Genomic DNA, 57,671 nt, shown 5'->3' with positions numbered 1-57,671 from the left:
TGTTGAGATGACCGTTTTCGGAAGGTTTCTCTGGATCACACATCTGCACCAATAGGAAAGAATAAAATCTTCCGAATCCTGCCAGGATTTCATCGCATGAATTATATCATTGTCGTCAAGTTGCGTAAATCTATAAATATCTTCATCGGTGGCCGAACTTTTGCCACGGTTCAGAAAGTACTTCAGGTTTTCTCCTGCAGGCAGATCCATCCCTTCTGAAATCAGATATTTTGCTCTTTCCAGGATTTTAACTAAAAGAAACTCTGCCAATGCTGAAGTTTTATGATAGTATACCTGCCAGTACATAAACATTCTGGCTGTCAGAAAGTTTTCAATAGAATATACTCCTTTGGCATCGATAACCAATTCGCCCTCGCTGCAGACATTCATCATGGAAATGATTCTTTGTGTATTGATGTTCCCTTCAGAAACGCCTGTGAAAAAGCTGTCCCTGTTCAGATAATCAAGCCTGTCCACATCAAGCTGGGAAGAAATAAGCTGATTAAAAAACTTTTTATGATATTTTCCCTGAAACATTTCGATAGCTACAGAAAGCTGCCCATTAAATTCCTCATTCAACTTATTCATTAACAGCAGCGAGAGTTTCTCGTGATGCCAGTCGTCCATGAGCATATTTTCCAATGCGTGAGAGAAAGGCCCATGCCCGATATCATGCATCAGGATGGCAAGCATGGCTCCTTTTTCTTCCTCTTCCGTGATTTTAACTCCTTTCTGGCGCAAGGTTTCCAATGCCGTAAACATCAGATGCATCGCTCCCAAAGCGTGATGGAATCTTGTATGGGTAGCTCCCGGAAAGATCAGGTTCAGAAGTCCTGTCTGCCCAATTCTGCGCAGTCTCTGGAAATAAGGATGTTCTATAACGTCAAATAAAATTTCGTGTGGGATTCTGATGAAACCATGAACGGGGTCGTTGATGATCTTTAACTTATTCTGCATTGAAACTTTGGTATTAGTAAACAAAGTTAGGGATTTTAAATTTTAAGCATGATTAAATTGCGATTAAGAAATCAAGCTACCAAAAACACACTTTCATAAATCTGACTGTGAAATAATAATTGTGGCATATGTACTATTCCGACCACAAATTCCATTAATTTGAACTGATGTTACATCCTATTCTTATTTTAAAAAATATATCTTTGGTAGTATAAATAATCTATGCTATTTTTTGCTTAAAACATCTTTCTGATCTCAGGAATTATCCTAAACAGACCATTTCCACTTAAACAGGAGATTCTTCCGGGAAATCTATTTATTGTCAGTTTAATTCCTTGGAACGAATTATTTTTAGTAAATTTTAAGCTAGAAAAGCGAAAGAAAAGACGAGGTTCTACAAGAGCTTTAGATTATAAAAGGCCATCCATTGAACAAATTGGATATCAGTGTCAATGAACTGAATTTTCATTTAACTAATATTTAACTTTTGTTGTCTCTAATTTGTGAGAATTTAAAAGGAATTGGTCAACATTTTGATACTATACCATGTAAAAAATAAATTATGTCGGAAAAGATATTATGGATAGATGATGAAATAGATTTACTCAAACCCCATATCGTATTTTTAGAAAAAAAAGGTTACCAGGTAACCCCCGTTAACAACGTAAATGAGGCTCTGGAGCTTATGGATTCGGAGAAGTTTGCTTTAACACTTATTGATGAAAATATGCCCGGTATTTCGGGACTGGAAGCCATTCCTATGATCAAAGAGAAGGATAATTCTTTAAAGATCGTGATGGTAACAAAAAGTGAGGAGGAACATATTATGGAAGAAGCTATCGGATCTCAGATTGCTGACTACATCCTAAAGCCCGTCAACCCTAACCAGATTTTATTATCGTTAAAAAAGAATCTTCAGGAGGACAATCTTGTAGAGCAGAAAACAATTCTTCAGTACCAGCAGGAATTCAGAAACCTGTCTATGGAGCTTTCTTATATCAGAACTTACCAGGAATGGGCAGAATATTATAAAAAAATCCTGAGCTGGGAGATTAAATTTGATAAGGTTGAGGATAATGAGTTTTCTGATCTTCTGCAATCACAGAAAGAAGAAGCGAATATCCAGTTTGCCAAATTCATTGAAAAAAATTACGAAAGCTGGCTTACAGATTCTGATAAACCTTTAATGAGTCATACTCTTTTCAAGGAAAAAATCAAGCCTGAGGTAGAAAAAGAAAAAGTTCTTCTCCTTATGGTGGATAACCTCCGCTTTGATCAATGGAGAGTTATTGAGCCGTTATTCACGAAATACTATAATAAAATATCGGAAGATTATTATTACAGTATTCTTCCTACAGCCACGCAGTATGCTAGAAACTCATTTTTTGCAGGACTGATGCCTTCCGAGATCGAAAAACGTTTTCCGGAGAAATGGTTCAATGATAATGAGGAAGGAAATAAAAATGAATTTGAACGTGATTTTCTGGAAGACCAGATGAAAAGAATCGGTTTAGGATCTAAATCTATGAAATACCTTAAAGTCCTGAACGCGGATTTTGAGCGTAAGATTTATGATGATTTCAACCAGCATAAAAGCAATGATCTTCTGGTTATTGTTTACAACTTTATTGATATTCTTTCTCATGCAAAAACAGATAATCATATTGTAGACCAGCTGATCCGTGATGATAAAACGTTCAGATCCCTTACTTTTAACTGGTTTGAAAATTCATCATTACTGAAAATTATTAAAGCAGCTGCAGAAAACGGTTATAAACTTGTGATCACTACAGACCATGGAACGGTATACGTTAAAAAGCCAAGCAAAGTAGTAGGTGACCGCGAAACGTCAACCAACATCCGTTATAAAACAGGAAAGAGCTTAACGTATGACGACAGCGATGTATGGGCTGTTACCAACCCGGAAAAGCTGTTTCTGCCAAAAGGAAATTTAAGTTCCAAATATATTTTTGCAAAGAACAATATTTTCCTGGCCTATCCAAAGAATTACAATCACTTTGTGAATTACTATAAAGAGACTTACCAACACGGAGGAATTTCACTGGAAGAATGTATTATTCCCATAAGCATTTTAGAACCCAAGTAGTTTTTTTCATAGTTTATTTAAAATTTTGGGTTTAGGGCGGCAAAAATCGAATGATTTTTGCCGCCTCTTTTTTGCAATGCTTTTAATAATCTCAAAGAGTTCATATCTTAGCAAAAAAACAATGTTTATTATCTCACTGACCTACAAAACTTCCCTGGAAAATGTGGAACGCTTCATTCATTAACACAATCATTTTCTTGAACAACATTACAGCTCCGGAAACTTCATTGCCTCCGGAAGGAAACAACCGAGAACGGGAGGAATTATTGTTGCCAATGCCCGTTCTAAACATGAAATTGGAGATCATTAAAGACGATCCTTTTTATATTCATCAGGTAGCAGATTACGATATCACAGAATTTATCCCATCAAAATATAACGAACATTTTAAATTTTTTATTAAAAACTCATGAGGTTAATCACATATAACGTTAACGGAATCAGGGCTGCCTTTACTAAGGATTTTTTGGGATGGCTGAAGACTGCTGATCCGGATATTGTCTGTATTCAGGAAAGTAAAGCAGGAAACGACCAGATAGATATTGAAAGCCTCGAAAAAATCGGTTATCACAGCTATTGGCACTCTGCCGTAAGAAAAGGCTACAGCGGCGTCGGAATTGCATCTAAAATCAAACCTGATCATATTGAATATGGATGTGGTATTGAAAGCTATGATAATGAAGGCAGAATCATCCGTGCAGATTTTGACGGATACTCTGTAATTTCGGTGTATGTTCCGTCTGCCAGTAATATTGAAAGGCTGGATTTCAAAATGCAGTTCTGCCATGACTTCCTGGCTTATATAAAGGAGTTAAGAAAAACGATCCCTAACCTCATTATTTCCGGTGATTTCAATATATGCCACCAGGCCATCGATATTCATGATCCGGTCCGTTTAAAGAATGTTTCCGGCTTCTTACCGATGGAAAGAGAATGGATGACCAGTTTTATTGAAGAATGTGAATTGATCGACAGTTTCCGATTCTTTAATAATGAACCGGACAATTATACATGGTGGAGCTACAGACAGAATTCCCGGGCTAAAAATAAAGGCTGGAGACTGGATTATAATTTTGCCACCTATACTTTGAAAGATAAGCTTTCACGAGCCGTCATATTAAAGGAAGCCGTACATTCTGATCACTGTCCAGCTTTATTGGAGTTTAATGTGTAAAAAGATCAAAAATAAAAAGCCAGCTGATTCAGCTGGCTTTTATAAATTTAAATCATAAATTTAGTCGACAATTTCATATTCAACCGGAATGGTACCACGATTGGTATCTCCGATCTCATCGAACGCAGCTTTAGAAATATCTAATGCTCTTGATGCATGGAAAGGGCCTCTATCATTGATCTTCACTATCACCTGTTTTCCATTGTTCAGATTGGTAACTCTAATATTAGTCCCAAACGGAAGCGTTCTGTTTGCAGCGGTGAACTTTGAATTACTAAAGATCTCTCCGCTTGCTGTTTTTCTACCATTAAACTTATCGTGGTAGTACGATGCATAACTTGTTTTCTTCGCATCTAAGGTATTACCTGTAAAAGAATAAACACCTAAGGTTGAAATCATCATTATGATTACGAGAATGAATCTTTTCATCATCTTGAATTTTATTGGTTTTGACGGAGCAAAAGTATAAGGAATGTTGTAAAGTCCCTACTCCATATGTTAAAAACCGTTAACGAAAACAAAATTATATGTTAACAAGGGCTGTAAGTACCTATTATTAGGGATTTTAAGTAGCACTGTTAAAAAACGTTAAAAAAAGCACTTAAAAGTTAACATAATTAACTTTTCCTCGAAAAAACTCAAAATGTAAATTAAATAATATATTGATAATCAGTAATTTAAATATTTACTAAAATAAATTAATATATCATCTCTAGTTGTTTAAAAAACAAAAATTTTATGACCTTAAATGAAAAGAACTGTTTAATAGAAGTCAATAAGGCCATACTTTATATCACTCTATAATTATTTTAACAATGTTTTTTTTAAAGCAGAATGAAATTCTCATCAAACTCTATTAATTAAAATAGCACTGATTAGTCTTCTCTTCTTTAAACACTCTTCTTATATAACAAATTAAGTACCAACTAAGTTTATACTAAAGATCTTATAATAAGTTCATTGTTATAAAACAAAAAACCAATGATTGCTCATTGGTTTGAATATATAATAAATAAGTATTAATCTTATTTTAAGTATTCTATCACATAGTCATATGTTCCAGCAGGATATACTACTGACATACTTGGAGAACCTGTAATTGCATTTCCAGCAGTAGTTGCAATGGTATAAGAGTATAAGCTTCTGTCATATACAGTGTTTGTACCTGCTTTATAAATAGTAATACCATATAAAGCAGTCATACCTGTTGGAGATGGGATATTTACAGCGGTTGAACTTCCTGTTGCGGCAAATGTTCCTTTGATAGCATAAACCTGCTTGCTTGCTACTAATGTATTGGTAGCTGTTTCAGCACTGGTTACATCAAATTTAGCATTACCTCCTCCTAGTGGTCTCCATACTCCTGCAGTTACATTACCATTTGATGCACCATTTGGATTATAGAAATAATAGTATCCAGGTGTCACGGGTGTTGCAGTTGAAGATCTGTTACCTGTTGTAAGAGTATTTCCTGTAGCATTGTTATATACAAGCATACCATCAAAATAAGTAGGAAATGTAAATCCATCAGCAAGGCTTAGATCAAATTGAAAGTTAACCAAGTCTACACTTGGAATTACAATACCTTTACCAACATTAGGTCCGGCACCGGCTTCAGAACTAAACGATGTACTACCGTCAATCATTACATTTGAGTTGTTAACAGCAGGGTTAGCGGGAAAGTTTGTAAGTATTTGGGCATTTAAGGAAATTCCAGCAGCACCACTTAGTATAATTAAATAAAGTATTTTTTTCATCTTGGATATTAATTAATATTATACAATAAAATTATTTTGTTAGAGCATACCATGCAGTACCAGACCAAACAATAGGGAAACCTCTAAACTGAGTCATGGTAACAACTCCAGCTACGTTAGTAATAGCATTACCAACTGCTGCAGTATTATTATTAAATACATAAACTACTCTACCAGCATCAGCAGCTGTTAAATTAGGAAAGTTAACTGCTGTACCTCCGGCAGAATTAGTAACAATAAAAAAGTCATTAGCTCCAACAGTGTAAGAAGCTGCAGTTGTAGTCACAGTTGTACCTCTAATTACTTCATACCTCTGCGTTGGGGCAGCAGCACCTCCTCCTACAGCAACCCAAACAGAGTTTGGAGCGTCATAGTAATAGAATCCTGTTGCGGTCACATTAATTGTTTTACCAGCTGCAGAGCCATCCAGAGTATCAACAAATGTAAGGGCGCCATTCTGAGCAGTCGTATATGCTGCATCTTTAGCAGCTAACTGAGTTCTTGACAAACGAGGGACTAGTAAGGCATCAGGTCTGGCATTGTCAGTAGTATTAGCTACTACATCTAATGTTGCGGCTGGTGTGGTTGTGTTAATACCTACACGCCCCGTTGTCTGAGCCTTGGAAATGGCCGAAAGGCCAACGAGCATCGTCGCTGTTAATAAAAATTTTTTCATAAGTTTTTAAAGATTTTAAATTACATTATTTTTCATCAATATGTCCAAATGGGAGTGCATCCCAACTTGTGCCAATCATTATAGTTATTATTTAACATTATTAGATAGATAACTTATTGAAGCAATTGATTTTAAAACATTGCTTATTGCGCAAATTTAAGACATAATTTTCAAATTTATTCATTTTATATAAAAAAAATAAAAGAGTTTTATTAAGCAAAAAATTAAACAACTGATAATCAGGATAATCAATAATTTAACAGCTTCTTTAACTATGTTAAATTTTATTAATATTTTCAATTATCTTCGAAAATCATACAATATTATCATTGCAACAGGAATAGATTATTTAAACCAATTCTCCATACAGGTCAAATTCTTCTGCGGAAGTAATTTTCACTTCAGCAAATTCTCCTATAGAAATATAGGTTTCATCAGCTGACACCAAAACTGTATTATCTACATCAGGTGAATCAAATTCTGTTCTTCCGATGAAATAATTACCTTCTTTTCTATCAAATATACATCTGAATGTTTTTCCAATTTTCTCCTGATTCTTCTCCCAAGAAATTTGCGATTGCAGCTCCATGATCTCTTCTACTCTTGCTTCTTTTACTTCCTGGGGAATATCATCCTCCAATACGTAAGCGCCTGTATTTTCTTCATGAGAATAGGTAAAGCACCCCAACCTGTCGAATTTCTGCTCCCTTACCCAGTCTTTAAGTTCCTGGAATCTTTCTTCAGTTTCTCCAGGATAACCTACAATCAAGGTAGTTCTAACAGCCATGTCCGGAACTTTTTCTCTAAACTTGGCTAACAATGCATTCGTTTTTTCGTGAGTTGTCCCACGTTTCATTGATTTCAACAGATCAGAATTGATATGCTGAAGAGGAATGTCGATATAATTGCAAACTTTAGGTTCTTCACGGATGATATCAAGAACATCTTCCGGGAAACCACTTGGAAAAGCATAATGAAGACGAATCCATTCTATACCTTCAACTTTTAAAAGTTCTTTTAAAAGTTCTCCAAGCGCACGTTTTTTATAAAGATCCAGACCATAGTAAGTAAGGTCCTGCGCAATAAGAATGATCTCTTTTGTTCCTTTTTTTGCCAGCTTTTGAGTTTCCAAAACCAGTTTTTCGATAGGGGTAGATATGTGTCCCCCTCTCATCAAAGGGATAGCACAGAAAGAACATGGACGGTCACAACCCTCTGAGATCTTCAGATAAGCATAATGTTTGGGAGTGGTTGTCAGCCTCTCTCCTACCAATTCATGTTTGTAATCTGCACCAAGGTGTTTTAGCAGAATAGGGAGATCTCTTGTTCCGAAATACTGATCTACATCCGGAATTTCTTTAATGAGATCCGGCTTGTATCTTTCGGACAGACAACCTGTAACAAAAACCTTTTCGACTTCACCTCTGTTTTTTGCGTCTACATAATCAAGAATTGTATTGATTGATTCTTCTTTAGCATTATCAATAAATCCGCATGTATTGATCACTACAATATCTCCGCGGCCTTCGTGAACCACTTCTTTTCCATTTGCTTTCAGCTGGCTCATTAATACTTCAGAATCATATACATTCTTGGAGCATCCAAGTGTAACCACATTGATTTTCTTCTTCCCTACAGATTTTGTGCGCATCGTTTTGATTTTGAGTGTGCAAAGATACAAAATAATAAAAGAGTAGATGTGAAAAATAATAACCACTTTAGGAAAGTGGTTATCAATATATTATTTAAAAATTTTTCTCGGAAAATTTAGGAAGTATCTTATCTTTTTCAGAAAGTATGATTACTTCGTTTGAAAGTTTCCAATCAATATTTAAATCCGGATCGTTCCAGATCACACTTCCTTCAGAGTCTTTATTATAAAAATTATCGCATTTATACGAAAAAACAGCTGTTTCACTTAAAACTGAAAAGCCATGTCCGAAACCACGAGGAACATAAAGCTGAAGCTTATTCTCTGGAGTCAATTCGATACCGAACCATTTTCCAAATGTTGGTGAAGCTTCTCTAAGATCAACCGCAATGTCCCACACTTTTCCTTCCAAACATGAAACTAGTTTTGCCTGAGCATGTTGTCCTTTCTGTAAGTGAAGCCCTCTGAGAACACCATATGAGGATTTTGATATGTTGTCCTGAACAAAATGCCCATTCATACCTGTTAGCTCTTCAAATTTTTTTTCATTATACTTTTCAAAGAAGTATCCTCTATCATCTTCAAAGATTGTAGGTTCTATAATATAACAGTCTTTTAAGGATGTTTCTTTAATTTTCATTTTTGTATTTTTATAAATTATGTTCTTTTTTGAGTTTCCATTTAAGTCCCAGATAGAGTCCTCCTAAGGGAATAAATATAATTAAAATTATCAACCAAATTGGAAATTGTGAATACATTAAAAAATTATTAATTAATAATTGAAAAGCAGCATACACAGAACTTATTACTAAGTGTGAAACTTTTTTTTCATTGGCAAAAAGCTGATATAGATGTCTTCTATGGGCTTCAAAAATATTCTCTTTCAACAATATTCTTTCTATAATTGTAAGGACTACTTCCATTCCATAAACTGAAAGTAACAGAATATATTTATACTCTCCGGTTCTCATGATCAGGAGAGTGATAAGCCCTATCACCCAAAAACCGATTCCCATGCTTCCGACATCACCTGCAAAACATTTGGCTTTTTTTCTAAAATTAAAAAATAAAAAAACCAAACATGCTAAAATTGGATATATTATGAAATTTTCATCCGTAAACTGTATAATATCTTTATTGATATATGCTAATGATCCTAGCGTTACAAGACTATAGATTCCTGTCATTCCGTTAATTCCATCCATGAAATTATAGGCATTCAAAGTTCCTATTATCATAACAAATAAAATGGGCAAGACCCAGAAAGGCATCAGACTAAAAGCTCCTGTAAAATATAAAAGCAGAATTACCGAAATTAAATGAACCGAAAGTCTGATCTTGTTTGACAGAGTTTTGACATCATCAATAAAACTTATAATGCAGATAGCCAAAAGCCCTAATCCAAAAGACCAATAATTCTGTATGACTTCATTAAGGTTAAATAGACAAAAGACAATAAATGCCATGGGAAAGATAATTCCTCCACCTCTTAATGTGATTTGTGTGTGAGCACTTCTATGGTTGGGTTTATCAATAATATTGTACTTATCAGCAATTTTGAAATATATCAAAATGGAAATAAATAATACGATGGTGACAAGAATATATTCCATTATTTTGATTGAAAGCTTTTTATTGTCTTTGTTAATCCTTTTTCCGCTGAAACTGGAAGTTTATTGATTCTTAAAGCCTTTTTTATTTTTTTATTAGAAACCGAATAACTTTCCGTTAGCTTTTTTAATCTTTCAGAGTTTAAAGGCAACCTTATTTGATCTCCTATCCTTGCAGCAAAAACAATAAGTTTTACAGGAAGATGCCACAATCTGCTTTTTTTCCCAGAAATACTACTTATAATCCGAATCAGCTGATTTGTGGAAATAGAATCATCATCTGCAAAATTATAAATTCCTGACTGAATATTTTTATCTTTAAGTATTTGCAATATCAGAAAATTGAGATTATCAATACTTAGAAAGGAGCGTTCGTTCTCAAATGCTGCCAGCGGCCACGGAATCCCTTTCTCCACTACTTTATATAAAAGATTTAGGTTTCCCTTATTTCCAGGACCGTGAATCATACATGGCCGAATAATAAACAGCCTTTTATCTTCAGGCAGGTCTTTAGACAATAGATACTGTTCTGCTAAAAGTTTCGATTTTCCGTAAGGGGTTTTAGGATCCGAAGCATGTTCTTCATCCAGAATACCAACGACAGTATCTGCTGAAGCTTTTACACTGCTGAAATATATAAAATCCCTGATATCCGATCGCAGAAATTCATCAAAAAGTTTCTTCGTTAGTTCTGTGTTTACCCCAAAATATTCTTCATCAGCAGATGTATTTGAAGTATCATGAGCTTTCCCTGCAAGATGGATTATGACATCAGAATTTGCAATCAACTTCCAATTATTTCTTAAAGACAATCCCGTAATATTACAGTTATTTTCTTCTAAATATTTGGATAAATTTTGGCCCACAAAGCCGGAAACTCCAGTAATAGTTACATTCATGTTAATAGCCTAAATTTGTATGAATATGATCCCAAATTTTTGTTTCTTCAAAATGTTGTCTCACAAAACTCCTTCCATTATTTCCATGCAATTGTTTCATTTCAGAATTTTTAATATAAAATTCTATTTTTTCTATAATATCGGAAGGCTTGTTTTCTATAAAAAGCCCGGTTTGACCTTCAATAATTGATTCTTCACATCCTGTTGCTTTAGTAATTAAGACGGGCAACTTCATTGAAGAAGCTTCTAAGGATACTGTAGGAAAGCCTTCACGGTAAGTTGGTAACACGAAAATATCCATTATATTAAAATATGGAGCAGCATTCAAAACAAATCCTGTATTTATGATATTGGGGTCATTTTTTATAACTTTTTTTGATTCTTCGCTTATTGCATCCCTTTCTTCAATAGGTCCTATTAAGAGCAGTTTTATGTGCTGATGTTTTTCTTTTAATACCTTCCAAGCCTCAATGAGTTCATTAATTCCTTTATCTTTAACCAATCTTCCCACATATCCTATCACAAAATCTTCTTCATTAATTTTAAGGTCCCTACGAATATCGGCGATTAAAGCAGCATTTTGTTTTTCAGGGTTAAATTTATTTTCAGTATCAATGCCATTGCAGGTACCGAGGCCTAATATAATATTTTTAGAAGGAGAATTTAAATGATCATCTTCACTGATTTTTTTTACAGAATGACTTACACAAACAACTTTAGTAGCTAATGTTCCCGAAAGCCTATCAATATTTTTAAGAAGTAATCTTTTAAGCCCTCTACTAGTTTCATATATAATACCATGTCTGAAGTATACTCTATCATTAACCCCAGCAAGAGAAGCCGCAATCATTGTTACCATCCCACCTTTCGGAGTATGCCCAACAGCTGTTTCTATTTTATTCTTTTTTATGAATTTATAAATCTTATAAATAGCTACTAAATCTGTAATCGGACTTATATTTCTAGTTACGTTCACTGAAAAGGGAGTGTATTCTAAAGAATCAGACAACTGAAAAAATTCTTCTGAAGGAGTACATCCCAGATAATAATTATTATTTGTTTTTGTCCGCAAATATTTAAACTGCTTTCCAAAAAAGTGATTGATTACAAAAGATATAGTAATGACATGAAGAATTTTTTTATTTTGCATCAATAATACTATTTAATGTTTTTTCCCATTCATTCTTATTGGGAAGCTCTTTTGTATTTCTTCCTGCGATCAGTAGTTGATCTAGATGAATTTTTGAAAGAAGAGTTGCTGCCAGCATTTTCAGATTATTTACAATAATAAGTTTTTGTTTTAAAATGAAATGATTTTTCAAATATTCATTCTTTTTCAAGAGTTTATTTTTCTTATTTAGCCTACTTTTATAGGTTTTTAACTTAAATACCAAAGGGTCTCTATAAAATAAGAGCGGTTCCTTTAAAATGTCAAAATTACTAGATGGAAAACTTCTTATCCATAAATCGGCATCTTCAACTCCTGCAAGATCTTCTGAATACATAAATTTTTTAAAAAATTCTATTCTACCTGCAACAGTAGGATGATTGAATAATATCTTATTAAACAACTCTGTATATTCATTTAATAAAATGGCTTTTCGGTATCCTATTATATGATCTTCATCATCCAACACAACAATTGAAGTACCCACAGCATCTATTTTTTCATTATTTTCCAAAAACCCCACCTGTTTTTCAATACGATCAGGAAACATAATATCATCAGCATCCATCCTTATGAAGTACTTGCCTTGGGCTAAATTAATCTGTTGATTAAGCCTATAAGAGATACCTTTATTCATCCCATCTGCAATTACTTTAATTCTACCGTCATTGAAAGATTGTATTATTTCAAGCGTTGAATCTGTACTTCCATCATCAGTAATAATCAGTTCAAAATTTTGATATGTCTGATTTAATATTGACAGAATACTTTTAAAGATAAACTTTTCAGCGTTAAATACCGGAATTCCAATTGTTACTAAACTCATAAATTATTTTCAAATGCAAAATTAATTATTTTATTCATCACTTTCTTTAGATTGGGCTTATTGAATATCCCCCTTGTCAAGTCTAACTTTTATCATGAAATACAGATTTGATCGAAGATTCCAAGAATTTTATCCATCGTCTTTAATTATATTCTTAGCCATTGTTTGGGTATGAACTTTTCAGTAGTTTCATTAAGTTTTCCTTTGTACCATTTTTTTGGAGCAATTATTATTTTATTTGAATTTTTATTTAAATAAGCTGCCCACCAGCTAAAAGTACTGTTTGCAATGATCTGATTTTGGCATTTGCTCATTATAATCATATCCTCTATTCCTGAATTCCCCGTAACAAAATGAAACTGGTCCCCAATAAAATTTTCCTTTGCCCACTCTATATCCTGTGTAAATATAAAAAATCTTGGATTTGATATCTTTTTTCCAATATGATCCATTGCTTTCTTATAATAATCCATATCACAGATATTATATATTTTGGTATTGGCTAGGATCTTTATATAGTCATCTCTTCTGATATGTATGCCTACAGAATTTGAATTTTCAATTTCAATAATCAGATCATTAAGTTTATTACAAGATGCTTTTGATAATTCTATTTTAGATTTTAAAAGCTCTGAAATAGAATCCGGGTATATTGAATTTTGCCAGTACCCCTCATAATAACAGTTATCTTTAATATCTTCTACCGGCTCGTGGATATTAGGACTTTGTATTTTAATTTTTTTATTGATGAACGGAAAAAACTGTGTAAGTTTTCGTTCATATCTTGATAAACTCTTAAAATAAAAAATAGATTTTTCGTCAAACTCTTCTTTTATAAAATTGATGGGAAGATCAAATTTCTCTATGTCTAATTCACGCTGAGTAAAATTTTTATGTATCAGCTTAGTCTGTGCATGATATAAAACCTCAGTATTAAGCTTTTGTGCTGCATACTGACCAAATGCATACTGAAATAACTGATTTCCAAGCCCTCCGGAAATTTTCACTTTTATCATTTTGTGTGTTATAAGATATCTTTTAATTAAAAATTAAAATATTAAACATTTTGTTAGAAATTTTTTCTGTTTAATATTTTTTTCTGTTTATTATCTGTCCGTTCAGTTACAATATTCTGAATATTCAGCTTAATTTGTCTAGTATCGTTCTGGGAATCAATAAACTGGTTTTTATCTGATTTCCAATTTCCGTTTTTGATATTTATATTCCCAACAGGCTCATATTTCTTCTTCTCTTTGTTATTTAAAAAACCAAATGCATATGGTGAACTTTCATCAAGGTGGTTATCTATATTAATGGTTACATTTTTTTTATATTGAGGATCATCCGTAGATAATCCATAAAGAACAACATAGATTCCACCATTATTATTGAATGTAATAATATCTTTCAAATTAACGTTTTCAATTATATCTTTATACCAACTTGGTTCTATATCAATTCCAAACATAGGATTCGTACCAAAAGTATTGGTAACAAGAATATTTTCCAAGAAAATATTCTTGCCGGATGTAATGGCAATACCATTTCTTCTGGCATAATCAATTTGTGCATTTTTGATCGATATATTTTCACAAAACCCTCCATCTTCAGAACCAATAAAGATCCCTTCTCCCCAAGTATTTTTAATGTTTGCATTATATACTGCAATATTTTTAGAATTTCTAATACCAATGCCTGCTCCCCACTCTCCCTTTTCTCCCAGATGTTTCATTCTGTCACCTATAATTTTAGGATTATAAATAGTAACATTTTGAACTTTATATACTCTTATGATATCGTACCAGTCTTTTATGTTCTGGATATCATTTTTCGGTTTTTCATCAGGCTTAACAATAATTAAAGAATTAGGCTGAAAAAATAATTTTGAATTATCTTTTATAAAAAGACCTTTACTATTTATTAGTAAAGGAAAATCAGGGAACTTCACATTTTCCTTCTTCCTCAAAACTTCTTGTATAATATCTGTATAATCTACATTTCCTTTCTTAGAATAATTTTTAGGCAATGACAGTGTAAGATCATAATAAACAATTTTATCTGCTTCAATATTATCCGACTTCCTGCTTTCATATAAATTAAGCAATGATGTAGGCTCTTTTTTATATGTAAAAGGAGCTTGTTGACAATTAAAAAGACTTGTTATTAAAATATAAAAAGCTATGAATCGTAATCTTATATTCATCGGAATCATTATTTATTTGAAGAAATTAACCAAGACTATAAAACATTACTGATACTTCCAAATAAATGAATTGTAAACCCTCACTATTTTTTTCCTTAATCTAAGGAAATATGATGTTTTTGGTAGCTTATCAAAATATTTACCTGCATGTTTTATTTTATTCATAATAATTATTTTAGGCACAAGCGGAAGATCTGAATCTTCAGGATATCCATAAGAAGGATCCAAAATTAATACCTTCTCACCTTTATCATGAAAATACCTATTAATATGAGATTCATCATGATAGACAGCCATTATATTATTTTGAAGATCTTTATCAATGGCGTCTGAAAGACTTTGACTCAGTTCAATAAAACTGTCTGCCTTTCCTCCATTCACTCCTCCCATAAAATAATGATATATTTCTTCTTTTTCGAATTTTATGTAAGCATTTGATCTTTTATTTCTTTCGAAAGGAAAAGAGTTAGCATTTTTATTATAATAGCCCGGATGAAGAACTCCTATTAAATCTTGATCGTTTAAAGGGAGCATCTCTGAACTTATCTTTTGGACAAAAGACATATTGGAATTGAAAAAAAATAAATAATCAAATTCTTTCAATTTTTCCTGAACGGAAAGAAACATTTTAAATCTCAATAACGAATCCAAAGGAAACCCTTTTGGTTTTTCAAATTTTATATGTACGTTATCCTGAGATTTTATTTCTTTGTTATCTGTAAAAATAAAATAGTGTTTCTCTGTTCCCTCTAAAAAATTCTCTTCACATGTTTTATAGAAATTTTCCCAAAAAACCGAATATTTACCTGTACAAATATATAATATCCCTATTTTCATCTTAACTTATTTATCAAAAATAAAAAAATAATCTCTTACATACTTAGCAGAATCCATATAAAGATAAAGATAAAAACTACTGTAAGCTATAATGAGTAATTTTGGAATCCACCTAAATTCTTTTCTGAATAATTTCACAAAAATCGGAAGTAGGAATAATTCAACTATAATGAAGATATCTAAAAATCTCATACTTGCTGCAGGCAATTTAGCCAACACAACTACCATAAATAATCCAATACAGTATAATTTTAGATATAGATAAAACCCTTCATTATTATCTGCTAATTTTTTGCGAAAAATATAAAAGAGTGCAATAAAAATGATTTTAATAATAAAAACCGTACTCAGGACTTTCGTTTCAGTCTCATTATAATTATATGCTGTACTTTTTTCCTGAACATAAGTGACATTGAACACAGCAAAAATATTTTTAATATCAACTATGAAATATAAAAGATAAGCTAACGGTATCAAACTTACAAATATAAAAATCTTTTTATCGTCATTCTTAACAAAAAATATCAGCGGTATAAGAACTATAAATGAGTAATGGAAAAATACTGCAATAAGAAGAAACATAAAAGTCCTTTTCTTATCATCCTTTTGCCAAGGACTCAAAGCTAAAAGCATAAAACCACAGGCAACACCTGCACGAATGGCGTTCATCTCCTGAAGTATAAAAAAGGTTGAAAAATAAATCACCATACTCAGCCAAAAGTAATTGGAATATCTTTTCATTCCTACTAGTTTGAGCCAAACACCTAAAACCGCATAAAAAAGAAAAATAAGAACAGTACTTCCAAAATTATTATAAAAAAAGTCTGCAATCAACTTAAACGAAAATTCTGCAATCCGGCTGTAATTTTTAATGGTTATACTTTTAAAATATAACATATAATCATTATCCACATCATCACCTCTAAAGCCGACAAAAAAAGCAAAAAATATAAATAATATTGCAATTACAAATCTGCCCGGTTTTTTATCCCCTGCAAAAAATGCAATAACACATAATATTATAAATATAATTGTATATACCATTATTTTTTAAATTTTATAAAATGCAGCAATGATGCTCCTCAATAGTTTTGTTGTAAAACTTCTGTCTCCGTTGAAAATACTATTTACAGAATTATTCTTAAAAGCCTGTTTTACAAAAGGGAGTTTTTTAAAATATAAAAATGCTGACATTTTATTTTTATAACTTTTACCCCGTTTTAATTCGTTCATCAGCGAAACAATTACAGAGTTAATTACGGAATTATAGTAATTTATTTTATATCGGTCTAATATGTTATTAGCTATTAAAAACTGATAAACTTCATTCAAATAGTTTCCAACTAAGGGATAGGAATTATAAAAATAATTACCCGAAGTATTATTTACTTCTTCCAGATGATAATAAAAAACTTTATTTATCATTGAAACTTTGTCTGCAAAATAAAAGCTTTGGGTTAAAAAAATTAAATCCTCATAGGTACATTTTCTATTATCTACAAATCTGATATGATGTTTGTCTATAGATGACCTGCGATATATTTTATTCCACATGCCTCCATTTTGAGAAAAGAAATTCCATTCTTCTGAGTCTTTTTCTGTTCCTATTAAAAGTTTTAATATTGTTTCTTTTATATCTTTTTTAGCTATCTCAGGATATAGAATTTCTTTTTTTACATTGTCTATATCAATTCCAAAACCACTAACTACAATATCTGCGTCATCTTCTTTTGCAACCATATATAATTCTTCATACATGGTAAGAAGTCTGTAATCATCATGATCAGAAAAACCAATATATTCTCCTTTGGCATTTTCAATTCCTACATTCCTGCTCAGACCTATATGTAGATTTTTTTCATTTTCTATAACGACAATTCTATCATCATTTTTTGCATATTCCTTTACAATAATATCAGTTCCATCAGTAGGACAATCTAATACCAAAATAACCTCAATTTCTTTTAAGGTCTGATTTAGTATAGAATCTAAGCATTTTCGTATTGCATTTCCTGCATTATGTACCGGAACTATAATACTTATTTTCGGAATCCTCATCAATATTATTTTTTCAAAGCATTTAATTTATGGATTAAATCATCAACATTATCTTCGGTAAATGATCGATAGAATAGATCAATGTTTTCTTTTAGAATATCTTCAGAAAAATCGGCAAGCGAAATATCTTTTATTTTTTCAATAATATTCTCAGGAAGCCTAAATTTTATAAATTTGGCAGGATTTCCTCCCACAACAGAATAGGGACTTACATCTTTTGTCACTACACTTCCTGCCGCGATGATTGAGCTCTTACCAATTGTAACTCCCGAAAGAATAGTAACACCGTGCCCAATCCAGACTTCATCTTCAACAATAATAGGGCCTCTGCTTTCTGAATCTTTAAAGAATTGCTTATTAAAAAGTCTTGATTTAAGAGGGTAAGGTGTAATATGATCTATCTGATGGTTTCCTCCTAAAATAAAACAAACATCTGGAGCTATAGATACGTAATTCCCTATTTGTAATTTTTCACCGGCCTCTTTGGAAAAACTTTTAACATTAAGTTCTCCATAAGTATGTTTTCCTACAGTAACAAGATCAAAAGGAAAATCATTCATAATCTGAGTAGTATTATGAAGGTTTAAACTATGCCATACTTTTTTCCGTTTGTAAAATTGATAAATACTGAATCCAGGAATTCTCATTGTTACTTATTTTTTAAATCTAAATATGCTGTTAAAGGCCACTTCCATCCCTGATATAACAGATTTACAGTTAATGGAATAAGCATCATTGTCAATAATTCCAAACTCCAAATTTTAGAATATAAAAACAGTAATAATACGATAGCCAAGCCAGAAATCAATGAAGCTTTAAAGAAAGGAACATCATTTTTGGTAAGCAAAATAGTTCCCGACATACTAACATTAGTTTCTATTAATGAACAAATAAGGGCTATTATAAGAAGAAAAATCGGCATTAATGAGGTTTTACTTCCTATAAGATCTAGAAAAAAAGGAGCGATAAAACATAATCCAATTCCTCCAACACAATAAGTAAGCAACATTACCAGAATAGCTTTTTTATAAATTCTAAAAATCGCTTTATTGTTATGCTCAACTCTTAAATGGACAATTTTGGGTTGAAAAGTAGCAATATAAATACTTGCCAATCCTGCAATTACTGAAACAAGTTGCATTGAGATTCCATAAGATGCTATTTCGTTTAATGAAAGGTAAAGCGATCCTATGATTAGTGAAGATCTTGTTACCAAAATTCCTCCTAGAGAAGTCAAACCAATTTTAACAGCATTTGGATATATAATCTTAAGAATATCATTTTGAGATTTGCTTTCAGAATTTCCAAGTTTTTCTTTTATTTCTTTCGTAAAAAATATCCTGTATAATAAAAATCTCATTACGATCACAGAAACCGTCTGAGCTATAATGATTGATAGAATTCTATACCCTAAAAGTATAAGCGTTATTGAAATTGCAAGATATATTATCTGCCCTAAAATATTTACCTGTTTATCTTTCATTATCATACCCTTCCCTTGGATAAGAGAGTCATAATAAAGAGTGTACAAATTATAACATGTAATAATACTTAATAATATCCAGGATATATATATTTCTGTATGTGAACCTTTATATGTTTTAAGAATAGTCGAAACATAGAATGTTCCCAAAGTTAACAGAATAAACAAAGCAATTAAAGCCACTCTTCTGTAAAAATACCTCATAGAAGAAATAAGACCACCTAATAAACCATAATCTACAACAGGATTGACTTCTGAAAGCACTTCATAACCACTTGATTTAAGTGATTTTACTCCACTGAATATATAGGTTACATTTCTGGTAAAGGAAGGACTGAACCCAAAATCCATTAAAACTATAAACGATGAAATAGTAACAAAGATAGACCAAATACCCACCATTTCGGCAGGCATTTTTTTCAATATAAAAGGAAGTAAAATAGACGCATTGGCAATCTTTAAAAAAGTAGCCAGATAATTCCAGATTATGTCATTTCTTCCAATATTCATTCTCAGATATTAATTATTAACGTACCAGTCAAAAATTCTTTTAACACCTTCTTCAACACCTACTTTATGCCTCCAGCCAAGCTGATTAATCTTTGTTACATCAACTAGTTTTCTCATTGTACCGTTAGGCTTTGATGAATCAAAAAGAATCTCGCCTTTATACTGAACTTCTTTTGCAATAAGCCCTGAAAGATCTTTAATGGAAATATCTTTTCCTGTGCCAATATTGATATGGGTATTTCTGATTTCTTTTTTATCTGTTATAAGATCTGAAAAATTAATTTTTCCCATGATAAAAATACAGGCATCTGCCATTTCTTCACTCCATAAAAACTCTCTGAGAGGCTCTCCGGTTCCCCAAAGTTCAACTCTGTCAGGATGAATTCCGAATTTCGAAAGTGTATGTGTAATATCAAATTCACTGTCTTCTCCGGTTATTCCTAATACGTTTCTTTTATTTAAATCTTCACGTATAGCCTGCCAATTATTTTCCTGAAGACATTTTGAAAGATAGATCTTCCTGATCATAGCCGGAAGTACGTGACTTTTTTCCAGATCAAAGTTATCATTCGGACCGTATAAATTGGTCGGCATTACCGCAATATAATTGGTATTGTATTGAATATTAAAACTTTCGCATAGCTTTAATCCTGCAATTTTAGCAATTGCATAAGGCTCGTTGGTATATTCTAACGGAGCAGTTAATAATTCATCTTCCGAAATAGGCTGCTTAGCTTCTTTCGGATAGATACAGGTGCTTCCCAGAAATAATAATTTCTTAACATCATTATCAAATGAACAGCGTATTACATTTTGCTGAATCTGAATATTATTAAAAATGAAATCTGCTCTGTATGTATTATTTGCAACAATTCCTCCTACATAAGCCGCTGCGAGGAAAACATATTCTGGCTTTTCTGTTTCAAAAAATTTTTTTGTCTGCTCATAACTCATCAGATCCAGCTCTTTGGAAGTACGCCCGATTACATTGGTATAACCAGCTTCTAATAATTTTTTCCAAATTGCAGATCCTACAAGTCCTCTGTGTCCGGCAACATATATTTTGCTGTCTTTTTCCATTAGCTATGTAACTTTTTCACATATTCTATATCATGTTTTACCATAATATTCACCAATTCATCAAAGCTTGTTCTTGTAGGATTCCAACCCAATACATTTTTTGCTTTGCTCGGATCTCCTAAAAGCTGCTCTACTTCTGCAGGTCTAAAATATTTCGGATCAATTTCAATTAAAACTTTTTTAGTTTTTGCATCGTATCCTTTTTCATTCACGCCTTCTCCTTCCCATTCCAGATCAATTCCTGCCACTTTGAAGGCTTTTGTACAAAATTCTCTTACACTGTGCATTTCTCCGGTTGCAATTACAAAATCTTCCGGCACATCATGCTGTAGCATTAACCACATACATTCTACATAGTCTTTAGCGTAACCCCAGTCTCTTAAAGCATCAAGATTACCCATATATAGTTTTTCCTGATAACCGTTTACAATTCTACCAACTGCTAAAGTTATTTTTCTTGTAACAAATGTTTCTCCTCTTCTTTCACTTTCGTGGTTGAATAAGATCCCGTTTACGGCAAACATCCCGTAAGATTCACGGTAGTTTTTAGTGATCCAGAATCCGTATTGTTTAGCTACTCCGTAAGGACTTCTTGGATAGAAAGGTGTTGTTTCTTTTTGAGGCACTTCCTGTACTAATCCAAATAATTCTGATGTAGAAGCCTGATATATTTTGGTTTTTTTCTCCATTCCCAAAATCCTGATCGCTTCCAATAATCTAAGCGTTCCTACAGCATCACTTTCAGCTGTATATTCAGGAACATCAAAGCTTACTTTTACATGGCTTTGAGCAGCCAGGTTATAAATTTCGTCCGGCTGTGTAATCTGTATAATTCTTATTAAAGAACTGGAATCTGTCATATCTCCGTAATGAAGATTGATAGTTCTTTGTTTGTGCATATCTTTTACCCACTCATCGAAATAAAGATGGTCTATTCTTCCAGTATTAAATGAAGAAGATCTTCGTATAATACCATGAACTTCATAACCTTTTTCGATCAATAGTTCTGCTAAAAATGAACCGTCCTGTCCTGTAATACCAGTAATAAGTGCAATTTTTTTCATATTTGTTATAGCTACTAGCTTTTTAATTAATTATACGTAAATTTTTATTTTTTAATGTAAAAAAATTATATCAACGAAGAATTATTTTTATCTAATTCTTCATACACCTGCTTCACATCCTGAGAATTTTCTTTGTTCAAAATTAATATTACATCATTTGTATTTACCAATATTGAATTTTCCAATCCAATAAACTGTATATGTTTCTGATCATTGCCAATATACATATTCCCAGATTCATCAATCGGATGTCCTTTACTGACTAAATAATCATAAAGAGAATCAAAAGCACCCAGATCAGACCAGAAAAAATCAGATTTTACCATTTTTATCTTTTTGCTTTTTTCCATCACCGCATAATCTATGCTTCTGGACGGAATAGCTGCCATTGATTCTTCAGGTATGCTAAGATCTGCTTTTCTATTTTCCCATGCATTTTTTACGGTTAAAAAAATTTCGGGATCGTGATAAGAAAGCTCTTCCAACAATGTTTTTACTTTAAAGCAAAACATTCCGCTGTTCCACATAAATTTACCACTCTTTACAAACTCTATGGCTGTTTCTCTATTAGGCTTTTCTCTGAAACGCAACACATTATTGCCTTCATACTCAATGTAACCATACCCGGTTTCGGGTTTATTGGGTTTTAACCCAAAAGTTACGATATAACCTTCCTTTGCCAGTTCTATTGCTTCCTGTACCGCCTTTTCATAGGCTTCTTCATTATTTATGATATGATCTGAAGGTGTTACCAACAAAATATCTTCTTCATCGACAGCAAAACAAGCCAAAGAAATTGCAGCAGCTGTATTGCGTGGAAGTGATTCTGTAATTGATAAAACCGGTAAATCTAAATTTTCAAGCCACTTTTCGCCTACTTTGGAATTATTGAGGCTGGAAATTACGATTAACCCATCAACAAATTTTTTATTACGATTAATGGTAAGAGAAAATAAAGAATCACCCTGAAAAATCTCTAAATATTGCTTGGGTTTCGATTTTCTTGATAATGGCCATAATCTTGAACCAACCCCACCACTCAAAATGACATTCTTTATAGGCATCTTTTAAAGTTTAAATAGTTTTTTCCACCATGTTTTTTCTTCTGCATGATAACCATAACCATATTTATTTCCATAACCCAAATAATCCTGGCCAACATCATTCAATACAAATCCCACGTTTTTAACTTTTCCGGCATTTATATTATTTTTAGCAAAATCAATTAATGTTCTTTCCGTATAAAGTGATCGTGTAACATATAGAGTAATATCTGCAACATCCGCAATAAGGAAACTATCTGTAACCAGCATTAATGGTGCTGTATCAAGAATGATATAATCATATTTATCTTTCAATTCTTCTAATAAAGTCTCGTAACGTCCGTTACTTAATAGTTCTGTAGGATTCGGAGGTATGCTTCCTGAATAAATAACATCTAAATATGGGTTAAATATAGAAACATGAATAATCTCATTTAATGGTGTATTAGGATTATATAAATATTCGGTAAGACCTAATAACCCTTTCCTTGCAGAGTTATACCTTTGTAATTGAGGGTTTCTGATATCAGATCCAATAATTATAACTTTTTTATTCGGACTGGCAAGAGTTAGAGCTAAATTAACTGATACAAATGTTTTTCCTTCTCCTTTTACCGTTGAAGTTAAGAATACAATTTTTGCATCTTTCTTTTTTGGCAACATAAAATTCATATTGGTAATCAATATTCTGAAAGCTTCTGCCATTGGAGAAAGATCATTAGTTTTAATAAGTTCATCTTGTCCTCTTTCTAAACTAGGGATCTCTCCAATTACCGGCTGACCATGAGAAAGAATTTCAAGATCGTGTTTAGATTTAACTTTATCATTCAATAACTCTTTAAAATAAATATATACAAATGGAATAGTCAATCCTGCTAATAAAGCTCCCAAAAGATAAATCATTTTTTTCGGAGCTACTGGTGCAGAAGATGCATAAGCATAATCTACTATTCTAGCTTTACTTGCCGTTACAGCTAAAGAAATTGCTGTTTCTTCTCTTTTTTGAAGTAATAATAAATATAAACTTTCTTTGATTTGCTGCTGTCTTTCAATACTCCTGAACATTTTTTCCTGGGCAGGAATCTTCGTAATTTTTGCACTAATCTTGCTCTGCTCTCCTTCATATTGATTTTTGGCTAGCTGAAGCCCTGTCCTGTTTTTAATAAGACTTTCCATAACAGATCCTTTTAAAGATGAAATCTGTTTATTAAGATCTATAATTAATGGGTTTTGAGGCGTTGCATTTTCTAATAGACGGTTTCTTTCCAGTACCAGCTGATTGTATGCGGAAATATTTGTTACAGCAGTAGTATTATTTAAACCAATATTGGTAGGTAGAACCTGACTATTATTTTGTCTGCCCATAAAATCAATCAATGCATTGGTCAGTTCAAGCTGAGATTCAAGATCAATTTGTTTTGCTCTTGCTTCAGCAGAAACTTCAAGATTAATTTTAGCTTCTGTTGCTAGGTCGGTAATCTGATTATTTGATTTGAACTTTTCTTTTTCATTTTCTACCTGTCCCAATTCATTCGAAATGATATTGATTCTATCATCTATAAAATCCTTTGTCTTTTTAGATTCTGAATTTTTATCAGAAATAGCTTCGTTATTATAAGCTTCTACAAGTTTGTTTAGTATATTTTTAGCTTTAGATACATTCGCATAATTCATATATAATCCAATTACTGTAGCATCCTTATTTACTAACGCTACATTTAATATTTTCTGTAGGTTATCTACAGTATCATCAACTGTCGAATATGTCATATAAATATCTCCCATTTCACCAGCTTCCAATTTATTAAACTGGGAGTTTTTCAATATAATTATATTAGCATAAGGAAGATTGATAATTTTATTAAACTGAGTTTTAATCTCAGGTAATTCATCACTAGCTAGTGTTATGTTATCTCCAGACGTTTTTATTAAAATGGGCTTTTGAGGTCCTTTTGTAAAGGGCTTTTCATTAACTACTTCAATGATAACAGGAGATGAACTTTTGTAAAGCTCTTTTTCTTTTAAACCATATTTAGTGTAGACAGAAGTTTGTAATCTTAATTGTTTTACAACTTCCCGCATTAATTTTTTAGACTTAAAAATTTCTATTTCATTCTCTATACTATTGGTTCCCATTCCTCCCAATACTGACAGATCCTCCAATACACCAAAATCTCCACCACCAGGAGGAGCTTTTTTAGCATCTTTAATAAGTACGGATGATTGGATACTAAATATCGGGGTAGTTAATTTTAAATAAAAATAACTGATAATTAAAGACACTATAGGAATAATAACAAACCATAACCAGTTTCTTAGATAGGGTTTGATTATTTCCTGAATATTAATTTTTTCTGATTCTTCAATAACTGGATTATCCATTATTTAGTTTTAAATTTTATAATTTGTTTATTTAAAAACAGATATAGATTAGTTTTTTTATTATTCTAAACTAGAGTCTTGCATCTACTAAGTTTCTATCAATACATGCTTTAGTATCAAAAATAATACTATTTTCTTTTTTTATTTTTTCAAAATCCAATGTAAGAAACTCTTGGTGGGAAACTGCAATGATAACAGAATCATATTTTTTATCTTCTGGAAGTTGATCCAAAATATCAACTCCATACTCACGTTTAACTTCCAATTTATCTGCCCATGGATCAAAAATATCTACTTCTATTCCATACTCCATCAATTCGTTATAGATATCAATTACTTTCGTATTTCTAATATCTGGACAGTTTTCTTTGAAAGTTACGCCTAAAATTAACGCTTGTGAGTTCTTAATAATATTACTTTTTGATATTAATAACTTTACAACTTTTGAAACTATAAACTTTGCAATTGAATCATTTACTCTCCGGCCAGATAAAATAATATCTGGGTAATATCCCAACTGCTCTGCTTTATGGGCCAAATAATATGGATCCACAGAGATGCAATGCCCTCCTACCAAGCCTGGTTTATATTTAAGGAAATTGTATTTGGTGCCCGCAGCTTCGAGAACATCATTAGTATCAATCCCCATTCTATCAAATATTAATGCCAACTCATTAACGAAAGAGATATTCACATCTCTTTGTGCGTTTTCAATAGCTTTAGATGCTTCTGCTACTTTAATGCTAGGTGCTTTATGCGTTCCTGCTATAATAATTTTTTTATATAAATTATCTACCTCATCAGCTATTTCTTCTGTAGATCCAGAAGTAACTTTTTTTACACTCGTCAAAGTATTCATTTTGTCACCCGGATTAATTCTTTCGGGAGAATATCCAACAAAAAAATCTTTGTTAAATTTCAATTTAGAATACTTTTCCAATACAGGGACACATTCTTCTTCTGTACAACCAGGAAAAACAGTGGATTCAAATATTACTATATCCCCCTTTTTTATAATTTTTCCAAGCATCCTTGAAGCAGAAATTAACAGGCTTAAATCTGGGGCATTATATTTATCAATAGGGGTTGGTACAGTGACTATAAAAATATTGCAATCTGAAATTTCATTTAATTCATTTGTACCTCTATAACCTATATCGCCATTCGTATCTGAATATTTTTTTAAACCTTCATTAAGTTTTTTGATATCCGCTTCAAGAGTTATATCAACACCATTATTAATTTGGTCAATTCTTTCTATATTAATATCGAATCCCAAAACAGGAAAATGGTTTGAAAACTCTAAGGATAAAGGTAGACCTACATATCCTTGTCCGATAACGGCTATTTTATATAATTTCATTTTTCATCATTCTATTAAAAGGCTTAATTACTTAAATATTAGATGACTTATTTTTTAAATAAGCCAACTACTACAGCAACTGCGGTAACCAATATAGATGCAGCAGTTAAATAAAGTGCTGTGTTTGGATTTTGTTTAGCCGCTAAATCCTTTGTTTTACTGGATGAAACTATAATTGCATCCCCTTGCTTTAAATTATAATAAGGCGAATTAATAAGATTAGCATCCTGTAAATTAACTTTTCCGTGAGTAATCACACCATTTTCTGTTCTTATAACTAAAACATCATCTCTTTTTCCATACATAGTAAGATCACCTGCCAGACCAAGTGCATTTAATATTGTAGCCTGACCGCTTGTTATAGTATAATCTCCCTGTCTATTTACTTCTCCCAACACTGTAACTTTGAAATTGGTTAGCCTTACGCTTATAGTAGGATTAATAATATACTCCGTCATCTTTTCCCGAAGTTCATTTTTAAATTCAACTAAAGATTTATCTGTAGTATTAATCTTACCTAAAATGGGAAAGTCAATATTTCCTTCCGCATCTACGATATATGTAGGCCCGGAAATTGTTGTCATTCCTTGGTTTGGAGTATTTCCTCCAGCCAATGAATTGGTTTGAACTAATTCAGAAGATGAATAATTCTGATTGAATGGCTTCACTACGTCCATATCTTTTGCTGTGATCAGAATAATCAACTGATCACCTGTCTGTATTGTCGGTTTAGAATTTTTTGCTGATGATTCGATAGCCACTTTTTCTATATTCTGCATATAGTTCAAGTCATTTGGTTTACTTTGATTAACCTTACAGGAAACCAGCATTAATGCCAAAAATATCACTAATATTTTTCCATTCATATCTTAAAAATTGTACAAATATACATTTATAATTTATTTATTTATCTAATTGTTCATACACAGAATTGTTACTCTTAAACTCCGGAACAATTGTTTTTAAAAGCTTCACTACATTTACTTTATCTTCCATTACAGACGCATCTGTAATCAAGTTGATAAGACTTTCTATTTCCAGGAATTCCATAGTTGGGTCTTTAGAAATCATGATCTTTTCATTATGCGTAGGAAGTGTTTTAGCGTTATCACTTAAGAGTTCTTCATACAGTTTTTCACCAGGTCTCAATCCTGTATAGATAATTTTTATGTCAATATTAGGTTCAAAACCTGATAACTTAATCATTCGTCTCGCAAGATCAAGTATTTTTACAGGTTCTCCCATATCAAATACAAATATTTCTCCCCCTTTCCCCATTGTTCCTGCATGAAGAACCAACTCACAGGCTTCCGGAATAGTCATAAAATATCTTACAATATCCGGATGTGTAATAGTTACCGGACCTCCGGATTCAATCTGTCTTTTAAAATGTGGAATCACTGAACCGTTCGATCCTAATACATTTCCAAATCTGGTAGTAATAAATTTTGTTGTATTCCCTTCAAGATGCTGTAACGACTGAACGAATAATTCAGCAGCTCTTTTGGAAGCTCCCATTACATTGGTGGGATTTACAGCTTTATCTGTAGAGATCATTACAAATCTGTTGACTTTATAACGGCTTGATAAAACAGCAATGTTTTTTGATCCTAAAACATTGACCCGAATAGCTTCATTAGGATTTTCTTCAACTAACGGAACATGCTTATACGCAGCAGCATGGTATACCATTGAAAAGTTATAGGTTTGAAATACAGGTTCAACCCTATGTATATTGGAAACATCTGCTAAAACAAATTTAAATCTGATATGAGGGAACTTTTCCTTCACCTCTAGCTCAATATCATATAATGGTGTTTCAGCCTGATCCAGAACCACAATTAGTGCAGGATTAAACTGGGCAACCTGTCTTACGATTTCGCTTCCGATAGATCCCGCACCACCTGTTACCAATATATTTTTATTAAAGTGTCTGCTTCTGACCTCTTCACTTTCAATTTTTATTGGTTTCCTGTTAAGTAAATCTTCAATCTGAAGGTTCCTGATTGCTCCTCCTAGGTCGCTGTCTCTTAATTTTTGTACAGACGGAGCTTTGAATATATTTAAATCCTTTTCTAAAAATAAATTAACCCATGAATTCATCTCATCTTTAGACATCATTTCCTTAACAATAATGACTCCATCGATAATAAGATCTTCTTTCGTAGCCTCTTCTATTCTTTTTTTCTCATAGATAGGCTTTCCTAATAAAGAAGCTCTTTTAGAGTCTGTTCTCTGTGTAAGAAAACCTACCACCTGATAAGGCAGGCTTGGATTATCTAAAATAGCACGGGCTATAGCAATGGACTGCTCATCAATACCCAATACTAAAATCCTCTTTTTCAAAGCACTTCTTCTATATTCTCTGACAATATGGAAAAATTCTTTCACATACAGTCTGAAAAGGAATAATCCCATGAAAGAAATGATAAAGTACAATATCAGAAATGGTGTCAGTATAAACTTTCCGCCTGTTGACCAAAAATAGATAAGATTGACTAATCCTACTACAGTCATAGTACAGAAGCAGGAAATCAGCAGTTTGAAAAGATCAATAAACGTAGAGTGTCTTATAATTCCTGCATAGGTTTTGAAAAAATACATAAAAATTGTATTTATCAAAATAATAAATGCAAAAACAATGCTTTTATCTTCATGATAAACAAACTCTTTTTGGGTAATTTTTTCGATAGTATAAGTAGAAAGAAATAAAGACATGACCAGAATAATAATATCTATTACAAGTATTATCCATCTGGGAAGATATCTTACGTCTGAGAGATTGACAACATTATCACCTCCGAATACTTTTTTTCTAAGAGAGCTGTACATTGTCTGAATTTGTGTTCATGTTTAATAGGTTAACCCCTGCTTTTTGTTAATATTAATTCTTAAGAATAGATACAAAAATAAAATAAAATCCTATCTATCCTTAAAGTTTCAACAAATTTAATGAATTTCATTGTCTAAAACTTCAGAAATTCTAGATCTGTAATCATTTGTTAAATTGGTCCCTGACGGCAGGCAAAGTCCTGTGTCAAAAAGTGTACCAGATAAATTATTTCCAAAAAATTTACTCTTTTTATATAGGGGCTGTAGGTGCATTGGTTTCCATAGATATCTGGTTTCTATGTCATTCTGCGAAAATATTTCTCTAAGCTTTTCTTTCGAAAGTTCATTTTTTAAAATAACAGTATTAAGCCAATAGTTTGAAAAAAAGTCATTATTGGGAGCAGAAAACAGCTCAATATTTTCATTATTTTTCACCAGTTCTTGATAAAAATCATGATTTTTTCTTTTTTGTCTGATTTTTTCATCCAGTGTTTCCAGCTGTCCTCTTCCTATCCCTGCTGCAATATTATCCATCCTGTAATTATAGCCTAATTCAGAATGGCTGTAAAATTCTGCTTTGTCTTTGGCTTGTGTGGCAAGAATAAGTGCTCTGTTTTTAAAATGTACATTTTTTGAGATCAAAATCCCACCACCACCGGTTGTAATAATTTTATTCCCGTTAAAGCTTATAATAGAAAGGTCTCCAAAGGTTCCGCAGGGCTGCCCTTTATATTTACTGCCTAGTGCTTCTGCACTGTCTTCAACAACAGGAATTTCATATTTTTTTGAGATCTGGAGTATTTCTTCCGCCATAAAAGGCATTCCATACAAGGATACTGCAATGATTGCTTTAGGCTTTTTCCCCTGCTGTATGCAGTACTTTACGGCATCTTCCAGAGCATTCGGACACATATTCCAGGTCTGGTTTTCGCTATCTACGAATACCGGGACGGCTTTCAGGTAAAGAATAGGATTGGCGGAGGCTACAAATGTAAAAGACTGGCAGATCACAAAATCTCCTTCTTCTACATTTAATAATCTTAGTGCCAGATGGATAGCTGCGGTACCGGAAGACAAAGCTGTGACATGCGAATCGTTGCCTAAATAATTTTCCAGGCTCTTTTCAAATTCATCTATATTGGAACCGTATTGGGAAATCCAGTTGGCATCAAATGCGTTCTGTATATATTCAAGCTCATTTCCTCCCATATGAGGAGGTGAGAGCCAAATTTTTTCTTTTTTCAATTAACGATTTATGTTTCGGCAAAAGTATCATTTATTTTTTCATATTCAAAGCCTCTATTCATTAAATATTTTAATGTTTTAGATTTTTTCTGATATTCCTGCATTCCTTTTTGCCTGGAATAATAATCTTCGGCGATTTTCCTGATCACTTTTTCATAATCATCTTCATCTATTTCATCAAAGCAGCTGTTGATTAGTTTTTCTGAGATCTGCTTCTGTTTAAGATGCATTCTGATCTTATTCCTGCCCCAATGCTTGATATAAAACTTTCCCCTGATATAGCTTCGTGTAAATCTTTCTTCATTAAGATAGTTCTCTTTCAGAAGGTAAAGGATAATTTCATCTTTTGCCTCATCAATCAGCAGAAATTCTCTCATTTTTTGTTCAACCTCCGCATGACACCGGTCCTGATAAACACAGTAATTTACCAGTTTTAGCTTTATTTCATCAAAGGTGAAAGATTTTTTTTCCATAACACAGATATGAAAAAGAATGGACAGATGCCCATTCTTTATTATAATGTTTTAAAATCAAATTAATAGTTGAACAGAGCTCTGCCTTCCATCAGTTCATTTACTTTCTTTCTTACCGATGCGATAACTTCTTCATTTTTGATATTGTCAACCACATCAGAGATTAATCCTGCAATGGTATCCATATCATTTTCTTTAAGACCTCTTGTGGTGATCGCTGCAGTTCCCAGTCTGATACCGGAAGTTGTGAACGGCGACTTGTCATCAAAAGGAACCATATTTTTGTTGCATGTAATATCTGCAAGTACTAATGCTTTTTCTGTTTCTTTCCCGTTTACATTCTTATTTCTGAGGTCTACCAGCATTAGGTGGTTGTCTGTGCCGCCGCTTACGATATCAAAACCTCTGTCGGTCATAGCTTTTGACAGTGCCTGTGCATTGGCTTTAACCTGCTTGGCATAGGTGTCGAACTGGCCGTCCAATGCTTCACCGAAAGCCACTGCCTTACCGGCAATAACATGTTCCAGCGGCCCGCCCTGAATTCCAGGGAAAACAGCTCCATCCAATACCTGGCTCATCATTTTGGTTTCTCCTTTCGGGGTTTTGTGGCCGTATGTATTTTCAAAGTCTTTACCCATCATGATCATCCCTCCTCTTGGACCTCTTAAAGTCTTGTGTGTAGTAGTGGTTACTACGTGACAATGCTCAAATGGAGAATTCAGCAGTCCTTTTGCCACTAAACCAGCCGGGTGAGCAATATCTGCCCAGAGTGTTGCTCCGATCTCATCCGCAACCTCTCTGAATTTAGCATAATCAAGATCTCTTGAATAGGCTGAGAAACCCGCGATAAGCATTTTCGGTCTTTCTCTCAAAGCAACCTCTCTCATCTGATCATAATCAATAAGTCCTGTTTCTTTCTGAACACCATAAGAAACTACCTGATATTGAATTCCTGAGAAATTAACTCCTGAACCATGAGTAAGGTGTCCTCCCATTGAAAGATCCATTCCCATAATTTTATCTCCTGCTTTCAAAACTGCAAGATAAACGGCAGCATTAGCCTGAGATCCTGAATGCGGCTGTACGTTAACATAGTCAACGCCAAAAAGTTCTTTTGCTCTGTTGATGGCTAATGTTTCAACCTCATCTACTACTTCACAGCCTCCATAATATCTTTTTCCGGGATATCCTTCAGCATATTTGTTGGTGAGTACACTTCCCATTGCTTTCATCACGTTCTCAGAAACAAAGTTTTCTGATGCAATAAGCTCTAATCCATGGGATTGTCTTTGTCTCTCTTTTTCAATCAGGTCGAAAATAATGTCCATTTTACTTTTAGTTTTTGAAATTTTTCACTTCAAATGTACGGAATTTCCTGTAAGATTTTGACATCAGAAAGTATGTTTTTAGACCTGTTATTTTGCAAATCTTTTCTTTTTAGTATGTATTACAGGTTTTCTTCTGCAAACTGCCGGCAGTAACTTTTAATCAGATCTCTTGTATTTATAAAATTCTGTTTTACTTCTTCTTCAGTTCCGGAAATTTTTGAAGGATCGGGGAAATTATGATGAAAAACTTTTGCTTGAGTAATAAAATATGGACAATTCTCTTTAGCATGGTCGCATACTGTAATCACAAAGTCAAATTCTATATTTTTATATTCATCCACAAAGTTGGAGGTGTGCAGGGAAATATCAATCCTGTCTTCTTTCATTACCTGGACAGCATTCTTATTGAGCCCATGGGTTTCGATACCTGCGCTGTAAATTTCTGCTTTATCTCCTGCAAAATATTTTAAATAGCCTTCTGCTATCTGGCTTCTGCAGCTATTTCCTGTACAGAGAACAAGAACTTTTTTCTTCATTATCATTATAAAGATTAAATATTAGCAGCATCCTGATCCCGGGGCGCAAGATCCGGCTGAGCTGCTGTTCAATTGTTTTGCAGGTTCTATTCCGCAGGCATCAACAGCTAAACAGGCCGTCAGTTTATTTTTTAAGATAAAGTTTTTACCGTTAAATTCCAGATCATATTTTCCGATGGTCTGATCCTGATATTCCACTTCTATTTCAAAATCTCCAATTCCAAGCTTTTCTTCTGAGAGGTTGATGATATGCAGCAATTTTCCGGATTTAAGACGGTGCTCATAGTCATCTGCATTCCAGAGCTGAAAATTTACACGTTCTTCTTTTCTGATGGTTCCTCCGCAGTCGATAAAATTTTTGGTAACTATCCCTACTTCTGTAACATGGAAATGTTCCGGTACCCATCTTCCGTCTTCCAGCTGGAATTCTACATTTTCCAATGTCGGTAAAATGTTTTTAATGTCTGATAATTTCATAATTCAATATTTTAATTGTTATAATGCAATATTACGATGATTCAATTCAAAAAAATTTTAGCAGCAATTCTGCTTTTTAACAGTTGAAATAATATCTGAAAAGAAAGCAGTTAAAATTTCAAACGCTTTTTCATCGATACAGTAGCATACAGAATTGCCCTCAATATTTCCTTTGATCAGGCCCGCATTCTTTAATTCTTTCAGATGTTGCGAAACGGTAGGTTGTGCCAGGGGCAACTCATTAACGATATCTCCGCAGATGCATTCATTAACTTTCAGAAGATATTCAATGATCGCAATTCTCGCCGGATGGCCCAAAGCTTTAGCAATGACTGCAATCTTATTCTGCTCATCTGTAAAAAAATCTGTTTTTGTAGCTCCCATGAAATTAATTATATCGCAATATTACGATAATATATTCTTGCGGCAAAATTTAAGTAAAAAAAATCCCTGCAGAAATTTCTGCAGGGACAGCACCAATATAATATATAATTAAAAACTTTCATCTGCAAGTTCTTTATTGACAATAGCTCCCGTTAAATTTCCCTGGGCAACAGCACTGGCAACAGACCTCATCATGGTGACATTATCACCGCAAGCAAAAACACCGGAAACATTGGTTTTATGCATAGAGTCAATTTGGATAAATCCGTGTTCCGTCAGTTCACAGCCAAGGTCTCCGGAAGCGTTGATATTTTGTTCAAAAGGTATTTTAGCGTACAGTGCTTTCAAGGAGATTTCTTTTCCGCTTTTAAAGATTATTTTTCCGATGTTTCTGTTTTCGTGCTCTATTTTTTCAATTTCATCTTCAACGAGGCTGATATTATTCTGGGACAATTTGCTTTTCTGGTCTTCTGAAAGATCCGACACGCCATTACTGAATATAAAAAGATCCTTAGTTAAATTATACACCAGCTTTGAAAATTCATAGGCCATATCACCATCTGAAAGAATTCCGGTTACCTCATTTCTCACTTCATAGCCATGGCAGTAAGGACAATGCAGGACTGAAATTCCCCAGCATTCTGCAAATCCGGGAATACCCGGCATAATGTCTTTCACTCCTGATGCCAGGATCAGCTTTTTAGCATAAAATTTTTCGCCGGCAGAGGTTTCTGTTTCAAATCCGGCATCAGTTTTTCTCAATTTTATCACGGAGCTTTCATGAAACTTCACTGTATCGTATGTTTCTACCTGTTTCCGGGCAAGATCAGAAATTTCTTTTGGTGCTTTTCCGTCATGGGTAATAAAATTATGTGAATGGGGAGTCTGCCTGTTACAAGGCTTTCCACTGTCGATGATCAGGATATTTCTTAATGATCTTCCCAAAGACATTCCTGCTGATAATCCGGCATAGCTACCGCCTATAATAATAACCTCGAAATTTTCCATTTTGCTAAATAATATTGGCTGTTAGTCTGTTTTTGATTTTAGCTGTTCGCTTTTCATTACAAAGTTAAAATAAAATCTCATTAATGCAATTATGTTGCGTTAATATTTTGCCAGATTATATATTTATTGTCACTGATCTGCGAATCAACAAATCAGAAGATGTTTCACGCTCAGATATTAGATCATAATGAATCGAGTATTAGTCTCTGTGCTTCACTTCATTAATTTCATCCCTGATTTTTGCGCGGATATCAATTTTCGCTCCTTTAAAACTAAAGATCGTGGTTCCTTTTTCACGGGCAAATTTATTAACAATGGAATCTGCGGCTTTGGAGCTTTCGAAATAAGGGCCTGTTTCTTTTAATTCATCATCTTCTTTTGAAAATTCTTTTACCCGGATCAGGTTATCATATTTTTTACTGAGATCGAACCAATTGATATAATCCGCATTGAAGGAGACCGCCCGTACTCCCTTTTTGGAATAGTAATTAATGGCTCCTGCCTGTCCATAATTATCACAAAGAACCAAAGTCCTGCCACTTTCTGAAAGCTGAGAATATTCTTCATCAACTTTTTGGGCTAGCTCTTTCCAACCCTGCATATCTGCAAAATCCTGGGGCAGTGCATGATCTTTACCGTCTTCCCAACGAAGCAGTCCCATTTTTTTATATTTTTCAGGATGGCTGGTGATATATTCCGGACTTTTATTGGGAAAAGCAATATTGTATAAGGGGAGAAACAGCAGTACAGGAATCAGGATAAAGACAGACTTCAAAAACTTCTTCCAGCCTTTTTCAAAAGTATGGGCCAGAAAAACAGACCCGAATGCTATAAAAACGGGATAGAGCCCAACGGCATAATAATCTTTGGCCCTGAAAAACAAAAATAAGGCAATGGTGATTACATACATCCAAAAGAATGACCTGAACTTATCAAACGGTTTATAAAAAAGCAGGGCATAAAATCCTGCAATAATCACCAATAGGGAGCCTATAAAGAAAAGGATCTGTGATGTGAAAAAATCAAGCCTGTTGACATGTACCAATTGACTCTCAGCAAGTTCTTTCATATGGTGAACAACAGGAAAATTATAATGGTACTGCCACAAGAGATTAGGAAATACAATCAGTAAAGCCAGCAGTCCCGCCCCGTAAAGATGAGGCTGGGCAAAGACCTTCCTTTGTCTGGTGAGCAGAATGGCGGGAATAATTCCCAATACGGAAAAAACAATATTATATTTATTCAGAACGCCTAGTGCAAAGATCACGGCAGCAAGGTAGAGCCATTTTATTTTTTCGGAATTAAAATACAGGATCAGAACATAATAGATAAGGGTCCATAGCAATACCTCCAGTGAAGTAGGCTGAAAAAGCATGTTGATCCGGAGAAGTACTGAAAGCAGAATACCTGTTGAAGCCAGAATTTTGGCATATAAACTGCCCTGAAGCTCTTCAATAATTTTCCAGACAACAACGATGGTCATTGCTCCGAAGAATGCCGGAAAAAATTTCACCCAAAATACGGATCCTCCGAGTGTTTTAACAAGCCAGGCCAGCCATGAATTTACCGGGGGAACGGAAAGATAGCCCCAGGCTAAGTGGTTGCCCTGGTCCAGATGCAGATATTCGTCTCTGTGTAGCTCATATTCAGGGCTGACCAGGGAATACTGCAGGATGAATTTTGCGGCTATAAAGAAAAAGAGAATAAGGTAGCTTTTCTTCATGGTGTATGGGATGATATGGTTATTATTTCTTTTAAGACAATTTATTAAAAGTATCCGTTACATCAGTAAACAATTAAAATAAAAAAATCCTGAGAAATAATTCCCAGGATCTTACAGTTTAAATATGATAGTGATTGTTTAAGATTTTTTCTTTTCTTTAAGTTCTTCTTTATCCTTATCGGAAGGGTTCCATACTTTCACCTCAGAGTCTTTGGTGATTCCTGAAAGGATCTGTACATTGATCCCGTCGCTGGCCCCTAATTTCACATATACTTTTTTGAATTTTCCATCCGGCTGTTTCACTTCTACAAAAGGAGTGTCTTTTCCGTTTTTCTTTTCGTACTGGATAAGTGATTCATCCAACAGTAAAGCATTTTTTTCCGATTTCAGAACGATTTCACCGTTGGCAGAGAATCCTGCTCTGATGTATTCGTTGTTAGGATTGTTTACATCCCCTTCTACCGGGAATTTTATGGTTCCCAAATTATCTTTTCCTTTAGGAGCAATCATAGTCAGTTTTCCCGGGAACGTTTTGTTCTGAAGGGCACCTATCACGATTTTCATATCCATTCCCTGCTTCAGTTTCCCTGCCTGAGCTTCATCTATTTCTCCCTGGAAGATCAAAGAATTAAGGTCCGCAATGGAACAGATGGTTGTCCCTGCATTGAATGAGTTGGCCTCGATTACCTGACTTCCTACTTTTACAGGAACTTCAAGAACAGTACCTGCTGCTTTGGATCGGATCTGCGTTGTTGCCAGACCCTGAAGTTCCGGAGTAGCTCCCGTTTTTACAATCTGTAATCTTTTTTGAGCTGTAGCCAGCTGCTGGTTGGCATTTCTAAGAGCCTGCTGTTGTGAAAACAGCTGTTGCTGTGAGTTCAGGTACTCCTGCTTGGAAATAACGCCCTGCTTGTACAGCTTTTCCTGCATAGAATATTGCTTCTGCATATTATCCACATTCATTTTAGCATTGCTGATCTGCAGCTGAGAGTTCACCACTTCCTGCTGTGCATTGTTTACATCAGCAATATTAGGAATGATTCTCACGGTAGCAATCAGCTGTCCTGCGGTTACTTTATCACCTTCATCTACCAGAATTTTATCAATGATACCTGCAATATTCGGTTTGATCTCGATCTCTTCTTTTGGGATGATCTTCCCTGTCGCCATCACCTTGTCTTCCATGTCCTGGTATTTTGGTTTTCTGGTCAGGAAAGCTTCACTTTCTTTAGAATTGGATTTCACGAGATACCCGATCCCGGAGAACAATGCCACTGCAAATAAAAGCCCCAGTACAATATAAATGGCTTTTTTCCAAGTGAATTTCTTTTTCATATATCTAGTTTATTTTTACTATTAAAAAGGTTATTAGTTTATTTAAATATTTAATGATTAAAAAATTTAAACATTAAAATCAATTTCAAATAAGCACATCATCATATCACCGCATCATCACATGACTATTCTGATCTCAGGGCTTCGATCGGCCGGATCTTTACCGCACGCTGCGCCGGGATCATCCCGATAATCAGGCCAAGAATTACCATTACCGCCATGGCACCAAATACGTTCCCATAATTGACAGTCGGGTTGTAGAACGGAAACTCATCCTGGTTCTGGGTCACCATATTTAAAATAATCAGTACAAATATCCCGCACATGAACCCGAGAATCCCCGAAGAGAGCGTAATAACAACACTTTCCAGAAGGATCTGGTTTCTTACTTCAGCCGGCTTTGCCCCTAAAGCTCTTCGTATTCCAATTTCTTTTGTTCTTTCTTTTACCGTGATCAGAAGGATATTCGAGATGGCAATAACTCCAGCAAGGATAGTGAGTGTTCCTACGATAATGGTTAAAAGCTGCATTCCTGTAAGGAAACCGGTCAGCTTTTTAAATTCTTTGCCCAGGTTGAAACTTCCGAAGGCATTGGTATCTTCGGGGGACACTTTATTTTTAGTTTTCAGTACAAGTTTTACATCTTCTTCTACTCCATTAACGTTAGCATTGGGCTTGCTTACAATGGCAAACATGTCAATCTGCTCTCCGGCATTATACATTTTCGTATAGGTTGAAAGCGGGATAAAAGCAGTCCGGTCATTTTCAAAACCACCCCCTTTTTTCACTCTGAAAACACCAATCACATTAAAGAACAGACCTTTTATATTAACCTGTTTCCCAACCGGATTTTCTTTTTTCTTGGCATCAAAGAAATTTTTATAAATCTCTTCTCCAATCACCACTACATTTTTATTTCCGACAACGTCAGCATCGTTAAGGTAACGTCCGAAAATAAGTTTTTTCTCAGAAATTTTATTTCCTACCGCGTAATCTCCCGTAAGAGAATAGGTTCCGCTTTTGCCATTTCTCGACATAGACTCACCAGGTGTTCCTGTAAAGCTTCCCCTGGCGTTCTGCGGGGAAATATAATCTATGGCAGTAACTTTCCTTTTCAGCATATCCATATCAGATAACTGGAGGTGAACCTCCCTGCCTTTCGGAAATCCCTCGTACGGAATAGAGGTTTTCTGAGCCCAGAGAAAAATAGAGTTAGTCGCAAATCCGGAGAATAGCTTATCGAAACCATTTTCCATTCCTTTTGCCGCTCCAAGAAGACTCACATACAAAAACATCCCCCAACCCACTCCAATCATGGTAAGGAACGTGCGGAGCTTATTATTCCTCAGTGAATAATAAATTTCCTGCCAAGTATCTTTTTTAAATAAAATGTTCACTTCTTTGAGTTATAAGTTTAAAATAATATATGAATAATGATTGCTAACTGATCAACGAATACTGTCGTAAGAGATCATCCGATTACAGCATCACTATTCGGTTCTTAGCGCTTCTATAGGCTTGATCCTTGAAGCTCTGTACGCCGGAACAAATCCTGCAATAAGCCCTGAACACACCAAAGCAATAAATGCCATGAAGATGGTTCCCCATCCTACACTCGGGCTTTTAATGAAATATTCTTCGAGACTGTCCCCTATTAAGCTAAGCGCCAATACTCCCACTGCAACGCCAACAATTCCTGAAACTACCGTTATTACGACACTTTCCTGTACAATAAGAGCTACAATACTTCTTGGTTTGGCTCCAATAGCTTTACGGACACCAATTTCCTTGGTTCTTTCTTTTACGATATACACCATGATATTACTGATCCCGATAATTCCTGCCAGCAAGGTTCCCAGTCCAATAAAACCTACAATCAGGGTAAGCACTGCCATAAACTGGAAGGTTTCGTTCATATTCTGGGCATTATTCCAGACACGGACTCCGTTTTCATCGTCAGGAGCAACATTCTTTCTGGCTTTCAGGCGGTCTTTAAGCTCATCACCATATTTAATGGCTTCCTGAGGTGTGAGTTTTTCGTTATAGGCAATATATGCGGTGGATACTGTATCGGAACCCTTTTTCATCTGCTGAAGGGTCGTAATGGGAACGGTAATATGTCTTTCATCCCAGTCTCCGCCGTCATCGGAAAATACGCCTACTACTTTGAACATGGTTCCGTTGATATTCAGGTCTTTTCCTACCGGGCTCCCGTTCTTGATCAGGTCACGCTGAACCATTCTTCCTATTACCGCTACATTCTGCTTTCTTGCAAGGTCCATAGGCGAAAGATAGCGCCCGTCCAGCATTTTCCTGTTCTCAATGGTTTTTTCTCCCGGTTCCGCTCCGTTGATCTGGTATGTACCGCTTTCTTTCCCGTATTTTACCATTAAACTTGCAGTATATCTGGGACTGGCATCACCTACTTTTTCTTTATCTGTATTGATCAGGAAATCATAATCTTCATTATCCATGGTGACCGTTCTGTCAGACTGAAGTCCTTTATAAGCCAGTGTGGTTTTGCCTGTATAGATCGTAATAAGATTCTGTGCATCTCTTGCAAACCCCTCGGTAAAGGCATTCTGAAGTCCTTTACCTATTCCGAAAAGAACAACAAAAATAAAAAGCCCCAAAGCCACGGTAAAGCCCGAAAGCACCGTCCGCAATACATTACTGCGAATAGAACTGAATATTTCCTGCCAACGATCTAGGTCAAACATAGTTTTTATTTTTTACTTTGTAAAAGTCAATTAACTGCGTTGTGAATTTTCTCCGAAGTCAATTAACCCTGTTGTCAATGGTAAAGTTGTTCTTAAAGTAGATTCTTTACAAATTTTAATTCACTATTCACTATTCACTATTGACAATTCACAACTACTTTTTTATCCTTTTTTCAACATTCCGCTTAATAAGATAAATGTTGTTTTTATTAAATTTTCAATTTTTACTAATTCTTCTTTTTTGATATAATTACAATCTATAACTATGTCAAAACATGAATCTAATTCTATAACCGAGCCTCTGGCTATTTCAAAATATCTTTTCCTTTCAATTTCCGATCTTCTGGAACATCCTTCCGTTATATTTAAAACTACCGAAGTTGAAGCTCTGCGTATCTGATCTGTCAGATTAAATCTTTCACTATCCGGAATCACAGATAAAATTTTATAACATTCAATTCTTAACTGTCTGGCCGATTGATAAACATCAAGTTTATAGTGGTTCAGATTTAAAAACATGATTATTTTTTTTCATTTGTATTGGTGTGTTTTGATAACTTAATTTCTAATTAAAACTGATTGTTCAACATTCACAATTCACTTGCGAAGCAAAATTCTCCATTCACTCTTCACCATTCACCATCACTTACAAAACAATCTGCTTGATAAACTCATCACTTTCTATAATACCATCCTTCAGTATTACATTTCTTTTGGTCTGTGCGGCTACGTCCGGTTCGTGGGTGACAACGATGATGGTTCTTCCTTCATTATTAATGTCCTGAAGAAGCTTCATAATATCATGCGTCGTTTTTGAATCTAATGCTCCGGTAGGCTCATCGGCCAGAACTACTTTAGGATCTGTGATCAGCGCTCTTGCAATGGCTACCCTCTGTTTCTGTCCTCCGGAAAGCTCATTAGGAAGGTGACCTGCCCATTGTGCAAGGCCTACTTTCTCGAGGTATTCCAATGCTTTCTGATTACGTTCTTTTCTCGGAACATTTTGGTAGTATAAAGGTAGCGCTACATTTTCCAGAGCTGTTTTATAGCTGATCAGGTTGAAAGACTGAAAAATAAAGCCCAGAAATTTACTTCTGTACTCCGCTGCTTTCACTTCAGACAGATGCTCAATCGGAACGCTATCCAGCTCATATGTTCCCGAATCTTTTTCATCCAGAATACCAATGATATTAAGAAGCGTAGATTTCCCGGAACCGGAACTTCCCATAATAGAAACAAACTCGCCCTCGGAAATATTAAGATTAATCCCCTTGAGAACGTGCAGCTTGCTTTTCCCCGTATCGTATGATTTATGTAAATCCTGAATTACTAACATGAAGTGATGCTTGTTTTATACCCAATAAGTAGATGTTATTTTCAATTTGTTACAAGAACCACAATTTATTCGAAAATTTCACTGTTTAACACATTAAACATTCATTTACAGTAAATTACATTAAAGTGTTTAACTGTAACTTTGATTTTTTATTTATTTTTTACTCATACCCCCGTCTAAGCCATTATCCGTGGTGGTTTCATGTAAATGTGGAAAACTTTTACAGTTAAAACTCAGCCAATTAGTATTTACCCCTTTCAAAATCAGTTCTTTTTTTCGAACTTTGTCATTAGTTCTTTACAAGAAACCTACACTTATAAATGTGAATATGTTTCTCATGTAAATACCAAACATACAAGAAGTTAAGCATTACTTCAACGTTATCCACAGTGATGCAGATTATTTAATTTTAAAGCTATTTTTAATATGGGAATTTTCGATAAAAGAGTAAGTTACAAGCCATTTGAATACCCTGAGGTTCTTCAGTTTGTAGAGGCGATCAACAAATCGTTCTGGGTGCATTCGGAAGTGGATTTTACTGCAGATGTTCAGGATTTTCATTCGCAGTTAGAGCCGCACGAAAAACATGCTGTGAAAAATGCACTTTTAGCCATTGCACAGATCGAGGTGTCTGTAAAGACATTCTGGGGAAACCTATACAATCACTTACCAAAACCTGAATTCAACGGTCTTGGAGCTACTTTTGCAGAATGTGAATTCCGTCATTCTGAAGCCTATTCCCGATTGGTAGAGGTATTGGGATATAACGAAGAATTTTCCAATGTTATAGAAATTCCTGCCGTGAAAAAAAGAATTGACTTCCTGTCCAATGTTCTGAAACACGCCAATTCTACAACACCGAAAGAATATGTATCTTCTCTTTTATTATTCAGCATTCTGATCGAAAACGTATCACTATTCTCACAATTTGCCATCATCCTTTCTTTCACAAGATTCAAAGGATATATGAAGAACGTGTCCAATATCATTGCCTGGACATCCGTTGACGAGCAGATTCACGCCAATGCAGGAATCTACCTGATCAACAAGATCCGTGAAGAACAGCCTGATCTGTTAACAGATTCAGATATCGAGGACATTTATACCTTGGTAGATCAATCCATTGAGCTGGAAAGTGAAATCCTGGACTGGATTTTTGAACTGGGAGAATTAAGCGTTTTCTCAAAGGAAGATCTTCTGAACTTCATGAAGTACCGTGTAGACGACAGCTTGAAGAAAATTGATATGGAAACCCGATACAACGTTTCTCCTGAACAATACCGTCCAATGAAGTGGTTTGAAGAAGAGGTTTTCGCGAATTCTATGGATGATTTCTTTGCAAAAAGACCGGTAGATTATACGAAGCACGATAAGAGTATTACGGCGAACGATTTGTTTTAATATCAAGAAATAGTGGCGCGAGCGAAGCGAGCGTCAAAACAAATAGTATTAGCAGTATTATATTAAGCATATCAAATAAAGTGTCTTCATTCTTCGGAGTGACAAAAAATTCAAAGTACAACAATGATCAATGTAATCGTAACCTACACCGTAAAGCCTGAATACGTTTCAGAAAACAAAACCCATATTCAAAAGTTTCTGGATGATTTCAAAAATCTGGATCAGGAGACATTTGAATATAAGGTGTATGTAAAAGAAGACGGTGTTACCTTTTTACATTATTCGAACTATATCAATGAAGAAGTTCAGCATGAGGTTTTGAATACCCCATCTTTTAAAGAATTTCAGAGATTAAGGGATGAAAGCGGACTGAACGGTACGCACAAAGTGGACATATTACAAGCAATATAAAAAGCAACAAAATTCCGGAGCATAAACACTGCACCGGAATTCGAAAATATAACATCTATGGAAGAACAAAATTCAAATATATGGTGGCTCAATGAAGAGTCTGAGCAGATGCTGAACAGAGGATATCTGTTAAAAGGGGAAACTGTGGACGGAGCCATTGACAGAATTACTACTGCAGCTGCAAAAAAATTATACAAGCCGGAATTACAACCCGCTTTCAAAGAAATGATCACCAAAGGATGGATCAGCTTCTCATCTCCTGTCTGGGCAAATATGGGAACACAGAGAGGTCTTCCTATCTCTTGTTTCAATGTTCACATTCCGGACAGCATCGAAGGGATTACCCACAAAATGGGGGAAGTGATCATGCAGACGAAAATCGGAGGCGGAACTTCAGGCTACTTCGGAGAGCTTAGAAACAGAGGTACTGCCGTAACGGATAACGGAAAATCTTCAGGAGCAGTTTCGTTCATGAAGTTATTTGATACTGCAATGGATGTAGTTTCTCAGGGAGGCGTAAGAAGAGGTGCTTTTGCTGCTTACCTGGATATTGACCATGGTGATATTGAAGAATTCTTATCAATCAAAGATATCGGAAGCCCGATCCAGAATTTATTTACAGGAATCTGCGTTCCTGATTACTGGATGCAGGATATGATTGACGGAGATATGGACAAGCGTAAAATCTGGGCAAGAGTTCTTGAAAGCCGTCAGCAGAAAGGTCTTCCGTATATTTTCTTCACGGATAATGTTAACAGAAACAAACCTCAGGTTTATAAGGATCTGGGAATGCCTGTCAATGCAAGTAACCTTTGCTCTGAGATCATGCTTCCTTCTACCAGAGAAGAATCTTTCATCTGCTGTCTGTCTTCCATGAACCTGGAATTGTATGATGAGTGGAAAGATACGGATGCAGTAAAACTGGCTGTTTATTTCCTGGATGCAGTTTTAACTGAATTCATCGAAAAAACAGAAGGAAACTACTACCTTCAGGGAGCCAGAAACTTTGCAATGCGCCACAGAGCGCTTGGATTGGGAGTTTTAGGGTACCATTCTTATTTACAGAAAAATATGATCCCGTTTGAAAGTTTTGAGGCGACTCAGTTCAATGCGAGAGCTTTCAAACATATCAAAGAGCAGGCAGAAACTGCTTCAAGAGAATTAGCCAACATCTACGGTGAACCTGAATTATTGAAAGGTTACGGATTGAGAAATACCACTACAATGGCTATTGCTCCTACCACTTCAAGTTCTGCCATTTTAGGACAGACTTCTCCGGGAATTGAGCCGTTTGCATCCAACTATTATAAAGCTGGTCTTGCCAAAGGAAACTTTATGCGTAAGAACAAATATTTAGCAAAATTACTGGAAGAAAAAGGACTTGACAACGAGGAAACCTGGAGAACGATCATGCTGAACCACGGTTCTGTACAGCATTTGAAAGAGCTTACCGATGAGGAGAAAGCAGTATTCAAAACGTTCAAAGAAATTTCTCCAATGGAGATTATTTCTCAGGCTGCTCAAAGACAGCAATATATTGACCAGGCACAGTCCCTGAACTTACAGATTCCATCTACAATGCCTGTAAAAGATGTCAATTACCTTTATATCGAGGCATGGAAAAAAGGAGTAAAAACGCTTTATTATCAAAGAAGCTCTTCTGTTTCTAAAGAAATGATGGTCAATTTTGTTACGTGTTCCGCTTGTGAAGCATAACAATTTGTAATCAACATCATATTAAGCACACTTTTTAGTGTGCTTTTTGTTTTCGTTAAAATTTTAACAAATTTTAACATTCCATTTGTAAAAACAAAAATTCTCAGTAATCCTTCATTAATACTGAAAATATTCACTCTATGTTCTCCAAAGGGTGAATCAAATGTCTATTGGTTCAATTCTCATTTATTATTTCTAATAATTTTACCTTACATTTGTTGAAAATTTACTAAAAACACAGATTCTAAATTAAAAAATTTAATATTAAGTCAGCAAGAAAAACGAATTGTTTGAATGTTATTAAAATGTATAAAGCAGACATGTTCTGAATAAGCATCACATAACTTAATATTAAACATTTATAATCAAAACAGTAATAATTGCAATAATTCATTTTAGATTAAAAAGAGAAATGAGGTATTCATAAAAACTATAAAAAAACACAAAATAGCTGGGCAAATGATGAATTTAAATTCAATAAAAATTTAAATTTAAAATTATCCATAAACAAATTTTATTTATAGCATAAAATAACCAAATTTTAATTAACAAGAAATTTACTATTGGCAAGAAATTTGTTAATAGTACAAAACACAAAAAAAAATTATTTCGAAAATGCACAAGATTATTACGTTAATTTTGGTAATGGCTTTCTGTACCATTACTGCTCAAGTGGGTATTAATACATCTACCCCTGATCCAAGCTCAGTTTTAGATATTACAAGCACTTCTAAAGGGCTTCTTTTACCAAGAATCAGCAATCTCGCAACAGTTACCAATCCAGCAACAGGCCTCGTTATTTTTGATACCAACAAAAAATGTATCAGTCAAAATGTAGGAACTCCTGCCACTCCGGACTGGGTATGTCTTTCTCCGTATGTAGCCAAGTTCTTCTACATGCCAAGTGTAGTTTTTGACACCACTACCCCTGCAACAGGACAGACAAAAGATTTGTATACTTTATATAAAAGCCAGTTTTCGAATATCCCGGCAAATGCAAGAAGTACATCTGCTCCGGCTTCTATTCCGTTTTTTCCAAACGCAACAGATCTGCACTATTATGTAACGGGCTATGATACTTCTGTTTTCAAAATAAACAGCATCAGCAGCACGGGCGTATTAAACTATGATGTCTTATCCAATGCTACTTCAGCATCTTTCATCAACATCGTATTTGTTGTAAAATAAGCAGCCATGAAAAAGAATTTTAAAGGGCTGTCTTGGATGAGCCTGCTTTTCGTTCTGCTTGCCAACTTCGCGTATGCGCAGACAGATAGTACTGAGGTAGCAAGTATTTATGGGTTTTATTCCTATTCAAGTTCGTTAATGAATGCTTCTTCGGCATCAGAACTTTCGATACAGGGAAGCGCCTCCCATACTTCTACAGGAGTACAGCTTACTCCCGCCAGCTCAAGCCAGTTCGGGGGATTGTTTATCAACGGAAGAACTTTTACTTCGGTAAACGGACTTCACGTGGAATTCGAATATGATATGAAAAACGGAACACCACTAAGCGGCACGTATGGAGATGGGCTATCTTTCTTTCTTTATGACGGATCTGTAACAAGTCCCACCATTGGAGCGCCAGGTGCCGGACTCGGGTATTCTTATAACAGAGCAAAAGATACTTATTCAACTCTGAGAAAGGCCGGTTTATCAGGAGCTTATCTGGGGATTGCTCTGGATGAATTCGGAAATTTCAAGTCCAAACGTTTTCAGGGAGATGCCAGAGTAAATGGTATTGCAGGGGTAACCTGGAGCCAGGCGACAAGCCATGTCACTTTAAGAGGGGCAATGGGGGCCGCAATCAATGCAAACGGATTAGGATTAGGATATACAGGATATCCCGTATTGGTTACCCGTTCTACCTTAAGCAACTCAGGTACGGTAGGCAGAATCCTGCAAACAGACAGAAGCTATCTTGCGACTTCCAATTCACTTACTTCTGTATTTGACCTTAGAAACAACGCCGGAGAATTCAGGAAGGTATATCTGGACCTGATTCCCCATTTTACAACTCCGACCACAACAGACGGGTTTGATATAAAAGTGGATATCCAGACTACACAAAACGGGACTCCTGTGAATGTTATCAATTATTACCACTACAAAACGTCAGTACCTTATACCGAGAATGCCAATCCTCAGACAACCGATTTTAATACTTCGGATGTTGAAGGAGCTGCTACCCCTCAAACTCTGAATGCAACCGTTCCTTCTGTTTTGAAGTTGGGCTTTGCAGCAGCTACGGGAGCAGCTTATCAACAGCATATTATCAGAAATGTAAAGCTTACTCTTCCTTATGCCGCTGTTGCCAATGACGATGTAGCTTCCACATGTAAGTTCCAACCGGTTAACATTCCGGTCCTGACTAATGATATAGCTTACAAAGGTGCCATCAGTATTACGACTCCACCAACCGGCAGCAGTTCTAATATTGACTATTCAACATTCAGCTTTACGAAAAACAATGATACAGATCTTACATTGTACCGTAAAAAAGTGACTCCGCAGGGAACATGGACTTATAATAAAACAACAGGTATTGTTACCTTTAATCCTTCAAGTGGATTTACAGGAACGGCAACGATGACTTATACGATAAAAGGAAGGACTTTAAAAGATTCAAACGGTAAGATCGTTGAACCTTATGGTGATACTGCTTACCGGTCTACTCCGGCTACGATCACTGTCAATTTAAAAACTACCGGATGTATCTATTCTGTTATTTCAAACAGAATGGTAACACAGGGGGTAAAATAAGACAATACTATTCAATGATAAAAGGCAATACAAAACCATAGAAATTTCTATGGTTTTTGTTTTATATTTGTTATACTCGTTTAATCTTAAAAATATAGATATGAAATTCGGCCAGGTAGAAGACCCGTCAACAATAGATTTTACACTTCCTAAAGATCATTCCCGAACCAAGGAAATTCTAAATCAAAATAAAAAAGGACTGGAAAATATTTCCATCGGATGTGCAAAATGGAACAAGACCGATCTCAAGGGATTTTATCCTAAAGGAACTAAGGACGAATTGACGTACTACGCCAAGCAGTTTAATTCTATAGAACTGAATGCTACTTTTTACGGAATGCCTACTCCGGAGCAAGTTGCGGTATGGAAAGAGAAAACACCTGAAAATTTTAAATTTTTCCCAAAGATCACCAACACGGTTTCCCATTTCAGAAGGCTGATTGACGTTACTGAGCCGGTAACCAGCTTTGCATCGGCCATCATGAATTTTGATCAGAAACTGGGAATGGCTTTTTTACAGCTTCATGATAATTTTAAACCTAAAGATTATGACAGGCTGGAAAAGTTTGTAAAAGACTGGCCCAAGGAAGTTCCTCTTGCCATTGAACTCCGCAATACGGAATGGTTCTCCGATGAAGAAATTTTCAATACAACCTGTGAGCTTTTTGAAGCCAACAACATTACCAATATTATTGTGGATACTGCCGGGAGAAGAGATATGCTCCATATGCGCCTCACTACTCCCAACGCTTTTATAAGATATGTGGGCGCCAATGCCGAAAGCGACTATGAAAGGCTGGACGACTGGATGAAACGTCTGACAAAATGGAAAAAGGAGGGTCTGCAAAATGTATATTTCTTTGTCCATCAGAATATTGAAAAAGCTTCTCCGCTGCTTTCCGCCTATTTTATTAAAAAGATGAATGAGGAGTGGAAAACAGATCTTCATATCCCGCAAATGGCTACTGATAATAACGGCACTCTGTTCTAATTACATTAACCAGATCAGTTTTTAATTATTGCATTTTTCAGCCAGATCCATAAAAAGACATCAAAAAGCTGTTTTGTTGAAAAAAAACAGTAAATTAGGGTATACTGATATTCATTATGAAGTACAGTATGTTAAAAACAAATGTCATGGAAAAAGAAATTTGCACAATCAGTATTGCTAGTACGTGGCTTGGTGATGAATATACGTTTTACGAAGACCACAAAATAAAAAGAGTTTACGATAACCATAGTCTGAGTTCCAACCGGACTGAATGGCTGGAAGCCCACCAGATCAGTAAACACAACAAAGACAAGCTGATTAAAAACTGTCCTGAAGAATTTAAGGAACAGGTCATGCAGATTCTTGACTATCCGTAATATAATGAGTAATGAGCCATAAGTAATGGGTAATATTTTAATTACCCATTACTTATGGCTTATTTTTTCTTAACAAAAGCACAAGGTTCAGGAAGAGAAGCAGGAGATCTAAGGATACCCAGATTCCCAGTTTTGCATTTTCATAGTTATAGGTTTCCACCTGTTTTTTTGCTGCTTCCGAAAGTTTTACACTTTGGTTGATATAGTTCTGGACTTCTACAATCTGGTCAATATTTTTGTTAGGGACAGCATGTTGGGAGAAATAGACCATATTCTTTTTACCCAAATATCCTATGATCCAGTATTCATCGGATTTGTCCATTTTAAGATATTCTATCCTGTAATATTCCGGACGTATTTTCCCTATATGTTTAGGTTCCAGATTTTGGATTTTGGCAGTATCCACATTGATCAGATAAAAATCCAGTGTCTGCGGAAGCTTATTGACCACCTGCAGTCCTACAGAATTATCTACAAAGCCTACCGCACTTTTTTTAATGAACCAGTAGGTAAACGTTGAGATTGAAAAAACCAGTGTAAGGATACGGAACAGCTTTACCCATTTTGCCAGCCTTCCCGATTTTACTTTAAATAAAATCAAAGAAAGAACACAAGCCCAAAAGATAACAAAAATGATAAATACCATACTGCAAAGATACTGATTTAAGATTTTTCAGAGGAATGTTAATCTACATTCCATTCCTTGTAGAACTGATCCAGGAATCCCAGCATATAATCATGTCTTTGCTGAGCGATCTCCTTCCCTTTTTCAGTATTCATCAGGTCTTTTAAAAGCAGAAGCTTTTCGTAGAAATGATTGATCGTTGTACCGTTGGATTTTTTATATTCATCTTTAGACATATTCAGGCTTGGCTGAATTTCCGGATCATACATCGGATTGTTTTTAAAGCCTCCGAAGTTGAATGTCCTTCCGATTCCGATAGCACCTATCGCATCTATACGGTCTGCATCCTGTACAATCTTAAGCTCAATCGGCAGTTCAGCCGGAACTTCGCTCCTGTTTTTAAACGAAATATTTTTAATGATAAATAAAACTTTTTCTATCACCTCTTCGGAAACCTGCTGCCCTTCCAAAAACTCTCTTGCTATTTTTGGAGCAATGGTTTCGTCTCCGTTATGAAATTTTGGATCTGCAATATCATGCAGCAATGCAGAAAGTTCCACAACTTCCTGATTACAGTCTTCTGATGCGGCTATTTTTTTCGACAGCTTCCATACTCTTTCAATGTGATACCAGTCGTGCCCGGCTTCAGCTCCTTTCAATTTTTCTTTTACAAATTCTACTGTGTTTTCGATCGTACTTTTCATTTATCTGCCAATTCGTTTAAAATAATATTCCAGAGTTTTTTGTTATAACTTCTAAAAAAATTGACGTGCCCGATCTCGTTTTTGTCAGATTCAGACGTTCTTATTAGCCTGTAGGTAGGTCTAAGATTGGGATATGTATTGTTTAAAAGGCTCAATACTCCTTTTTCAGTCAGCCATACATCGTCTTCTGCACGGATCACAAACACTTTTTGCGTCAATTTTTTAGAATAGTCATCAATTTTCTCCAACAGTCTGTTGGTTGATTTCCTGTTTAAAATTAAGGTTCTCCAGTCATATGCACAATTTTTTGGAAGACTTTCTCCGAGTCCAAACCAGTTTGCAGGGAAATAACCTAATAATCCGGTGGTTATGGGCTGAACAATACCAAAGCCAAGATAAGCCTCTACTTTTGTCCTGAGCTTCAGGTTTCCGACAAATGCATTCTGGGTTCCCACAAAAATGAATTCATCAAACATCTGGGAATCTTCATTCATGCCGAGAATCAAAGCCCCCACAGAATGTCCCAGACAGTATTTTTTATATTCCGGAAATTCTGTTTTAATATATTGGGTCAGTGTTTTATAATCTTTTGAACCCCAGATTCTCATGGAAGCTTTAAATCCTTTCATATTTTCCGGTTTTGACAGTCCTATCCCTCTGTAATCATAGGCAATGACCGTAAATCCATGTTCTGAAAAGAAATGGGCAAATGAGAAGTACACCTGCTGCTTCACACCTGTTGCAGAATTGATCAGAAGCAGTTTCCCGTTACTTTTCACAGGTCTGAAAAGATGAACTGCCAGAGGTATATGATCTTTTGTAATGAGCTCAAGTTTCTCCATACTATTAAAAAGAAAAAATCCACTATAAAAGTGGAGATTTTACTTATATTTTTATGTTAAGTTTACAACTTTCGATATGTGGCAAATAGCTTTAGGAAAGGAAATCCGACATTCTGGGAAGTCCCGTCTGTGAACCTTTCCCTCCGGAAACCCTTGAAGAAACTTCATTACCGAATTTCACGCAATCCTCGATAGAATTTCCGTGGCACAGTGCTACAGCAAATCCTGAAGTAAAGGCATCTCCCATTCCCATTTTGTAAACGGTCTCGTCTTTATCATTTCTATAGTACTTCATTTCTGTACCGTCAAAATAGATCGTTGAATTGGTATCGTCTCTTACGAAAACCTTGTTGAAATATTTCTTAAGGATCTCTTCTCTTTTATCTTCACCGAAAACAGTATGCAGTTCACTGCTTTTTGTCACAATAAAATCTACATTTTCTATAATTCCTTCACTGATTCTCATCGCCGGCGAGGCATAAAGGCCTACTTTTTTTCCATATTTTTTAGCTTTTCTGATCGCATATTCTACTACTTCCATAGCCACTTCAAGCTGAACAAGGACAAGATCCACACTGTTAAAGTAACGGTCTGCATCTTCCACATGCTGAATGCTGAGGCGCTTATTAGCGGCAGGAACCACTACAATAGCTGCATTTCCATGGCTGGTAGTTACATATGCTGTTCCCGTAGATTCCATATCGGTTTCATGGACAAAGCCTACATTTACACCTTCACCTACAAGATTTCTCATAATCTGCTGGCCAAGAGGATCCATCCCTACACATCCTATAAAATAGACACTGGCTCCCAGCCTTGCGGTTCCCACCGCCTGATTGGCTCCTTTTCCGCCAAAATAACTATCTGATTTGAGAGCCAAAACAGTTTCATTGGACTGAGGAATTTTTTCAGTTTCTAAAACGAGATCAATTGATGAGCTGCCTACTACAATAATTTTGGGTTGTTCTGATGAGAATTTCATTGGTGTTTTTATCTGAGTTTAATATAATGCTTTCAGAAAACTAGGTTTCAAAAATAACTAATTTAATTAACTTATCTCAATAAATTCTGTAATTATCTTCACAGGTTTTTGATCCTTATCGTAAGCAATATAGCTGGCATAAAAACCTTCGCCATATCCTGTTTCAAAGGCAAAAATTGTTCCGGGGTGCTCATCAGCAGGCTTCAGAAATGCATACTGATCTATAGCTCCTTTCTCATCGAAGAAATAGTCATGGAAAAATTCTTCATAGATCCCCATAAAATCTGCCCCTTTGCTGTGATACAACCTTTTTTCAAGTTCGTTAAGGCTCTGCTGGGTATCTACATCCATCAGGCATCCCATTCCACTTTCTACAGGGTACCCGAAAACTTCCTCTTCAGCAAGATCTTTAATATCCTGGCCTTCGGTGACAGCCATTTTCCAGTCTGTAATTTCTGAATTACTGAAAACTACTTCTGCATATGCAACACAGTTGCTTTCTCTTTCTTTATGCAGTAAAACAGAGAAATTTCCTTTTGGAAACTCTGTTGTAAAAGGCAGCATATCATTCGTGATCAAAGGATCACAGGCAACGAGCTTCCCACTGGAAAGGTAAAGTTTCCCTACTTCGAAGCTTTCCAGTAAAGGACTTTCAACGAAGTTTCTTGAGAATAGTTTTTTTATGTTGTCTATGTGTGTCATTTTAATTTTTGTTGTTTATACTTTCAGGCTGAGCGGAGTCGAAGCCTTTTTGATCTTGCTCCAAATTATCCGAATGACTTTTGTTTTTACAAACAGATAATTCTTTTAACTGTTCCCAGTTATCATTTATAATCGCTTCTTTTTTCTTTCGGCTCCATCCTTTCACTTGTTTTTCAAATAAAACAGCCTGCATACTGTCATTAAATTCACAAAAGAAGACCAATTCTACAGGTCTTCTTTTGTGTGTATAGCTTTCAGGAAATTTTCCAGACTGATGCTGATCCAATCTGACTTCAATATCATTGGTAACTCCTGTATAATAAGAGCCGTCGGAACATTTTAAAATATATACAAAATATTGTTTTATTTTAAGATATCAGGCTTCGACTCCGCTCAGCCTGACATTCCGACAAACTTACTGTCTATCTTTTAAATTTACAAGCTTTTCAGCTTCTCTTCTAAAATAGCAATTTTATCCTGAGCATCTTTCTGTTTCTGGCGTTCTATCTCTACAATTTCAGGCTTGGCATTGGCTACAAACTTTTCATTGGAAAGTTTCTTGTCCACAGAGATCAGGAATCCCTTTAAATAGGCTACTTCTTCTTCTGTCTTCTTTTTTTCCTCACCTAAATCTAAATTTTCGCTCAGAGGAATAGAAACTTCTGTTGCACTAACAAGGAATGTAAAGCTAGGCTTATCTGTTTTCGTCCCGAAATGAATTTCAGTAACATTGGCCAGTTTTCTGATCACCGCTTCATTTTCAAACTTTGAGGCACTTGTATAAACCTCAACAGCTTCTTTAGGTGAAATTCCTTTAGTCTGACGGTAGTTTCTTATTCCGGAAATGATTTCTTCAGCAGTTTCGAAGTTTTTGATGATTTCTTCATTAAATGCCCCGGCTTTTTTCTGCTGAGCAACAATTAAAGCTTCTTCTATGCTTCTCTCTGAAATAAGCTGCCAGATTTCTTCAGACTGGAATGGCATAAATGGATGAAGAAGTTTCATCAGCTCTTCAAAGTAACCGATTGTTTTCTGGTACACATCTTCAGAAATTCCTTCACCGTAATTGGGCTTCACTGCTTCCAGATACCATCCGCAGAAATCGTCCCAGATCAGTTTATAGATAAGATGCAGGGCATCAGAAATTCTGAACTTTTCAAACTGCTGCTCAATCTCTCCGATTGTTTTATTTAATTTATGCTCAAACCATTCGATTGCATTTTTATCTGAATCATTCAATGGTTTATTTTCTTTGTTCCATCCCTGAGTTAAACGGAATGCACTCCAGATTTTCGTCATAAAGTTTCTTCCCTGAAGCATCAGATCTTCGTCAAAAAGAAGGTCATTTCCTGCTGCTGAACTCAATAAGATTCCTACACGCACTCCATCTGCACCATATTTATCCATCAATTCAAGCGGGTCCGGAGAATTTCCTAAAGATTTTGACATCTTTCTTCTCTGTTTATCTCTTACAATTCCTGTAAAATAAACATTTTTGAACGGAACTTCTTTTCTGTATTCCAGTCCGGCCATGATCATTCTGGCTACCCAGAAGAAAATAATATCCGGTCCTGTAACCAGGTCAGAGGTAGGATAATAATAGTTGATATCCTTATTTTCAGAATCAAGCAGACCGTCAAATACAGACATCGGCCATAACCATGATGAGAACCAGGTATCAAGAGCGTCTTCGTCCTGTTTTAAGCTGTCAGCTGTCAGCTGTGCATTCCCTGTTTTTTGCTTTGCAATTTCTAAAGCCTCTTCTTGAGTTTCTGCAACAACAAAGTCATTTTCCCCATCTCCATAATAGAATGCCGGAATCTGCTGTCCCCACCAAAGCTGACGGGAAATATTCCAGTCGCGGATGTTCTCCATCCAGTGCTTATAGGTATTTTTGAACTTTTCCGGGTAGAACTTCACCTCATCATCCATTACTACATCCAGGGCAGGCTTGGCAATTTCAGACATTTTTAAGAACCACTGAACAGAAACCTTAGGCTCAATAACTGCGCCTGTTCTTTCTGAAGTTCCTACTTTATTTACATAATCTTCTGCTTTCAGTAAGAGATCTTTTTCCTGTAATTCTTTTGCAATCTGCTTTCTTACATCAAATCTGTTTTTCCCTGCATAATGTAAACCGTGCTCGTTAAGATTTCCGTCATCATCCAAAGCATCGATCATTTTCAGCTGATGCTTCTGCCCGATCTCATAGTCATTCGTATCATGGGCAGGCGTAATTTTCAACGCTCCGGTTCCGAATTCAATGTCTACATATTCGTCTTCGATGATAGGAATTACCCTGTCAACGATCGGTACGATTACATTCTTACCTTTCAGATGAGCATATCTTTCATCATTAGGGTTGATGCATACGGCAGTATCCCCGAAAATAGTTTCAGGACGTGTTGTAGCAACGGAAAGAAATTCTTCCGACCCTTCGATTTTATATTTAAGAAAATATAATTTCCCGTTCTGTTCTTTAAATATTACTTCTTCATCAGAAATATTGGTCTTTGCTTCCGGATCCCAGTTAACCATTCTGTAACCTCTGTAGATGAGTCCTTTATTGTATAGGTCTACAAAGCTTTTAATCACCTGTTGGGAAAGTTTTTCTTCCATGGTGAAACGGGTTCTGTCCCAGTCACATGAACATCCCAGCTTTTTCAGCTGCTCAAGGATTGTTCCTCCATATTTGTCGGTCCATTCCCAGGCATGTTTTAAGAATTCTTCACGGGTAATATCTGATTTACTGACCCCTTCAGACTTCAGTTTGGCAACAACTTTGGCTTCAGTGGCAATTGAAGCGTGATCTGTGCCCGGAATCCAGCAGGCATTAAAGCCCTGCATTCTTGCACGGCGGACGAGAACATCTTGAATGGTATTGTTCAGCATATGTCCCATGTGTAATATCCCCGTTACGTTTGGCGGAGGAATTACCACAGTATATGGTGGTTTCTCATTAGGTTCTGAATGGAAATATTTATTTTCCATCCAGAAGTTGTACCATTTCTGTTCAGTTTCCTGTGGATTGTACTTTTCTGAAATCTGCATAAAATTCTATTTCTTTTGCTTACAATTTGCAAAAATAGTCTAAAGAAAAAAAATTTTAAGTATGAATTAAAATAATTTTTAACTTTGTTTCTCGAAATTTATCTAACAAACATATTAACATTCAAGAATATGAAAAAATTAATTGCAGGAATTGCATTATTCGGAACATTTGCATTGGCATCTGCACAGACGATTACGTTTGACAAAACTACTTTTGACTATGGTACTATCAAGCCAAGTGCTGACGGTACAAGATTTTTCACAGTAACAAACACTGGTGACAAGCCTTTGATCCTTTCCAACGTAAAGCCTTCTTGCGGATGTACTACACCTGAGTTCAGCCAGGATCCAATCATGCCAGGAAAGTCTGCTAAGATTAAAGTAGGATACAACACTACTCTTAACGGACCTTTCAATAAAATGATTGAAGTTTTCTCTAATGACCCTGCTAACAGCAGAAGCGTAATCTACATCAAAGGAAATGTAGATGCTAATGCTCCTGAACCTAAGCCTTTAACAGCTGAAGAGCAGAAAGCAGCAGCAAAAGCTGAAAAGAAAGCAGCTAAACTTGCTAAAAAAGCAGCAGCAAAGTAATCTTTACTAAAAATAAAAAAACCGTCTTCATTTGGAGACGGTTTTTTTATTACATTTATGTCTAGTCCTGAAATATCGATACACAAAAAAAGAATCGTTATGGAAGAACATTTAGAACCCCGTTATGTCAAGCGTACTCAGAGAGATTACAATTTGAGTTTGAAGCTTCAAATTGTAAGAGAAATAGAAGCGGGAAAATCAGGAATTACCGACTGTCGGAAAAAATACGGTATACAAGCACGCTCTACAATTGTGAGTTGGCTTAGA

The 57,671-nt window shown here is 35.0% G+C and carries 55 protein-coding genes (1 of these 55 running past the window's edge); 11 read left to right on the top strand and 44 right to left on the bottom strand.

Annotated features, from left to right (window positions below):
• On the bottom strand, nt 1-957 hold the 5' portion of the coding sequence (locus AC4IFE_RS00275) for an HD domain-containing protein (protein ID WP_490753977.1). It extends 270 nt beyond the left edge of the window; 957 of the gene's 1,227 nt are visible here — the first part of the coding sequence; its start codon is at nt 955-957; its stop codon lies beyond the left edge, outside the window.
• 562 nt (nt 958-1,519) lie between these two features.
• On the opposite strand from AC4IFE_RS00275, the gene porX reads away from it, so the two are divergent.
• From porX to AC4IFE_RS00260, 3 genes are all read left to right on the top strand, one after another.
• Nucleotides 1,520-3,064, top strand: a complete 1,545-nt coding sequence (gene porX, locus AC4IFE_RS00270; RefSeq protein ID WP_490753976.1) for a T9SS response regulator signal transducer PorX — start codon at nt 1,520-1,522, stop codon at nt 3,062-3,064.
• Between the two features lie 226 nt (nt 3,065-3,290).
• Nucleotides 3,291-3,374: a hypothetical protein gene (locus AC4IFE_RS00265; RefSeq protein ID WP_490754793.1), complete on the top strand. Its 84-nt coding sequence runs from the start codon at nt 3,291-3,293 to the stop codon at nt 3,372-3,374.
• A gap of 99 nt (nt 3,375-3,473) precedes the next feature.
• Nucleotides 3,474-4,238, top strand: coding sequence for an exodeoxyribonuclease III (locus AC4IFE_RS00260; RefSeq protein WP_490753975.1), 765 nt, complete (start codon nt 3,474-3,476; stop codon nt 4,236-4,238).
• Between the two features lie 60 nt (nt 4,239-4,298).
• Here AC4IFE_RS00260 and AC4IFE_RS00255 read toward each other — a convergent pair whose 3' ends face one another.
• The 36 genes from AC4IFE_RS00255 to AC4IFE_RS00080 form a co-directional block, all read right to left on the bottom strand.
• Complete coding sequence (locus AC4IFE_RS00255) at nt 4,299-4,670, bottom strand: septal ring lytic transglycosylase RlpA family protein (RefSeq protein ID WP_048502358.1); 372 nt, start codon at nt 4,668-4,670, stop codon at nt 4,299-4,301.
• Between the two features lie 593 nt (nt 4,671-5,263).
• Nucleotides 5,264-5,884 (bottom strand): hypothetical protein, encoded by a 621-nt coding sequence (locus tag AC4IFE_RS00250; protein WP_490753973.1) that lies wholly within the window; start codon nt 5,882-5,884, stop codon nt 5,264-5,266.
• Between the two features lie 142 nt (nt 5,885-6,026).
• Nucleotides 6,027-6,644: a phage tail-like protein gene (locus tag AC4IFE_RS00245; RefSeq protein ID WP_490753972.1), complete on the bottom strand. Its 618-nt coding sequence runs from the start codon at nt 6,642-6,644 to the stop codon at nt 6,027-6,029.
• 376 nt (nt 6,645-7,020) lie between these two features.
• Entirely contained in the window at nt 7,021-8,322 is a 1,302-nt protein-coding gene (gene rimO / locus AC4IFE_RS00240; protein WP_490753971.1) for a 30S ribosomal protein S12 methylthiotransferase RimO, read from the bottom strand.
• A gap of 94 nt (nt 8,323-8,416) precedes the next feature.
• Complete coding sequence (rfbC, locus tag AC4IFE_RS00235; RefSeq protein WP_490753969.1) at nt 8,417-8,962, bottom strand: dTDP-4-dehydrorhamnose 3,5-epimerase; 546 nt, start codon at nt 8,960-8,962, stop codon at nt 8,417-8,419.
• A gap of 10 nt (nt 8,963-8,972) precedes the next feature.
• Entirely contained in the window at nt 8,973-9,935 is a 963-nt protein-coding gene (locus tag AC4IFE_RS00230) for an MraY family glycosyltransferase (RefSeq protein WP_490753967.1), read from the bottom strand.
• Nucleotides 9,935-10,831 carry an NAD-dependent epimerase/dehydratase family protein gene (locus AC4IFE_RS00225; protein WP_490753965.1) on the bottom strand — a complete coding sequence of 299 codons (897 nt, stop codon included), beginning with the start codon at nt 10,829-10,831 and terminating at the stop codon, nt 9,935-9,937. The genes AC4IFE_RS00230 and AC4IFE_RS00225 overlap by 1 nt, the downstream gene beginning before the upstream one ends.
• Before the next feature lies 1 nt (nt 10,832).
• The gene (locus AC4IFE_RS00220) at nt 10,833-11,981 is read right to left on the bottom strand and encodes a glycosyltransferase family 4 protein (RefSeq protein ID WP_490753964.1); all 1,149 of its coding nucleotides are present in this window, start codon (nt 11,979-11,981) and stop codon (nt 10,833-10,835) included.
• Nucleotides 11,971-12,825, bottom strand: coding sequence for a glycosyltransferase (locus AC4IFE_RS00215; RefSeq protein ID WP_490753962.1), 855 nt, complete (start codon nt 12,823-12,825; stop codon nt 11,971-11,973). The genes AC4IFE_RS00220 and AC4IFE_RS00215 overlap by 11 nt, the downstream gene beginning before the upstream one ends.
• 146 nt (nt 12,826-12,971) lie before the next feature.
• The gene (locus AC4IFE_RS00210) at nt 12,972-13,841 is read right to left on the bottom strand and encodes an alpha-1,2-fucosyltransferase (RefSeq protein WP_490753960.1); all 870 of its coding nucleotides are present in this window, start codon (nt 13,839-13,841) and stop codon (nt 12,972-12,974) included.
• A gap of 53 nt (nt 13,842-13,894) precedes the next feature.
• Nucleotides 13,895-15,028 carry a right-handed parallel beta-helix repeat-containing protein gene (locus tag AC4IFE_RS00205; RefSeq protein WP_490753959.1) on the bottom strand — a complete coding sequence of 378 codons (1,134 nt, stop codon included), beginning with the start codon at nt 15,026-15,028 and terminating at the stop codon, nt 13,895-13,897.
• A gap of 45 nt (nt 15,029-15,073) precedes the next feature.
• Nucleotides 15,074-15,865 (bottom strand): family 6 glucosyltransferase, encoded by a 792-nt coding sequence (locus AC4IFE_RS00200; RefSeq protein WP_490753957.1) that lies wholly within the window; start codon nt 15,863-15,865, stop codon nt 15,074-15,076.
• Nucleotides 15,866-15,871: 6 nt separating this feature from the next.
• Nucleotides 15,872-16,909, bottom strand: a complete 1,038-nt coding sequence (locus AC4IFE_RS00195; RefSeq protein WP_490753955.1) for an EpsG family protein — start codon at nt 16,907-16,909, stop codon at nt 15,872-15,874.
• A gap of 6 nt (nt 16,910-16,915) precedes the next feature.
• Nucleotides 16,916-17,923, bottom strand: a complete 1,008-nt coding sequence (locus AC4IFE_RS00190) for a glycosyltransferase family 2 protein (RefSeq protein WP_490753953.1) — start codon at nt 17,921-17,923, stop codon at nt 16,916-16,918.
• A gap of 5 nt (nt 17,924-17,928) precedes the next feature.
• A complete protein-coding gene (locus AC4IFE_RS00185) occupies nt 17,929-18,570 on the bottom strand; it encodes a CatB-related O-acetyltransferase (RefSeq protein ID WP_490753952.1) in 642 nt (213 codons plus the stop codon).
• Nucleotides 18,571-18,572: 2 nt separating this feature from the next.
• Nucleotides 18,573-19,916, bottom strand: coding sequence for an O-unit flippase-like protein (wzx, locus tag AC4IFE_RS00180; RefSeq protein ID WP_490753951.1), 1,344 nt, complete (start codon nt 19,914-19,916; stop codon nt 18,573-18,575).
• Nucleotides 19,917-19,925: 9 nt separating this feature from the next.
• Nucleotides 19,926-20,996, bottom strand: a complete 1,071-nt coding sequence (locus AC4IFE_RS00175) for a GDP-L-fucose synthase family protein (protein WP_490753950.1) — start codon at nt 20,994-20,996, stop codon at nt 19,926-19,928.
• Nucleotides 20,996-22,060: a GDP-mannose 4,6-dehydratase gene (gene gmd / locus AC4IFE_RS00170; protein ID WP_490753949.1), complete on the bottom strand. Its 1,065-nt coding sequence runs from the start codon at nt 22,058-22,060 to the stop codon at nt 20,996-20,998. Before gmd ends, AC4IFE_RS00175 begins: the two co-directional genes overlap by 1 nt.
• A 65-nt stretch (nt 22,061-22,125) precedes the next feature.
• Complete coding sequence (locus AC4IFE_RS00165; protein WP_490753948.1) at nt 22,126-23,124, bottom strand: mannose-1-phosphate guanylyltransferase; 999 nt, start codon at nt 23,122-23,124, stop codon at nt 22,126-22,128.
• 3 nt (nt 23,125-23,127) lie between these two features.
• Nucleotides 23,128-25,485: a GumC family protein gene (locus AC4IFE_RS00160; RefSeq protein WP_490753947.1), complete on the bottom strand. Its 2,358-nt coding sequence runs from the start codon at nt 25,483-25,485 to the stop codon at nt 23,128-23,130.
• 70 nt (nt 25,486-25,555) lie between these two features.
• Nucleotides 25,556-26,848 carry a nucleotide sugar dehydrogenase gene (locus AC4IFE_RS00155; RefSeq protein WP_490753945.1) on the bottom strand — a complete coding sequence of 431 codons (1,293 nt, stop codon included), beginning with the start codon at nt 26,846-26,848 and terminating at the stop codon, nt 25,556-25,558.
• 47 nt (nt 26,849-26,895) lie between these two features.
• A complete protein-coding gene (locus AC4IFE_RS00150) occupies nt 26,896-27,714 on the bottom strand; it encodes a polysaccharide biosynthesis/export family protein (RefSeq protein WP_490753943.1) in 819 nt (272 codons plus the stop codon).
• Nucleotides 27,715-27,751: 37 nt separating this feature from the next.
• The gene (locus AC4IFE_RS00145) at nt 27,752-29,680 is read right to left on the bottom strand and encodes a polysaccharide biosynthesis protein (RefSeq protein WP_490753941.1); all 1,929 of its coding nucleotides are present in this window, start codon (nt 29,678-29,680) and stop codon (nt 27,752-27,754) included.
• 117 nt (nt 29,681-29,797) lie between these two features.
• Nucleotides 29,798-30,925 (bottom strand): aminotransferase class I/II-fold pyridoxal phosphate-dependent enzyme, encoded by a 1,128-nt coding sequence (locus AC4IFE_RS00140; RefSeq protein ID WP_490753939.1) that lies wholly within the window; start codon nt 30,923-30,925, stop codon nt 29,798-29,800.
• Between the two features lie 8 nt (nt 30,926-30,933).
• Nucleotides 30,934-31,398, bottom strand: coding sequence for a regulatory protein RecX (locus AC4IFE_RS00135; protein ID WP_490753937.1), 465 nt, complete (start codon nt 31,396-31,398; stop codon nt 30,934-30,936).
• A gap of 62 nt (nt 31,399-31,460) precedes the next feature.
• Nucleotides 31,461-32,726: a serine hydroxymethyltransferase gene (gene glyA, locus AC4IFE_RS00130; RefSeq protein WP_490753935.1), complete on the bottom strand. Its 1,266-nt coding sequence runs from the start codon at nt 32,724-32,726 to the stop codon at nt 31,461-31,463.
• 119 nt (nt 32,727-32,845) lie between these two features.
• Nucleotides 32,846-33,262, bottom strand: a complete 417-nt coding sequence (locus AC4IFE_RS00125) for an arsenate reductase ArsC (RefSeq protein WP_490753933.1) — start codon at nt 33,260-33,262, stop codon at nt 32,846-32,848.
• A 21-nt stretch (nt 33,263-33,283) separates the two neighbouring features.
• Nucleotides 33,284-33,739 (bottom strand): DUF6428 family protein, encoded by a 456-nt coding sequence (locus tag AC4IFE_RS00120; RefSeq protein ID WP_490753931.1) that lies wholly within the window; start codon nt 33,737-33,739, stop codon nt 33,284-33,286.
• Nucleotides 33,740-33,796: 57 nt separating this feature from the next.
• Nucleotides 33,797-34,123, bottom strand: a complete 327-nt coding sequence (locus AC4IFE_RS00115) for an ArsR/SmtB family transcription factor (RefSeq protein ID WP_490753930.1) — start codon at nt 34,121-34,123, stop codon at nt 33,797-33,799.
• Between the two features lie 108 nt (nt 34,124-34,231).
• Nucleotides 34,232-35,131 (bottom strand): NAD(P)/FAD-dependent oxidoreductase, encoded by a 900-nt coding sequence (locus AC4IFE_RS00110; RefSeq protein WP_490753928.1) that lies wholly within the window; start codon nt 35,129-35,131, stop codon nt 34,232-34,234.
• 199 nt (nt 35,132-35,330) lie between these two features.
• The gene (locus tag AC4IFE_RS00105; RefSeq protein ID WP_490753926.1) at nt 35,331-36,854 is read right to left on the bottom strand and encodes a glycosyltransferase family 39 protein; all 1,524 of its coding nucleotides are present in this window, start codon (nt 36,852-36,854) and stop codon (nt 35,331-35,333) included.
• Nucleotides 36,855-36,992: 138 nt separating this feature from the next.
• Complete coding sequence (locus AC4IFE_RS00100) at nt 36,993-38,189, bottom strand: efflux RND transporter periplasmic adaptor subunit (protein WP_490753924.1); 1,197 nt, start codon at nt 38,187-38,189, stop codon at nt 36,993-36,995.
• A gap of 125 nt (nt 38,190-38,314) precedes the next feature.
• Entirely contained in the window at nt 38,315-39,586 is a 1,272-nt protein-coding gene (locus AC4IFE_RS00095; RefSeq protein ID WP_490753922.1) for an ABC transporter permease, read from the bottom strand.
• 93 nt (nt 39,587-39,679) lie between these two features.
• A complete protein-coding gene (locus AC4IFE_RS00090) occupies nt 39,680-40,909 on the bottom strand; it encodes an ABC transporter permease (protein ID WP_490753920.1) in 1,230 nt (409 codons plus the stop codon).
• Between the two features lie 162 nt (nt 40,910-41,071).
• Complete coding sequence (locus AC4IFE_RS00085; RefSeq protein WP_306843330.1) at nt 41,072-41,428, bottom strand: four helix bundle protein; 357 nt, start codon at nt 41,426-41,428, stop codon at nt 41,072-41,074.
• A 127-nt stretch (nt 41,429-41,555) separates the two neighbouring features.
• Nucleotides 41,556-42,245, bottom strand: coding sequence for an ABC transporter ATP-binding protein (locus tag AC4IFE_RS00080; protein ID WP_490753918.1), 690 nt, complete (start codon nt 42,243-42,245; stop codon nt 41,556-41,558).
• A gap of 426 nt (nt 42,246-42,671) precedes the next feature.
• Here AC4IFE_RS00080 and AC4IFE_RS00075 point away from each other — a divergent pair, with 426 nt between their 5' ends.
• The 7 genes from AC4IFE_RS00075 (at nt 42,672) to AC4IFE_RS00045 (ending at nt 49,904) form a co-directional block, all read left to right on the top strand.
• Nucleotides 42,672-43,646 (top strand): ribonucleotide-diphosphate reductase subunit beta, encoded by a 975-nt coding sequence (locus tag AC4IFE_RS00075; RefSeq protein ID WP_306843329.1) that lies wholly within the window; start codon nt 42,672-42,674, stop codon nt 43,644-43,646.
• Between the two features lie 123 nt (nt 43,647-43,769).
• Nucleotides 43,770-44,057: a hypothetical protein gene (locus tag AC4IFE_RS00070; protein ID WP_490753916.1), complete on the top strand. Its 288-nt coding sequence runs from the start codon at nt 43,770-43,772 to the stop codon at nt 44,055-44,057.
• A gap of 48 nt (nt 44,058-44,105) precedes the next feature.
• Nucleotides 44,106-45,773, top strand: a complete 1,668-nt coding sequence (locus AC4IFE_RS00065; protein ID WP_262510864.1) for a ribonucleoside-diphosphate reductase subunit alpha — start codon at nt 44,106-44,108, stop codon at nt 45,771-45,773.
• A 615-nt stretch (nt 45,774-46,388) separates the two neighbouring features.
• Entirely contained in the window at nt 46,389-46,961 is a 573-nt protein-coding gene (locus AC4IFE_RS00060; protein WP_490753914.1) for a phage tail-like protein, read from the top strand.
• 6 nt (nt 46,962-46,967) lie between these two features.
• Nucleotides 46,968-48,536, top strand: coding sequence for a hypothetical protein (locus AC4IFE_RS00055; RefSeq protein WP_490753913.1), 1,569 nt, complete (start codon nt 46,968-46,970; stop codon nt 48,534-48,536).
• A gap of 100 nt (nt 48,537-48,636) precedes the next feature.
• Nucleotides 48,637-49,527: a DUF72 domain-containing protein gene (locus tag AC4IFE_RS00050; protein ID WP_490753911.1), complete on the top strand. Its 891-nt coding sequence runs from the start codon at nt 48,637-48,639 to the stop codon at nt 49,525-49,527.
• A 146-nt stretch (nt 49,528-49,673) separates the two neighbouring features.
• Nucleotides 49,674-49,904, top strand: a complete 231-nt coding sequence (locus AC4IFE_RS00045; protein WP_490753909.1) for a hypothetical protein — start codon at nt 49,674-49,676, stop codon at nt 49,902-49,904.
• 52 nt (nt 49,905-49,956) lie between these two features.
• Here AC4IFE_RS00045 and AC4IFE_RS00040 read toward each other — a convergent pair whose 3' ends face one another.
• From AC4IFE_RS00040 to AC4IFE_RS00010, 7 genes are all read right to left on the bottom strand, one after another.
• On the bottom strand, nt 49,957-50,550 hold the full coding sequence (locus AC4IFE_RS00040; protein WP_490753907.1) for a hypothetical protein: 594 nt from the start codon (nt 50,548-50,550) through the stop codon (nt 49,957-49,959).
• A 38-nt stretch (nt 50,551-50,588) separates the two neighbouring features.
• On the bottom strand, nt 50,589-51,233 hold the full coding sequence (locus tag AC4IFE_RS00035; protein ID WP_490753906.1) for an HD domain-containing protein: 645 nt from the start codon (nt 51,231-51,233) through the stop codon (nt 50,589-50,591).
• Nucleotides 51,230-52,075, bottom strand: coding sequence for an alpha/beta hydrolase family protein (locus AC4IFE_RS00030; RefSeq protein ID WP_490753905.1), 846 nt, complete (start codon nt 52,073-52,075; stop codon nt 51,230-51,232). The genes AC4IFE_RS00035 and AC4IFE_RS00030 overlap by 4 nt, the downstream gene beginning before the upstream one ends.
• A gap of 91 nt (nt 52,076-52,166) precedes the next feature.
• Nucleotides 52,167-53,057 (bottom strand): ribokinase, encoded by an 891-nt coding sequence (locus AC4IFE_RS00025; protein WP_490753904.1) that lies wholly within the window; start codon nt 53,055-53,057, stop codon nt 52,167-52,169.
• Nucleotides 53,058-53,123: 66 nt separating this feature from the next.
• Nucleotides 53,124-53,759, bottom strand: coding sequence for a DUF4241 domain-containing protein (locus AC4IFE_RS00020; protein WP_490753903.1), 636 nt, complete (start codon nt 53,757-53,759; stop codon nt 53,124-53,126).
• Nucleotide 53,760: 1 nt separating this feature from the next.
• Nucleotides 53,761-54,126 (bottom strand): GIY-YIG nuclease family protein, encoded by a 366-nt coding sequence (locus AC4IFE_RS00015; RefSeq protein ID WP_490754791.1) that lies wholly within the window; start codon nt 54,124-54,126, stop codon nt 53,761-53,763.
• A gap of 68 nt (nt 54,127-54,194) precedes the next feature.
• Entirely contained in the window at nt 54,195-56,810 is a 2,616-nt protein-coding gene (locus tag AC4IFE_RS00010; protein ID WP_490753902.1) for a valine--tRNA ligase, read from the bottom strand.
• A 129-nt stretch (nt 56,811-56,939) separates the two neighbouring features.
• On the opposite strand from AC4IFE_RS00010, the gene AC4IFE_RS00005 reads away from it, so the two are divergent.
• Complete coding sequence (locus AC4IFE_RS00005) at nt 56,940-57,404, top strand: DUF1573 domain-containing protein (RefSeq protein ID WP_080780350.1); 465 nt, start codon at nt 56,940-56,942, stop codon at nt 57,402-57,404.
• The last annotated feature ends 267 nt before the right edge of the window (nt 57,405-57,671 follow it).

Source organism: Chryseobacterium sp. UF-81 (assembly GCF_058245105.1).
Note: the sequence above shows the minus strand (reverse complement) of the source record. Positions and strands in the feature narration are given on the sequence as shown.

Excerpts from the sequence above, each read along its gene's own strand:
- AC4IFE_RS00060 (WP_490753914.1), top strand. The coding sequence starts at position 46,389 with ATGCACAAGATTATTACGTTAATTTTGGTAATGGCTTTCTGTACCATT.
- AC4IFE_RS00085 (WP_306843330.1), bottom strand. The coding sequence starts at position 41,428 with ATGTTTTTAAATCTGAACCACTATAAACTTGATGTTTATCAATCGGCC.
- AC4IFE_RS00255 (WP_048502358.1), bottom strand. The coding sequence starts at position 4,670 with ATGATGAAAAGATTCATTCTCGTAATCATAATGATGATTTCAACCTTA.
- AC4IFE_RS00135 (WP_490753937.1), bottom strand. The coding sequence starts at position 31,398 with ATGGAAAAAAAATCTTTCACCTTTGATGAAATAAAGCTAAAACTGGTA.
- AC4IFE_RS00250 (WP_490753973.1), bottom strand. The coding sequence starts at position 5,884 with ATGATTGACGGTAGTACATCGTTTAGTTCTGAAGCCGGTGCCGGACCT.
- AC4IFE_RS00160 (WP_490753947.1), bottom strand. The coding sequence starts at position 25,485 with ATGGATAATCCAGTTATTGAAGAATCAGAAAAAATTAATATTCAGGAA.
- AC4IFE_RS00110 (WP_490753928.1), bottom strand. The coding sequence starts at position 35,131 with ATGGAAAATTTCGAGGTTATTATTATAGGCGGTAGCTATGCCGGATTA.
- AC4IFE_RS00145 (WP_490753941.1), bottom strand. The coding sequence starts at position 29,680 with ATGTACAGCTCTCTTAGAAAAAAAGTATTCGGAGGTGATAATGTTGTC.
- rimO (WP_490753971.1), bottom strand. The coding sequence starts at position 8,322 with ATGCGCACAAAATCTGTAGGGAAGAAGAAAATCAATGTGGTTACACTT.
- AC4IFE_RS00185 (WP_490753952.1), bottom strand. The coding sequence starts at position 18,570 with ATGAGAATTCCTGGATTCAGTATTTATCAATTTTACAAACGGAAAAAA.
- wzx (WP_490753951.1), bottom strand. The coding sequence starts at position 19,916 with ATGAATATTGGAAGAAATGACATAATCTGGAATTATCTGGCTACTTTT.
- glyA (WP_490753935.1), bottom strand. The coding sequence starts at position 32,726 with ATGGACATTATTTTCGACCTGATTGAAAAAGAGAGACAAAGACAATCC.
- AC4IFE_RS00020 (WP_490753903.1), bottom strand. The coding sequence starts at position 53,759 with ATGACACACATAGACAACATAAAAAAACTATTCTCAAGAAACTTCGTT.
- AC4IFE_RS00175 (WP_490753950.1), bottom strand. The coding sequence starts at position 20,996 with ATGGAAAAAGACAGCAAAATATATGTTGCCGGACACAGAGGACTTGTA.
- AC4IFE_RS00025 (WP_490753904.1), bottom strand. The coding sequence starts at position 53,057 with ATGAAATTCTCATCAGAACAACCCAAAATTATTGTAGTAGGCAGCTCA.
- AC4IFE_RS00040 (WP_490753907.1), bottom strand. The coding sequence starts at position 50,550 with ATGGTATTTATCATTTTTGTTATCTTTTGGGCTTGTGTTCTTTCTTTG.
- AC4IFE_RS00115 (WP_490753930.1), bottom strand. The coding sequence starts at position 34,123 with ATGGGAGCTACAAAAACAGATTTTTTTACAGATGAGCAGAATAAGATT.
- AC4IFE_RS00225 (WP_490753965.1), bottom strand. The coding sequence starts at position 10,831 with ATGAATGTAACTATTACTGGAGTTTCCGGCTTTGTGGGCCAAAATTTA.
- AC4IFE_RS00080 (WP_490753918.1), bottom strand. The coding sequence starts at position 42,245 with ATGTTAGTAATTCAGGATTTACATAAATCATACGATACGGGGAAAAGC.
- AC4IFE_RS00155 (WP_490753945.1), bottom strand. The coding sequence starts at position 26,848 with ATGAAATTATATAAAATAGCCGTTATCGGACAAGGATATGTAGGTCTA.
- AC4IFE_RS00190 (WP_490753953.1), bottom strand. The coding sequence starts at position 17,923 with ATGAGGATTCCGAAAATAAGTATTATAGTTCCGGTACATAATGCAGGA.
- AC4IFE_RS00120 (WP_490753931.1), bottom strand. The coding sequence starts at position 33,739 with ATGAAATTATCAGACATTAAAAACATTTTACCGACATTGGAAAATGTA.
- AC4IFE_RS00215 (WP_490753962.1), bottom strand. The coding sequence starts at position 12,825 with ATGAGTTTAGTAACAATTGGAATTCCGGTATTTAACGCTGAAAAGTTT.
- AC4IFE_RS00125 (WP_490753933.1), bottom strand. The coding sequence starts at position 33,262 with ATGAAGAAAAAAGTTCTTGTTCTCTGTACAGGAAATAGCTGCAGAAGC.
- AC4IFE_RS00045 (WP_490753909.1), top strand. The coding sequence starts at position 49,674 with ATGGAAAAAGAAATTTGCACAATCAGTATTGCTAGTACGTGGCTTGGT.
- AC4IFE_RS00075 (WP_306843329.1), top strand. The coding sequence starts at position 42,672 with ATGGGAATTTTCGATAAAAGAGTAAGTTACAAGCCATTTGAATACCCT.
- AC4IFE_RS00100 (WP_490753924.1), bottom strand. The coding sequence starts at position 38,189 with ATGAAAAAGAAATTCACTTGGAAAAAAGCCATTTATATTGTACTGGGG.
- AC4IFE_RS00050 (WP_490753911.1), top strand. The coding sequence starts at position 48,637 with ATGAAATTCGGCCAGGTAGAAGACCCGTCAACAATAGATTTTACACTT.
- AC4IFE_RS00195 (WP_490753955.1), bottom strand. The coding sequence starts at position 16,909 with ATGGTATATACAATTATATTTATAATATTATGTGTTATTGCATTTTTT.
- AC4IFE_RS00150 (WP_490753943.1), bottom strand. The coding sequence starts at position 27,714 with ATGAATGGAAAAATATTAGTGATATTTTTGGCATTAATGCTGGTTTCC.
- AC4IFE_RS00005 (WP_080780350.1), top strand. The coding sequence starts at position 56,940 with ATGAAAAAATTAATTGCAGGAATTGCATTATTCGGAACATTTGCATTG.
- AC4IFE_RS00090 (WP_490753920.1), bottom strand. The coding sequence starts at position 40,909 with ATGTTTGACCTAGATCGTTGGCAGGAAATATTCAGTTCTATTCGCAGT.
- AC4IFE_RS00165 (WP_490753948.1), bottom strand. The coding sequence starts at position 23,124 with ATGCCTATAAAGAATGTCATTTTGAGTGGTGGGGTTGGTTCAAGATTA.
- AC4IFE_RS00200 (WP_490753957.1), bottom strand. The coding sequence starts at position 15,865 with ATGAAAATAGGGATATTATATATTTGTACAGGTAAATATTCGGTTTTT.
- AC4IFE_RS00210 (WP_490753960.1), bottom strand. The coding sequence starts at position 13,841 with ATGATAAAAGTGAAAATTTCCGGAGGGCTTGGAAATCAGTTATTTCAG.
- AC4IFE_RS00010 (WP_490753902.1), bottom strand. The coding sequence starts at position 56,810 with ATGCAGATTTCAGAAAAGTACAATCCACAGGAAACTGAACAGAAATGG.
- AC4IFE_RS00260 (WP_490753975.1), top strand. The coding sequence starts at position 3,474 with ATGAGGTTAATCACATATAACGTTAACGGAATCAGGGCTGCCTTTACT.
- AC4IFE_RS00055 (WP_490753913.1), top strand. The coding sequence starts at position 46,968 with ATGAAAAAGAATTTTAAAGGGCTGTCTTGGATGAGCCTGCTTTTCGTT.
- AC4IFE_RS00035 (WP_490753906.1), bottom strand. The coding sequence starts at position 51,233 with ATGAAAAGTACGATCGAAAACACAGTAGAATTTGTAAAAGAAAAATTG.
- AC4IFE_RS00220 (WP_490753964.1), bottom strand. The coding sequence starts at position 11,981 with ATGCAAAATAAAAAAATTCTTCATGTCATTACTATATCTTTTGTAATC.
- AC4IFE_RS00030 (WP_490753905.1), bottom strand. The coding sequence starts at position 52,075 with ATGGAGAAACTTGAGCTCATTACAAAAGATCATATACCTCTGGCAGTT.
- porX (WP_490753976.1), top strand. The coding sequence starts at position 1,520 with ATGTCGGAAAAGATATTATGGATAGATGATGAAATAGATTTACTCAAA.
- AC4IFE_RS00245 (WP_490753972.1), bottom strand. The coding sequence starts at position 6,644 with ATGCTCGTTGGCCTTTCGGCCATTTCCAAGGCTCAGACAACGGGGCGT.
- AC4IFE_RS00230 (WP_490753967.1), bottom strand. The coding sequence starts at position 9,935 with ATGGAATATATTCTTGTCACCATCGTATTATTTATTTCCATTTTGATA.
- AC4IFE_RS00205 (WP_490753959.1), bottom strand. The coding sequence starts at position 15,028 with ATGAATATAAGATTACGATTCATAGCTTTTTATATTTTAATAACAAGT.
- AC4IFE_RS00070 (WP_490753916.1), top strand. The coding sequence starts at position 43,770 with ATGATCAATGTAATCGTAACCTACACCGTAAAGCCTGAATACGTTTCA.
- gmd (WP_490753949.1), bottom strand. The coding sequence starts at position 22,060 with ATGAAAAAAATTGCACTTATTACTGGTATTACAGGACAGGACGGTTCA.
- rfbC (WP_490753969.1), bottom strand. The coding sequence starts at position 8,962 with ATGAAAATTAAAGAAACATCCTTAAAAGACTGTTATATTATAGAACCT.
- AC4IFE_RS00105 (WP_490753926.1), bottom strand. The coding sequence starts at position 36,854 with ATGAAGAAAAGCTACCTTATTCTCTTTTTCTTTATAGCCGCAAAATTC.